At 38.7% G+C, this 47,088-nt stretch carries 52 protein-coding genes, 3 pseudogenes and 2 riboswitches (1 of these 57 only partly in view); of the genes and pseudogenes, 37 read left to right on the plus strand and 18 right to left on the minus strand.

Translation table 11 applies throughout. From position 1 onward, the window contains the following. On the plus strand, window positions 1–630 hold the 3' portion of the coding sequence (locus D5F11_RS06830; protein ID WP_185830542.1) for a sensor histidine kinase. It extends 516 nt beyond the left edge of the window; 630 of the gene's 1,146 nt are visible here — the last part of the coding sequence; its start codon lies beyond the left edge, outside the window; it ends in the stop codon at window positions 628–630. A gap of 47 nt (window positions 631–677) precedes the next feature. Here the strand turns inward: D5F11_RS06830 and D5F11_RS06835 are convergent, their stop codons facing one another. Genes D5F11_RS06835 through D5F11_RS06850 form a run of 4 tightly spaced genes read right to left on the minus strand, consistent with a single transcriptional unit; the run spans window position 678 to window position 3,097 of the window. After that, window positions 678–1,271 carry a ferric reductase-like transmembrane domain-containing protein gene (locus D5F11_RS06835; RefSeq protein ID WP_120115372.1) on the minus strand — a complete coding sequence of 198 codons (594 nt, stop codon included), beginning with the start codon at window positions 1,269–1,271 and terminating at the stop codon, window positions 678–680. Next, on the minus strand, window positions 1,258–2,178 hold the full coding sequence (locus tag D5F11_RS06840) for an FAD:protein FMN transferase (RefSeq protein WP_120115371.1): 921 nt from the start codon (window positions 2,176–2,178) through the stop codon (window positions 1,258–1,260). Before D5F11_RS06840 ends, D5F11_RS06835 begins: the two co-directional genes overlap by 14 nt. A 16-nt stretch (window positions 2,179–2,194) precedes the next feature. Beyond that, window positions 2,195–2,440 (minus strand): hypothetical protein, encoded by a 246-nt coding sequence (locus D5F11_RS06845; RefSeq protein WP_120115370.1) that lies wholly within the window; start codon window positions 2,438–2,440, stop codon window positions 2,195–2,197. A 15-nt stretch (window positions 2,441–2,455) separates the two neighbouring features. Beyond that, a complete protein-coding gene (locus tag D5F11_RS06850) occupies window positions 2,456–3,097 on the minus strand; it encodes a copper amine oxidase N-terminal domain-containing protein (protein WP_185830543.1) in 642 nt (213 codons plus the stop codon). Window positions 3,098–3,658: 561 nt separating this feature from the next. Here D5F11_RS06850 and D5F11_RS06855 point away from each other — a divergent pair. Together D5F11_RS06855 and D5F11_RS06860 are read left to right on the plus strand one after the other, a co-directional pair. Continuing rightward, a pseudogene (locus tag D5F11_RS06855) lies at window positions 3,659–4,294 on the plus strand (arginase family protein); the annotation flags it as partial. A 14-nt stretch (window positions 4,295–4,308) separates the two neighbouring features. Further along, window positions 4,309–5,781, plus strand: a pseudogene (locus tag D5F11_RS06860) (aldehyde dehydrogenase family protein). 392 nt (window positions 5,782–6,173) lie between these two features. Here D5F11_RS06860 and D5F11_RS06865 read toward each other — a convergent pair. Then, window positions 6,174–6,803, minus strand: coding sequence for a DJ-1/PfpI family protein (locus D5F11_RS06865; RefSeq protein WP_120115368.1), 630 nt, complete (start codon window positions 6,801–6,803; stop codon window positions 6,174–6,176). A 248-nt stretch (window positions 6,804–7,051) separates the two neighbouring features. Between D5F11_RS06865 and D5F11_RS06870 the strand changes: the two genes are divergently transcribed. The 11 genes from D5F11_RS06870 (at window position 7,052) to D5F11_RS06920 (ending at window position 14,401) form a co-directional block, all read left to right on the plus strand. Further along, window positions 7,052–7,246 carry a hypothetical protein gene (locus D5F11_RS06870; RefSeq protein ID WP_126646516.1) on the plus strand — a complete coding sequence of 65 codons (195 nt, stop codon included), beginning with the start codon at window positions 7,052–7,054 and terminating at the stop codon, window positions 7,244–7,246. A gap of 179 nt (window positions 7,247–7,425) precedes the next feature. Next, on the plus strand, window positions 7,426–7,608 hold the full coding sequence (locus D5F11_RS06875; RefSeq protein WP_120115367.1) for a hypothetical protein: 183 nt from the start codon (window positions 7,426–7,428) through the stop codon (window positions 7,606–7,608). After that, window positions 7,601–8,008 (plus strand): (4Fe-4S)-binding protein, encoded by a 408-nt coding sequence (locus D5F11_RS06880; protein ID WP_120115366.1) that lies wholly within the window; start codon window positions 7,601–7,603, stop codon window positions 8,006–8,008. Before D5F11_RS06875 ends, D5F11_RS06880 begins: the two co-directional genes overlap by 8 nt. A gap of 34 nt (window positions 8,009–8,042) precedes the next feature. Beyond that, the gene (locus D5F11_RS06885) at window positions 8,043–8,324 is read left to right on the plus strand and encodes a GNAT family N-acetyltransferase (RefSeq protein WP_120115365.1); all 282 of its coding nucleotides are present in this window, start codon (window positions 8,043–8,045) and stop codon (window positions 8,322–8,324) included. 91 nt (window positions 8,325–8,415) lie between these two features. Beyond that, a complete protein-coding gene (locus tag D5F11_RS06890; protein WP_120115364.1) occupies window positions 8,416–8,871 on the plus strand; it encodes a MarR family winged helix-turn-helix transcriptional regulator in 456 nt (151 codons plus the stop codon). Between the two features lie 330 nt (window positions 8,872–9,201). After that, a complete protein-coding gene (locus tag D5F11_RS06895) occupies window positions 9,202–10,140 on the plus strand; it encodes a ring-cleaving dioxygenase (RefSeq protein WP_120115363.1) in 939 nt (312 codons plus the stop codon). 21 nt (window positions 10,141–10,161) lie between these two features. Then, the gene (locus D5F11_RS06900; protein ID WP_120115362.1) at window positions 10,162–10,770 is read left to right on the plus strand and encodes a flavin reductase family protein; all 609 of its coding nucleotides are present in this window, start codon (window positions 10,162–10,164) and stop codon (window positions 10,768–10,770) included. Between the two features lie 37 nt (window positions 10,771–10,807). Further along, window positions 10,808–11,752 carry a ring-cleaving dioxygenase gene (locus D5F11_RS06905; protein ID WP_120115361.1) on the plus strand — a complete coding sequence of 315 codons (945 nt, stop codon included), beginning with the start codon at window positions 10,808–10,810 and terminating at the stop codon, window positions 11,750–11,752. Next, window positions 11,753–12,358: an alpha/beta hydrolase gene (locus tag D5F11_RS06910; protein ID WP_120115360.1), complete on the plus strand. Its 606-nt coding sequence runs from the start codon at window positions 11,753–11,755 to the stop codon at window positions 12,356–12,358. It begins immediately after the preceding gene. Between the two features lie 168 nt (window positions 12,359–12,526). Continuing rightward, a complete protein-coding gene (gene wrbA, locus D5F11_RS06915) occupies window positions 12,527–13,138 on the plus strand; it encodes an NAD(P)H:quinone oxidoreductase (protein ID WP_120115511.1) in 612 nt (203 codons plus the stop codon). 159 nt (window positions 13,139–13,297) lie between these two features. After that, window positions 13,298–14,401, plus strand: coding sequence for a glycerol dehydrogenase (locus D5F11_RS06920; RefSeq protein ID WP_120115359.1), 1,104 nt, complete (start codon window positions 13,298–13,300; stop codon window positions 14,399–14,401). Window positions 14,402–14,489: 88 nt separating this feature from the next. Here the strand turns inward: D5F11_RS06920 and D5F11_RS06925 are convergent, their stop codons facing one another. Then, window positions 14,490–16,196 carry a sigma-54 interaction domain-containing protein gene (locus tag D5F11_RS06925; RefSeq protein WP_245998103.1) on the minus strand — a complete coding sequence of 569 codons (1,707 nt, stop codon included), beginning with the start codon at window positions 16,194–16,196 and terminating at the stop codon, window positions 14,490–14,492. A gap of 247 nt (window positions 16,197–16,443) precedes the next feature. On the opposite strand from D5F11_RS06925, the gene D5F11_RS06930 reads away from it, so the two are divergent. Beyond that, complete coding sequence (locus D5F11_RS06930) at window positions 16,444–17,757, plus strand: MFS transporter (protein WP_120115357.1); 1,314 nt, start codon at window positions 16,444–16,446, stop codon at window positions 17,755–17,757. A gap of 17 nt (window positions 17,758–17,774) precedes the next feature. Further along, the gene (locus tag D5F11_RS06935; protein ID WP_245998104.1) at window positions 17,775–19,157 is read left to right on the plus strand and encodes an amidase; all 1,383 of its coding nucleotides are present in this window, start codon (window positions 17,775–17,777) and stop codon (window positions 19,155–19,157) included. Between the two features lie 438 nt (window positions 19,158–19,595). Here the strand turns inward: D5F11_RS06935 and D5F11_RS06940 are convergent, their stop codons facing one another. Continuing rightward, entirely contained in the window at window positions 19,596–20,363 is a 768-nt protein-coding gene (locus tag D5F11_RS06940) for an IclR family transcriptional regulator (RefSeq protein WP_120115356.1), read from the minus strand. A gap of 157 nt (window positions 20,364–20,520) precedes the next feature. Between D5F11_RS06940 and D5F11_RS06945 the strand changes: the two genes are divergently transcribed. From D5F11_RS06945 to D5F11_RS06980, 9 genes are all read left to right on the plus strand, one after another. After that, window positions 20,521–21,453 (plus strand): fumarylacetoacetate hydrolase family protein, encoded by a 933-nt coding sequence (locus D5F11_RS06945; RefSeq protein WP_120115355.1) that lies wholly within the window; start codon window positions 20,521–20,523, stop codon window positions 21,451–21,453. A 3-nt stretch (window positions 21,454–21,456) separates the two neighbouring features. Further along, window positions 21,457–21,951 (plus strand): DinB family protein, encoded by a 495-nt coding sequence (locus tag D5F11_RS06950; RefSeq protein WP_120115354.1) that lies wholly within the window; start codon window positions 21,457–21,459, stop codon window positions 21,949–21,951. A gap of 166 nt (window positions 21,952–22,117) precedes the next feature. Next, window positions 22,118–23,230, plus strand: coding sequence for a cupin domain-containing protein (locus tag D5F11_RS06955; RefSeq protein WP_120115353.1), 1,113 nt, complete (start codon window positions 22,118–22,120; stop codon window positions 23,228–23,230). A 40-nt stretch (window positions 23,231–23,270) separates the two neighbouring features. After that, a complete protein-coding gene (locus D5F11_RS26080) occupies window positions 23,271–23,423 on the plus strand; it encodes a hypothetical protein (protein WP_185830544.1) in 153 nt (50 codons plus the stop codon). Window positions 23,424–23,441: 18 nt separating this feature from the next. After that, the gene (locus tag D5F11_RS06960; RefSeq protein ID WP_120115352.1) at window positions 23,442–24,623 is read left to right on the plus strand and encodes an ABC transporter substrate-binding protein; all 1,182 of its coding nucleotides are present in this window, start codon (window positions 23,442–23,444) and stop codon (window positions 24,621–24,623) included. 72 nt (window positions 24,624–24,695) lie between these two features. Further along, window positions 24,696–25,619 (plus strand): branched-chain amino acid ABC transporter permease, encoded by a 924-nt coding sequence (locus D5F11_RS06965; RefSeq protein ID WP_244862180.1) that lies wholly within the window; start codon window positions 24,696–24,698, stop codon window positions 25,617–25,619. Window positions 25,620–25,634: 15 nt separating this feature from the next. After that, entirely contained in the window at window positions 25,635–26,660 is a 1,026-nt protein-coding gene (locus D5F11_RS06970) for a branched-chain amino acid ABC transporter permease (protein WP_120115351.1), read from the plus strand. 1 nt (window position 26,661) lies between these two features. Further along, a complete protein-coding gene (locus D5F11_RS06975) occupies window positions 26,662–27,429 on the plus strand; it encodes an ABC transporter ATP-binding protein (RefSeq protein ID WP_120115350.1) in 768 nt (255 codons plus the stop codon). After that, window positions 27,429–28,154: an ABC transporter ATP-binding protein gene (locus D5F11_RS06980; RefSeq protein ID WP_120115349.1), complete on the plus strand. Its 726-nt coding sequence runs from the start codon at window positions 27,429–27,431 to the stop codon at window positions 28,152–28,154. The genes D5F11_RS06975 and D5F11_RS06980 overlap by 1 nt, the downstream gene beginning before the upstream one ends. Window positions 28,155–28,349: 195 nt before the next feature. On the opposite strand, the pseudogene D5F11_RS27285 reads toward D5F11_RS06980, so the two are convergent. Continuing rightward, a pseudogene (locus D5F11_RS27285) lies at window positions 28,350–28,756 on the minus strand (IS256 family transposase); the annotation flags it as partial. A gap of 133 nt (window positions 28,757–28,889) precedes the next feature. Here D5F11_RS27285 and D5F11_RS06990 point away from each other — a divergent pair. Continuing rightward, entirely contained in the window at window positions 28,890–29,093 is a 204-nt protein-coding gene (locus D5F11_RS06990; protein ID WP_120115348.1) for a hypothetical protein, read from the plus strand. Between the two features lie 143 nt (window positions 29,094–29,236). Further along, window positions 29,237–29,563 (plus strand): antibiotic biosynthesis monooxygenase family protein, encoded by a 327-nt coding sequence (locus D5F11_RS06995; RefSeq protein WP_120115347.1) that lies wholly within the window; start codon window positions 29,237–29,239, stop codon window positions 29,561–29,563. 751 nt (window positions 29,564–30,314) lie between these two features. Here D5F11_RS06995 and D5F11_RS07000 read toward each other — a convergent pair. The 5 genes from D5F11_RS07000 to D5F11_RS07020 all read right to left on the minus strand — a co-directional run bounded on the left by D5F11_RS07000 (window position 30,315) and on the right by D5F11_RS07020 (window position 33,616). Beyond that, complete coding sequence (locus tag D5F11_RS07000) at window positions 30,315–30,629, minus strand: DMT family transporter (RefSeq protein WP_120115346.1); 315 nt, start codon at window positions 30,627–30,629, stop codon at window positions 30,315–30,317. Then, window positions 30,629–30,970, minus strand: coding sequence for a DMT family transporter (locus tag D5F11_RS07005; protein WP_120115345.1), 342 nt, complete (start codon window positions 30,968–30,970; stop codon window positions 30,629–30,631). Before D5F11_RS07005 ends, D5F11_RS07000 begins: the two co-directional genes overlap by 1 nt. A gap of 69 nt (window positions 30,971–31,039) precedes the next feature. Next, window positions 31,040–31,137: riboswitch (guanidine-I (ykkC/yxkD leader) on the minus strand. 503 nt (window positions 31,138–31,640) lie between these two features. Then, the gene (locus D5F11_RS07010; RefSeq protein ID WP_120115344.1) at window positions 31,641–32,102 is read right to left on the minus strand and encodes a DUF1259 domain-containing protein; all 462 of its coding nucleotides are present in this window, start codon (window positions 32,100–32,102) and stop codon (window positions 31,641–31,643) included. Window positions 32,103–32,790: 688 nt separating this feature from the next. Further along, window positions 32,791–32,961, minus strand: a complete 171-nt coding sequence (locus D5F11_RS27290; RefSeq protein WP_120115343.1) for a DUF2197 domain-containing protein — start codon at window positions 32,959–32,961, stop codon at window positions 32,791–32,793. A 25-nt stretch (window positions 32,962–32,986) separates the two neighbouring features. After that, window positions 32,987–33,616 (minus strand): TetR/AcrR family transcriptional regulator, encoded by a 630-nt coding sequence (locus tag D5F11_RS07020; protein WP_120115342.1) that lies wholly within the window; start codon window positions 33,614–33,616, stop codon window positions 32,987–32,989. Window positions 33,617–34,396: 780 nt separating this feature from the next. Here D5F11_RS07020 and D5F11_RS07025 point away from each other — a divergent pair. The 4 genes from D5F11_RS07025 to D5F11_RS07040 all read left to right on the plus strand — a co-directional run bounded on the left by D5F11_RS07025 (window position 34,397) and on the right by D5F11_RS07040 (window position 36,576). After that, window positions 34,397–34,933: a DUF2975 domain-containing protein gene (locus D5F11_RS07025; protein ID WP_120115341.1), complete on the plus strand. Its 537-nt coding sequence runs from the start codon at window positions 34,397–34,399 to the stop codon at window positions 34,931–34,933. A gap of 13 nt (window positions 34,934–34,946) precedes the next feature. Continuing rightward, entirely contained in the window at window positions 34,947–35,159 is a 213-nt protein-coding gene (locus D5F11_RS07030; RefSeq protein ID WP_120115340.1) for a helix-turn-helix domain-containing protein, read from the plus strand. A 594-nt stretch (window positions 35,160–35,753) separates the two neighbouring features. After that, window positions 35,754–36,224: a hypothetical protein gene (locus tag D5F11_RS07035; protein WP_120115339.1), complete on the plus strand. Its 471-nt coding sequence runs from the start codon at window positions 35,754–35,756 to the stop codon at window positions 36,222–36,224. Window positions 36,225–36,357: 133 nt separating this feature from the next. Further along, the gene (locus D5F11_RS07040; RefSeq protein ID WP_120115338.1) at window positions 36,358–36,576 is read left to right on the plus strand and encodes a hypothetical protein; all 219 of its coding nucleotides are present in this window, start codon (window positions 36,358–36,360) and stop codon (window positions 36,574–36,576) included. A gap of 684 nt (window positions 36,577–37,260) precedes the next feature. Here D5F11_RS07040 and D5F11_RS07050 read toward each other — a convergent pair. The 3 genes from D5F11_RS07050 to D5F11_RS07060 all read right to left on the minus strand — a co-directional run bounded on the left by D5F11_RS07050 (window position 37,261) and on the right by D5F11_RS07060 (window position 38,368). Beyond that, entirely contained in the window at window positions 37,261–37,446 is a 186-nt protein-coding gene (locus tag D5F11_RS07050) for a hypothetical protein (protein ID WP_120115336.1), read from the minus strand. Between the two features lie 118 nt (window positions 37,447–37,564). Continuing rightward, window positions 37,565–37,753: a hypothetical protein gene (locus tag D5F11_RS27295; protein WP_245998106.1), complete on the minus strand. Its 189-nt coding sequence runs from the start codon at window positions 37,751–37,753 to the stop codon at window positions 37,565–37,567. A gap of 375 nt (window positions 37,754–38,128) precedes the next feature. Next, a complete protein-coding gene (locus D5F11_RS07060; RefSeq protein WP_120115334.1) occupies window positions 38,129–38,368 on the minus strand; it encodes a hypothetical protein in 240 nt (79 codons plus the stop codon). A 143-nt stretch (window positions 38,369–38,511) separates the two neighbouring features. On the opposite strand from D5F11_RS07060, the gene D5F11_RS07065 reads away from it, so the two are divergent. From D5F11_RS07065 to ribH, 5 genes are all read left to right on the plus strand, one after another. After that, window positions 38,512–38,808 carry a YolD-like family protein gene (locus D5F11_RS07065; RefSeq protein WP_120115333.1) on the plus strand — a complete coding sequence of 99 codons (297 nt, stop codon included), beginning with the start codon at window positions 38,512–38,514 and terminating at the stop codon, window positions 38,806–38,808. Between the two features lie 158 nt (window positions 38,809–38,966). After that, window positions 38,967–39,109: riboswitch (FMN riboswitch) on the plus strand. A 162-nt stretch (window positions 39,110–39,271) separates the two neighbouring features. Beyond that, window positions 39,272–40,369, plus strand: coding sequence for a bifunctional diaminohydroxyphosphoribosylaminopyrimidine deaminase/5-amino-6-(5-phosphoribosylamino)uracil reductase RibD (gene ribD, locus D5F11_RS07070; RefSeq protein ID WP_120115332.1), 1,098 nt, complete (start codon window positions 39,272–39,274; stop codon window positions 40,367–40,369). After that, a complete protein-coding gene (ribE, locus tag D5F11_RS07075) occupies window positions 40,370–41,017 on the plus strand; it encodes a riboflavin synthase (protein ID WP_120115331.1) in 648 nt (215 codons plus the stop codon). 18 nt (window positions 41,018–41,035) lie between these two features. Then, the gene (locus D5F11_RS07080; RefSeq protein WP_120115330.1) at window positions 41,036–42,229 is read left to right on the plus strand and encodes a bifunctional 3,4-dihydroxy-2-butanone-4-phosphate synthase/GTP cyclohydrolase II; all 1,194 of its coding nucleotides are present in this window, start codon (window positions 41,036–41,038) and stop codon (window positions 42,227–42,229) included. A gap of 302 nt (window positions 42,230–42,531) precedes the next feature. After that, a complete protein-coding gene (gene ribH, locus D5F11_RS07085; protein ID WP_120115329.1) occupies window positions 42,532–43,002 on the plus strand; it encodes a 6,7-dimethyl-8-ribityllumazine synthase in 471 nt (156 codons plus the stop codon). Window positions 43,003–43,302: 300 nt separating this feature from the next. On the opposite strand, the gene D5F11_RS07090 is transcribed toward ribH, so the two are convergent. Beyond that, window positions 43,303–45,390 (minus strand): DNA topoisomerase III, encoded by a 2,088-nt coding sequence (locus tag D5F11_RS07090; protein ID WP_120115328.1) that lies wholly within the window; start codon window positions 45,388–45,390, stop codon window positions 43,303–43,305. A gap of 169 nt (window positions 45,391–45,559) precedes the next feature. Between D5F11_RS07090 and D5F11_RS07095 the strand changes: the two genes are divergently transcribed. Further along, window positions 45,560–45,697 (plus strand): YjcZ family sporulation protein, encoded by a 138-nt coding sequence (locus D5F11_RS07095; RefSeq protein WP_120115327.1) that lies wholly within the window; start codon window positions 45,560–45,562, stop codon window positions 45,695–45,697. 95 nt (window positions 45,698–45,792) lie between these two features. On the opposite strand, the gene D5F11_RS07100 is transcribed toward D5F11_RS07095, so the two are convergent. Continuing rightward, entirely contained in the window at window positions 45,793–46,923 is a 1,131-nt protein-coding gene (locus D5F11_RS07100; RefSeq protein ID WP_120115326.1) for a histidine kinase N-terminal domain-containing protein, read from the minus strand. Window positions 46,924–47,088: the final 165 nt, after the last annotated feature.

Genomic DNA, 47,088 nt, shown 5'->3' on the forward strand with positions numbered 1-47,088 from the left:
CGAACGCCGTTAAGCATTTTCTATAGTTCATTGGAGCTGATTGAATCAGAGGATAAAGAGCATCTTAGCCCGATCAGCAATGAAGTTCTGGATGACTTAAAATCAGAAGCGATCTCGATGAAGGAATTATTAGAGGATCTATTATTTCTTGCTAGGAATGACCAAAAGAACTTTTCTTTAAAGAAAGAATTTTTCACTTTAACTGATTTAGTTTTATCAATAGGAAGAAAGTTTTCTCTTATCTTGCCTGATTCCATTCAATTTAACATGAACATTGAACAAAATATACAAATGTTCGGGGATCAAAATAGGATCCAAGAGCTTTTATATATATTATTAGATAATGCCAGGCGATATACAAAAGAAGGAATTATCATGCTTTCCCTGGAAGTGAGTGGAAAGAATTCGATCATCACCGTGCAAGATAGCGGCATTGGCATAAGCGAAAATGCTCTGACAAGAATTTTCGAACGCTTCTATCGCGGCGATACTGCTCGGACAGGGTCTGGTACAGGATTAGGCCTTTCTATTGCAAAAACCATTGTCGATTTGCATCAAGGCACGATAAAGGTTAAAAGCGAAAAAGAAAAAGGAACCATTTTTATCATCATTCTTCCAATGGAAAAATAGAGCAAAAAACAAGTTCTATTTTTCCATTGTACTGATGTCTTTCCCCATCACTTTCTTGTTATTTGCAACCTAGTTGGTGTGAGTTCTTTTTGCTGCATTTCTTTCCTTTTTTTCTTCTGTTGCATCATGGTTGAAAGAAGAATGACTAACACAATGAAAATGGAGATAATGTAAAACCAGTAAACAGCGATATTTGAAGAATCTGTTCCTAAAAATAAACCGTGAATGACCATCCCAAGCCAGGCTGGGAAGACAAGGATATGAATTTTCTTCCACAGTGGGCGTCCAAGTACCTTTACCATGGTATCAGATGTAAATATAACTGATAAGGACATCAAGAAAGCGATGGTTCCAATTCCGGATAAAATGGGACTGTAGGAGGCGGAGAAAGGGATGAGGAGCTCATCTAACTCATATGGCTGATAAGAGTCAATCAGTAACAGCAGCACATGAACAAGAACCGTCATCATTCCCGCCCAAGCGGAAGACAAGTGAATCTGAAACAAGAGCGCTTTTTTTGCTTTAAGGGACCGAAATTGTCCCAGCATTCCAAAACTAACGGATAAGGTAAAGAAAAGGTATGACAATAATCCGAAAAGACGAATCAGAACCCATGTGTTGAATACCTCAAAAAGCTCCATTTACAACTGCCTCCTTTTCAAGGTTTTTTCGATCACTTTCCCTCACAAGGAAGTAACGGCAATGCGGATAGTGATCTTTAAACCAGTGTTCCCGCCCTTCTTCAGACAACAAAAAGCACATTTTCGCAAGCACTTCTCCATCAAGTAGATGCTTAGTCATCACCGTTGCTTGTACAACGTCTGTCCTTATCGGAGCACCCGTTTTTCCATTTAAGAGATGATGTTTCATTTCGTTGCCATACATCCAGCTTCTATATAGCCGATTGGATGTAGCGATTGCACCGCTTTTTATCCGAATGAGGCCAATTTCTGTCCCTTCCTTAAATGGATTGGCTATGCCGATTTTCCATTCCTTTTCACCATCTGACCACATGGTTATATCCCCGCCGCCATCAACTATTCCATACTTTGCGCCGCCAGTATTCCTTAACCATTGTGCTGCACATTCCATTGCGTATCCTTTTGCAAACCCGCCGATATCCACTTTTTGATTTGTAATTTTTTTAATGATGTTATGACCTAGAAAAAGAAACGGTTTTGTTTCTTTCATCATATCTTCATGAAAATTCGCAAGTGAAGTCCTTGGTGCACCGGAAAAAGGAAATGATTTTACATATCCGTTTGATTCCATTTGCATTTTTAAATAGGGAGAAAACAGACCCCTTGTTTTTTCCCGGTATTCATTGGCACGATATAAAACATCATAAAAGGGGTCTGATAATTGAATGCTTTCACCTTGAGGAAGCCGATTTAACATGGACAGTTCATTATCATCACGGAATCTGGACCATTCCTGATCAACATACAAAAGCCATGCTTTTATTTCCTCTCTCCAATTGCTTTTTTGGCTATTAGATATCTCAATGTAGACATCTGTGTTCATCACGTTGATTGAAAAGGTCTCCATTTTTCACAATCCCCTATTAAGTCCTTCTTGTTGTTCGATCGCTGCGTTTTTTTTCATATGACTGATCCGGAGTTATTTCATAATTCGTCCAGTCTAATGCAAGTAATTCTTTTTCCCGGTCAGACATCGATTCATCCATGACGATGTCTGGCTGATTAGGATCTTCCGCTGTTTCCGGGTTATCGATCTGTGTAAGAACAAAGGCCGAAAAGGCTGCTCCCGCTGCACCAATAAACCATTTGGCTTTTTTATCAGGTTTCATTTTATGTGTCCCCCTTTAATTGTTCATTTCTTGAAAATAAATAACTTGCTGTTCTGTATCCCATTTTATAGAAAAACCCAAGCCATTTGCTACGACACTAATTGGCAAGTAAACATCTTCATTAAAAAACATTGCTCTAGCCGGAATGGGGGTTTTTATTTTATTTTCATATGATACATTGGTATCGACGCGAAAAATCAGTTCTGTATCATTCATATTCAGTTCAAGAATACGGCTGGCAGAATAGAATGAAGCTTTTGCACCTAAGAATTCACCAACGCTTTTGCCCGGGATAAAAAGTTCCCCATTCATCGGAATACAGTATAATGAAAGTTGTTTTTTTGAGCTGTTATTTTGAAAAGTCATATTTTGGGGTTCGGAAAACGGCAATTCACCTTTTGCCGTCCCTGCCATTCTAGTCCATAGGTACCATTGGGAAGTTATACTCTTACTGTTATCCGTTCGCTCATTATTATAGTGTTCATTATCTTCGTCATAATCATCATCATAATCATCGTCATCATCATCATCATCTCCCCAGTCTCCCTTATAATATTTGTACTTCTTATGATCGTGGTCGTCATCTGCTTTAACGGTAAAATGTACAATGTTTAGTAAAAAGAAAACAGACATCATCATAATCAAAAGCTTTTTCATTTTGTTTTCTCCCTTCTCATCTGGTTTATAAGTATAAAAAGGGAGTCTGAAAGAAAACTGAAAATCAAATAAAAAGTCCTTCAAAAGTTTGTTTACTTTTATGGGTAAAAATAATGAGGAGGGAACTGACATGACAGTGCGTTAATGGTTGAAATGAGGAATAGAACCTTATCCGAGCTTAAATGAAGAACTTGAGAAGGGGGCCTCAAAGGGGAGATCCAAATGGCAGATTAAAACCGTTCATACAATTATAAGAAATTCTGCTTATTTCGAGGTATTTGTTCACAACAAATGTATGAAGGTAAAAATTAGCGGGCGGGAAAACAGAGTCAACACCTATGAGAGAAGTGGAGCGTACAATATGAAAAATGGCTCCTTTTTGAGGGAGATAAACTTTTCGATACTTGTTAAGGTTTGTTATATTTTTTCTTTTATTAATGTCAGTGTATTGGTGCTGGGATCATCCGCCCAGAAACAATTTTTGACACTTCCATAAAAAAAACAGAGCATTCCCCGATGAAAATGTTCTGCTAAAATGTTGCCTGGACACGGGCCAGTACACCGCTTCTTGAGAAAAATGTCATCCCTGTCATTATGGGTGGGGACCATTCCATTACATTGGGTAACCTTAGGGCTTTCCATAAAAAATTCGGTAAAATTGCTCTTGTCCATTTTGATTCCCATGGAGTTACATGGGATCAGTATTACGGAGAAAAATATATGCACGGAACCCCTTTTAGACGTGCTGCTGAAGAAGGACTACTCGACATGGATCATTCGATTCAAGTCGGGATGAGAGGGCCGCTTTACGGGCCAGGAGATATCCAAGATGCAAGAGACCTTGGCTTCGAAGTTATTCCGATGAAGGAAGTGCGCCAAGTTGGTTTTGAAAATGTAATGAAAAGAATCCATGATCGGGTAAAGGACCGTCCGGTATTTGTCACGTATGATATCGATTTTATTGATCCAGCGTATGCACCAGGAACCGGAACACCTGAAGTTGGAGGTCCAAGTAGTTATGAAGCTTTGGAATTTGTACGCGCCTTAGACGGACTCAATGTTGTTGATTTTGACTTGGTAGAGGTACTGCCGGCTTATGATGCCAATGAAATCACGGCGGTGCTCGCATCATCTGTCATTTATGAAATGATCACATTAATTGCGTTAAAGAAAAGACGACAGCAGGAGAATAGATGAAAGGGGAAAACGACTTGATCAACTTGAAAATGTATATAGATGGTGAATGGAGAGATTCAAGCAATCAAGTAGTACGTGATATTATAATCCTGCAAATGGAGAAGTCATTGCCTTGGCTGCGGAAGGAACTCTGGAGGATGCGGAAGTAGCCATTCAGGCTGCGAGAGCGGCATTTGACAGCGGGGTTTGGGCAGATCTGCCAGCCGCAAAGCGAGCAAAATATTTATATGACATAGCTGATAAGCTGGAAGAACAATTTGATGAATTTGTTGATTTAGAGGTTATGAATAACGGAAAAACAAGAGCTGAAGCCGAATTTGATATGCAAGATGCGGCAACCTGTTTCCGTTACTACGCAGGATTGATTACGAAACCTGGCGGCGAGACATACGATGTACCGGATCCTGATATTCAATCGATGGTTGTTCGTGAGCCTGTTGGTGTCGCAGGACTTATCGTGCCATGGAATTTTCCTCTACTGATGGGTGTCTGGAAAGTAGCTCCCGCTCTTGCTGCAGGGAATACAATTATATTCAAGCCTGCCGAAATCACCCCTATTACAGCAGTGAAATTGTTTGAAATCATGGAACAGGTTGGAATTCCGGCGGGAGTTGCCAACCTAGTTTTAGGTGAGGGAGAAGTAATCGGGCAGACAATAGCAGAAAGCCATGATGTGGATGCCATCTCCTTCACAGGGAGTACACTGACCGGAAGGAAAATCATGCGAGCTGCTTCTGAAAACTTAAAAAAGACTTCGCTTGAATTAGGCGGAAAATCGCCCAATATCATTTTTGATGATGTTGATTTGGAGAGTGCGGTTGATCAAGCTTTGTTTGGCATTTTTTGGGGGCTGGTCAAATATGCGCAGCAGGAAGCCGCATCCTTGTTCAGGAAGAAATATATGACGCCTTTGTTGAGCGATTTGTTGAACGTGCCAATAAGATAAAAGTTGGTCCGGGAAATGAAAGGGCGTGGAAATGGGCGCCATTGCCAGCGAGAAACAAATGAAGCAAATTTTGAACTATATCAAGATTGGTCAGGAAGAGGGAGCTATTCTCAAAACTGGCGGGAACCGGATCTTGGATAGGGGATTGGATAAAGGCTTTTTCATTGAACCGACTGTTTTCACAGATGTAAATCAGGAGATGCAGATCGTGCAGGAGGAAATCTTTGGTCCTGTCGTCACCATTCAAAAGTTTAAAGATGAAAAAGAAGCTGTTGAATTGGCTAATGATGTTGATTTCGGATTGGCAGGCGGTATTTTTACGAATGATGGGGCCCGTGCTTTGCGCGTCATCAAAAAACTACGAGCAGGCATCACTTGGATCAATACTTATCATCCGGCATTTGTTGAAGCGCCGTGGGGTGGCTATAAACAGAGCGGTATAGGGCGCAGTCTCGGAACATATGGATTGGAAGACTTCCAGGAGATTAAGCAGATCAATAGCAATATGAATGTAGGGCTGACAGGCTGGTTCAAAAATTGACAAAAAACTCAACAGTGCTAAAGCAGCATTGTTGAGTTTTTTGACTTTCAATATTCAAAAGTTGGTATCAGTAGGTTCTCCATCAACAACGAATTCAGAACCAACACAGTAACTGGTTCGTCGGAAGCGAGGAATAAAACGAGATTAGTTACTTCCTCTGGTTTAGCGATTCTTAATAAATTGTCATAAAAATGCAGAGGCTCTGCAAACAATCTGGGAAACGACTAAGGGATATTCAAAAACAATAAAAGTCGATCCCCTAATGAGCAGGAAATCGACTTTATCCTTAGCTTGCAACATGATCAGATATATTTCGCAATTAATTTCACAGGAAGCTCTGCACTTTCACCGACACCGTAAATAAGAGCTGATCCTCGTTATAATGTGGGTTGCTACAAGTGTTTATTATATTCAATCGTCTGAGCTGTTCGAATCCCAGCTTCCTCGTTTAAGAGCCTGCCAACAATATGAAGAGACATATCAATCCCTGCAGATATACCCGCAGCTGTTACAACATTTCCTTGATCGACAAACTTAACCCCTCTTACCACTTCTACTTTAGGATAGGACTTTTCTAGAAGATCTAGCGCAGTTTGATTGGTTGTTGCTTGCTTTCCTTGTAATAATCCCGCTTGCGCTAAAAAGAAGGCGCCGGTACAAACAGAAAGGATGAGTTTTTCTTTTGATTGATGGGAAATCCAATTCATTATTTGCTTATTTTGAGATAAAGTCTTTATCGCTCGATATGGACCTCCAGGAACGACGATAATATCAAAATCAGGTGCCGTTTGAAAACAATAATCTGGATGGACCCTCAATCCATTATGTACGGTTATAGGTTTCCCATCTTCTGAAACAGTGTTGACGATAAATGGTTTTTCTTCCAAACCCAACTGGTTTAAAAATAACTTTTGCACATCACTGTCTTTATAGGTTGATAAGGTAAAAACTTCATAGGGACCTACGAAATCCATGGCATCAACCTCATTGAAAAGTAAAATACCTACATGAAATTGTTTCATTTTGATCACCTCCTTATCTTCTGATTTTATACCTATACGGGGTATGAGTAAACCTTTTTCATGTCCTAAAAACGTCTTAAAGAAGTTTTATGAATCCTATCGTGCAAGAAATTGTTCGGGAAATTTAAAAAAGGCCAAAAGGAGATTCTGGTTCGATAAGTGTCGGAACGTATTCAAGCCTGTGAGTCAGCTATGTAGCTTAATTTGACTTCATTCAGCAGAAGTCTCCCACTTCTGTAAGTGGCGAGATGAATGCCTATTGGTATTCCATTCAGTGGGGGTTCAAACCCCGGCTGAATAAAGTTAAAGCCTCCGGCGGATGCCTCAGATTTTCAGAGGAAATTTATCGAGCGGAGCTCGATAAAATCTGGGCGCAAATACGCCGAGGCGCATTTGATAGTACATGTCTATGTTCTTTTTCTACATATTTTTTCTCCTTATAAATTAGTTGACAAGGGTAGGAAGTTGATTATATAATTATCTCGAATTCGAAATAATATATGAATACTTCGCCACCTTGAAGGATTTCTGACTGGATTCGAATTTTCAAGAACGAGGAAATGAATATGAATGAAACATTAACTTCATTCAGCAGAAGTCTCCTACTTCTGTAAGTAGTGAGATGAATGCCTATTGGTATTCCATTCAGTGGGGGTTCAAACCCCGGCTGAATAAAGTTAAAGCCTCCGGCGGACGCCACAGATTTTCAGCGGAGATTTATCGAGCGAAGCTCGATAAAATCTGGGCGCAAATACGCCAAGGCGCATTTGATAATCTTAAAGAGGGAGGGACTGTTGATGGATAATGAATATAAGGTGTATCATGGGGAAAACATTGAGGTAAAGTTCCATTCCAAGCGTTGTATCCATGCTGCAAAATGTGTCAAAGGACTTCCTGAGGTTTTTGATGTGAGCAAGCGGCCGTGGGTTAGCCCTGATCAGGCATTAGCTGATGATGTGGCCAGAGTGATCGAACGTTGTCCTAGCGGCGCTTTGGAATATGTGAGAAAAGACGGAGAAGCTGGGGAACAACCGCAAGCTGAAACAACCCTTGACTTGCAACCTGGTCATGTGATGTATATCAGAGGGAATTTGACAATTAAGAACGGGGATGAAACGATTCAATTAAACCGAGCTGCTCTTTGTGGTTGCGGTCACTCTCACAATAAGCCATTTTGTGATAATGAGCATGAATGCCGTTCATAAAAAATGATCCAATTTAAAGGGGTGACTGAGCAAGATGGTAGAGATCAAGAAAGGGAAGAATACGTTTTTCGTCGGAGAAAATCAAGAGGGGGCTTTAGCCGAAATCCATTTTGTACCGACAGGGGTTGAGAAAATCATCGTTGATCATACGTATGTTTCAGACGAGCTTCGTGGGCAAGGTGTTGGGGAAGCCCTCGTAGAACAAATAGTTGCCTTTGCACGTGAGGAAGGAAAGAAAATTATCCCATTGTGTCCATTTGCTAAGAGTCAAATTGACCGACATAAAGAGTATCAGGATGTGTTAGCAGATCGTTAAGACTTGGTATTTGAAAAAAAATTAGTTGATTAGACTAAAAATTTATTGTATAGTTATCTTGAATTAGAGATATTTTGAAGGAATGATATTGATGGACGAGAAAATTCAAGAACAAACAGAGGAAGAATTGTCCCTAAAATTATTTATTGTTTTAACGAGGGCTTTAAATTCAATAAAGAAACGTGTGGAAGAAGATATAAAGTCCTTGGGATTGAATCCAACTGAATTTGCTGTTCTTGAGATGATTTATAGTAAAGGTGAACAGCCGATACAAAAAATTGGTGAAAAGGTATTGATTGCAAGCAGCAGCATTACTTATGTAGTGGATAAGCTAGAAAAGAAGAAATTAATAAAGAGAAAAGCTTGTCCAAAAGATCGACGTATCACCTATGCCACTATTACTCAAGACGGAACGGATTTGATGGATGCTGTTTTCCCTAAACATAAGTTAGCAATTAAAGAAATTTGTGCGGGTCTAACGACAGATGAAAAAAAGGTCATGATTGAACAGTTAAAAAAGTTAGGATATTACGCACAGAACTTATAAATTTTTTTAAACCATTATCTCGAATTAGTAATATATTAATTTAAAATGTTTTGATCTATTGAGGAGAGGTTAATTGGGACATACAAATGATATAGAAGCCTAAGGAGTGGTTACAGCGAGAGCTTTTGGACACTATAAAATAGTGAATTCTCCGGCTGTCATCATCTTGATTACAAGCCTGAAATTTTAGAAGTTTTAAAATTACTAAATATCATGAATGAGCTAGAATGCCGCCATTTCATTTTATGAGTCAAGTGGAAGATGAAGCGAACGCTTCGTTAGCTGCTTGGTGGTGAACATAGCTTTCATAATAAATTGGAGGGTAAAGAAATGACTAAAAGAACAATGGGAATTCACCACATTACGGCTATTGTAGGCCATCCGCAAGAGAATGTAGATTTTTATGCAGGAGTTCTTGGCTTGCGCTTAGTGAAACAAACGGTCAACTTTGATGATCCAGAAACTTACCACCTATACTTTGGTAATGAAGGTGGAAAACCAGGAACAATCATTACCTTCTTCCCGTGGGCAGGAGCTCGTCAAGGAAGAATTGGTGACGGTCAAGTAGGTGTGACTAGTTATGTTGTTCCTAAAGGAGCCATGAAGTTTTGGGAACAAAGATTAGAGAAATTCAATATCTCCTTTAGCAAAAGCGAACGTTTTAATGAACAGTACCTACAATTTGATGACCCGCACGGCTTGCAGTTAGAAATTGTTGAGCGGGAAGAAGGCGAGAACAATTCGTGGACTTTTGGAGAGGTGACTCCAGATGTTGCTATCAAAGGTTTTGGCGGTGCTACTTTATTTTCAACTCAGCCTCAAAAAACAGCAGAATTGCTGGAAAAAGTAATGGGACTAGAATTGATAGGTCAAGAAGGAGACTATAGCCGATTCCGTTCTTTAGCTGACATTGGAAATATCATTGATCTAAAAGTAAATCGTACAGAAAGAGGACAAATGGGTGTTGGAACCGTTCATCACATCGCATGGAGAGCGAGCGATGACAATGATCAACTGGAATGGCAGAAATATGTTGCTGAAAATGGCTATGGTGTCACCCCTGTCCAGGATCGAAATTACTTCAATGCCATTTACTTCAGAGAGTATGGAGAAATATTATTTGAAATTGCGACAGACCCTCCTGGATTTGCCCATGATGAATCACAAGAAACAATGGGAGAAAAATTAATGCTGCCTGCACAATATGAACACTATAGAGAGCAGCTTGAACGTAGTTTGATACCGATCGAAGTCCGAGAATTAGACTAATGTTTGAAAGGGATGAGTTCAGTGCTTTCTATTGATCCTCGTAACAATACAGAGAGGGAGAATTATAAACTTCTTATTGGAAGTATTATACCAAGGCCGATTGCTTTCGTGACGACCTTATCTGAAGACGGCGTATTAAATGGTGCTCCCTTTAGTTATTTTAATATTGTCTCTTCCAATCCTCCTATGCTTTCTTTATCCATCCAGCGTTCTGGTGGAAAACAGAAGGATACGGCTAGAAACATTATAAAGAAGAGGGAATTTGTCGTTCATATGGTGGATGAACAAAATGTTGAGAAAATTAATCAAACAGCTGCCAATCTCCCCTCTTATGAGAGTGAAATTGAGCTGGCAGAATTAACACAAGTGGAGAGTACCCATATCGCTGTACCAGGTGTTAAACAAGCAAAAATTCGCATGGAGTGCATGTTGGAGCACTCCTTGGCATTGGGAGATAAAGACCAGCCTGGTTGTGATTTGCTCATCGGCAAAGTCGTTCAATTCCATGTTGAAAATGACCTTTATGAAAATGGAAGAATTGATGCTAGAGGATTGGCGGCTGTAAGTCGATTAGCTGGTGCTAATTATGCAAAAATCGGAGAGATGTTTGAAATAGAACGACCAAAATAGAACCCTGTACGATTATAAGGGAAAGGAGGGGGATAAGGTGCAAAAAACATCTGGTATCCATCATATATCTGCAATGGTAAACGATGCCCAAAGGAATATTGACTTTTATGCAGGAGTACTTGGGTTGCGGCTTATAAAAAAAACCATCAATTTTGATCGTCCCGAAGTGTATCATTTATATTTTGGAAATGAAACAGGTGAACCAGGAACACTCATTACTTTCTTTCCATGGGATAAACAACTAAAAGGACGCATTGGTAAAGGGCAAGTTGGAGTGACGAGTTATGCGATTCCGAAACATTCGATTAACTTTTGGAAAAGTCGTTTGAAAAAATTTGGAGTGAAGTTCTTTACATTCGTTCGCTTTGGGGAAACGTATTTGTGCTTTCAGGATCCTGACGGTTTAGAGGTTGAGCTGGTGGAACGAGATGAAGGGCCAGTTAATTATTGGAATTTTGCAGGCATTGAACCAGAACAGGCAATTAAAGGATTTAGTGGTGCTACTTTAATTTCAGCACAGCCCCATAAAACGGCTGAAATGTTTGAGGATTTTTTAGGACTTACATGTGTAGGTGATCAAGAGGGGGTTCTTAGATTTAAATCGGAATCACAGCTTGGAAATACAATTGATATTAAGCTTACGCCTTCTGTTCGAGGTTTAATGGGAGCCGGAACGGTTCACCATATAGCTTGGAGGGCAAAGAATGAAGAACAACTTCTAAGATGGCGATCGCTTTTACAAGATAAGGGATATCACCCAACGGAAATATTAGATCGGAAATATTTTAAATCGATCTATTTCCATGAGGCAGGCGGAATCCTCTTTGAAATAGCGACTGACCCACCAGGTTTTTCAGTCGATGAATCTGTCACTGAACTGGGAGAAAAGTTGATGTTGCCGCCATGGTTAGAGTCAAAACGAGCTGAATTGGAGGATACCTTGCCTCCTGTGGAGGTTCGTGTTTTGGAAGGAGAGTCATAAATGAAACATATATTCAATAAAGGAAAAGATCAACATAAACCAACACTTTTATTATTGCATGGGACTGGGGGCAGTGAGCTAGACTTATTGCCCCTTGCAGGAAGAATCGATGAGGACGCTTCTGTATTAAGTGTTCGGGGAAATGTCTTGGAAAATGGGATGCCACGCTTCTTTAAAAGGTTGGCCGAAGGCGTATTCGATGAAGAAGATCTTATTTTTCGGACAAAGGAATTAAATGAATTTCTTGATGAAGCTTCCGAGAAATATGAGTTTGACCGAGACAATATCATAGCTATTGGCTACTCAAACGGAGCCAACATTGCAGCGAGTTTATTATTTCATTATCAAGATGCTTTGAAAGCGGCGATTCTTCATCACCCTATGGTTCCTAGAAGGGGAGTAGAGCTTCCTGATTTGTCCGGAAAATCTGTGTTTATTGCAGCTGGAACAAACGATCCTATTTGCTCATCGACCGAATCATTGGAACTCCAAGCATTATTGGAAAAGGCGAATGCACAAGTTGAACTTCATTGGGAAAATCGAGGTCATCAATTGACTGCTAGTGAAGTTGAAGCAGCTAGTAAATGGTATTCGACCCTTTCATGAATGTCATGGAATAGACCTCGTTGCTCCTGATCAGCAGGTACATATTCTGAATGAATATGTCATAAATAAATCAAAAACATATATCGAGATATATTAATTGGAAATGGAAGGGTGTTAACGATGGGATTTTGGAGCAAACTATTTGGAAAATCAAAGGAGATGGAAAATATGTCAAACGTTAAATTAGCCGTTGTATTTTACAGCATGGGTGGAACAAACTATCAACTAGCAAAGTGGGCAGAAGAAGGAGCCAAAGAAGCTGGTGCTGAAGTAAAAGTATTAAAAGTACAAGAATTAGCTCCTGCATCAGTGATTGAAGGAAATGAAGCATGGAAAGCAACAGTCGATGCAACTAAAGATGTTCCAGTAGCCACTTCAGAGGATATTGAATGGGCAGATGCCATTATCTTTAGTGTGCCGACGCGTTTCGGAAATATGCCATCCCAAATGAAGCAGTTCCTTGATATTCAAGGCGGACTTTGGGCAAGCGGTAAAACAGTGAATAAAGTAGTCAGCGCTATGACATCAGCACAAAATCCACATGGTGGTCAAGAAGCTACCTTATTATCCCTGTACACTTCTATGATGCACTGGGGTGCAATTATTGCAACTCCTGGTTATACAGACCCAATCATCTTCGGAGCAGGTGGAAATCCATATGGAACAAGCGTAACAGTCGGTCAAGATGGAAAAATGGTTGAGGATGTTGAAGCGGCGGTAAAACACCAAGCAAAACGTACAGTTACTGTTGCAGAATGGGTTAAAAAAGGTAATCAATAATCCTTTGTGATTGCAGAAAGAGCAAATGCGAACGTCGATTTGCTCTTTTTTTATATGAAAAAATGGATTGGAGATGTGGGTTTCGGGACATTTCCTGTAATATTTCTTTGTTTGGAGTAAATAATACGTTAAGACCCGGGTAAAAGGAGCATACTTTCTATGTTTAAAACACCAAAATCCGTTACATCACCGAAGAAATTTATCATAGGTCAAAACTTACTAGAAGAATTGTCAACGTATACAAAGATATATGGCGACTATACTTATGTTATATGTGATGAGTTTATTCTCGATAATGCAAAAGAAGAAGCTGGAAAGTCTTTAGAAGCTGAAGGGCATCAAAGTAAATTCGTTAAGTTTAATTATGAAATTACTCAAGAAGAAATTGATAAACACCGTGAAGAGGTGAGAAAATCAGGCGCAAATGTCATTGTTGGGATTGGTGGTGGAAAAACGCTAGATACAGCAAAGGCAACTGCTTATTATGAGCATTTACCTGTTGTCATTTTCCCAACCATTGCTTCAACAGATGCGCCATGTACAGCACTTGCTGTTATTTACAATACAGATGGTTCTTTTGATCGTTACTTATTCTTACCGGCAAATCCAGATGTCGTATTAGCTGATACGAAAATTTTAGCAGCAGCTCCGACACGCTTTTTTGTAGCGGGTATAGGTGATGCCCTAGCCACTTATTTTGAAGCACGAGCATGTTATCGTAAAAATGGCGATAATTTAGTGAATTTAAAACCATCTCTTTCAGGATTGGGATTAGCTAAAATGTGCTATGATACAATCTTAGAATATGGCTTCCAAGCTAAAATTGCAGTGGATCAGGGAATATCTACTCCAGCGGTTGAAAATACAATTGAAGCCACCATTTACTTGAGTGGTGTTGGTGCTGAAGCTGGTGGCTTGGCTGCAGCCCATGCCATTCATAACGGAATGACTGCTGTTCCATCACTTCATCGCACACAGCACGGTGAAAAAGTAGTATTTGGTTTACTAACACAACTTGTGTTAGAAGGTGCACCAAAAGAGGAACTCGAAACGGTTATCAATTTTATTAAAGAGGTTGGTTTGCCATTAACTTTAAAAGATCTTGGCCTTGATGAATTTCGAGAAGAAGAATGGAGACAAGTAGCAGAAGCTGCATGTTCAGAAGAGGACACGATGAAGAATATGCCGCATCCGGTTACTCCCGATGATGTGTATCAAGCCATCATTACTGCCAATGCATTAGCAGAAGATTATCAGGGGTAGTCTTTCTATATAAGGAAGACATGCCCCATGCAGGATTTTTTTGCATAACACTTTCAAACAATGGGTGAACCCCTCATTTGGAGGAGGTTCACCCATTTAACCTTTTTAATTTTCTACTAATCGTTGATTGATTTACTTCGAGTACTTCGGCAATTTTAGTAGCTGTTTTATATTTCTGTTTAGCTAATTTTAGCAGCTGATCTTCAGTAGCTTTTATACATTTTTTTAAAGGAATAATGTTGTTAACAACAACATCTTTAGAGTGTCTGTGCCCCACTGGAATTAAAAACGCATCTAAATCTGCTTTGTCTATCACGTCGTTTTCAGCTAAAACGACTATTCTTTCAATGATGTTTTGCAGTTCTCTTACATTACCAGGCCAATCATATTGTTGCAGTATTTCGATTACACCATTCGAAAATGTTTTAGACCGCGCATATTTTTCGTTAAAGACATGAAGAAAATGGTGAATAAGAGATAAAATATCATCCTTACGATCTCGTAAAGGAGGAATTTTAATCGGAATAACGTTTAAACGATAATAAAGATCTTCACGAAATGTGCCTTTTTTTACTTCTTCAAATAATTCTCGATTTGTAGCGGTAATAATCCGGATATTTACGTTGATTTGTTCTATCCCGCCAATTCGGGTAAATTTTTGCTCCTGAAGGAAACGTAATAATTTAATTTGTAGAGTAAGCGGCATCTCGCCAATTTCATCAAGAAATAGCGTTCCATTATTTGCTAATTCTAATAAACCTCGTTTTTGTTTAGCTGCGCCTGTAAAAGCCCCTTTTTCATACCCGAATAATTCTGATTCAAGCAGATCTTTTGGAATAGCACCGCAATTTATTGTGATGAAAGGTTTATCAGAACGCTCACTGGAGCAATGGATATAATTAGCTATTACTTCTTTACCAACACCAGTTTCACCTAAGATTAATACTGTTGAATCCACGTTTGCTACTTTTTGGGCAAGTGAAATAACACGTTCCATTTCAATGCTTTGATATACAATATCGTTATTCTTGCTAGCTTTACTTCGTAAATATTCAAGTTCTTTTTTGTAACCTTCCATCAATTGTTTGGTCTCATTTAATTCGGTTTGCAGTCGATCTACAGCCGTAATATCTCGAGAAGCATTAACGACTCTAGTTATTTCCCCGTTCTCATCTTTAATAGGAGTGCCAACAACCATTAAACGTCTCCCTGTTTGAGTCTCTTGGATAAGAGAGACAGTTTCTTTTCTTTCCAGGACTAGTCTTGTAACGGAAGGTTTATAAATCCCGGACTTTTCAAGTTCATATACGTTTTTTCCAATTAATTCTTCTTTCGCTTTTCCCCATAGCTTTTTACAAGCCGAGCTAACCCGAAGTGTGGTTCCATTTTCATCTGATACGTAAATAACATCATATGATATATCAAATATCGCTTTTAAATCACTATTTAAATTTTTGTAAGCATCTAGTTCTTTTAAAAAGACTTCATAATATTGTTCTTCATTAAATAAAAATGAGCCGCCAATCAGTTCATTTTTTTTCTCTGAATAAAGGGGAGAATAATTGAAGAAGAATTTACGGTTTGAATAATAGACATCATAAAAAAAATGATCCTTATCAGAAAGTATGTTTTTATTCATGGCCGGAATTAAACTGAAAATAGACTTTGTTATGATTTTATTTTTATCAACCTGCAGGAGCCCAGCTCCTTTATTATTCATATATTGTATTTTTCCACTTTTATCTGTCATAATATAGCCCGTTCGCAACGAATTGATGGCTGATTCTATAGACACTTCCATATTTCCCCCTCACAACTTCATGCTTTTTTGCATAATAAACGTGCGAAAAAGCATGTTTTTTAAAATCATCATATAATGAATCTTATGCATTAGCAATACTAGCAGGCAAAATTGTGATCAAATGGATTGTGGCATAAAACTTGCAATTAGTATTTATTCAAGAGGAGGGATAATGAAAAGGCTTTTATTGATGATGAAGTAAACAGTAATAAATCTAGTTTGATTGAGGAGGATTATACGAATGAAGCATAGTTATCGTTATAACATTTTGTTCATGATGGTTCTGATGGTTATTATTAACTATATTGATCGTGGAGCCATTTCATATGCGTCTGAGCAAATTATTGCTGAATTTGGTTTTAATGCAATCGCTTGGGGTGCTGTATTAGGTTATTTTGGATACGGATATTTATTTGGAGCACTATTTGGAGGGGCATTAGCTGATAAAAAAGGGCCAAAATTTGTATGGATCATCATCGGTTTGGGTTGGTCGATTTTTGTTATGGCCACTGCTTTTGCAGGTGAAATTGGAATCGCTTTATTTGGAGGTTCAGCCCTCTTCGGTTTTGCATTTATCCGGATATTATTTGGATTTTTTGAAGGCCCAACATTCTCAACTATTAATAAAACAGTAGCAAACTGGGCGACACCTAGAGAAAGAGGCTTTGCTGTTTCTTTAGGTTTGTTAGGAACGCCTCTCGGTGCAATGCTTACAGCTCCTGTTGCAGTATTTCTTTTATCAGTCACTAGTTGGAAAGTCATGTTTCTCATCTTAGCAGCTTTAGGATTGATATGGGTTATTATTTGGACTAAGATGTTCACCAACTTACCTGAAGAACATCCTAAAGTTTCAAAAGAGGAATTGGAAAAAATTCGTTCACAGAGTGATTTGCTTCCAGATGAACAATTAGTTAAAGCAGAAGAAAAAAGCGATATTAGATGGTTTCACTTTTTTAAGAATCCGACTTTAGTTTTTAATGCGATTGGATACTTTGCATTTCAATATATTAACTTTTTGCTTTTAACATGGACGCCGAAATACTTACAAGATGAATTCGGATTCCAATTATCTTCTTTATGGTATTTAGGAATGATTCCATGGATCGGTGCATGTTTTACAGTTTTATTGGGCGGGAAACTTTCGGATTATTTAAGAATGAAGACAGGAAGTTTAAGAATTGCCAGATCAGGTCTGGCTGTAGTTTCGTTATTATTAACTGCAGGTTGCTTTATGTTAATTCCTAGTGCTAATTCGATCGCAGGTGTCATGGTATTGATGACGATCGGAAATGCGTTTAACTCTTTACCAAACTCAGTCTACTGGTCAGTTATTATTGATACAGAACCGAGTAAGGCAGGTACATTTGGCGGTATTACCCATTTCATTACAAATACTGCTACGATTATTGCTCCTACCCTAACAGGATTTTTAGTGATCAGTTATGGCTATTCTTCTATGTTTACAGCAGCTGCAGTTGCTTCTGTGATCGGTATGGTAGCGATGCTATTTGTAAAACCCGGTAAGAGAAAACCTAAAAATATTGCTGTCGTTTAAGCAGGAGTTGATTTTTGATGATGGATATTGTTACAACTGGTAAACGGATTCAAAAGAAAGAGATTTCGCCTGTTGATTTGGTGAGTCAAGCTTTAAAAAAGATTTATGAGGAAAATCCAAAGAATAATTCATTTATTACTGTTTCAGAAGATGAAGCATTAAAACAGGCAAAAATTTTAGAAGAAGAATTAACAGAGGGGAATATAAGAGGGCCGCTACATGGTATCCCAATAGCTATCAAAGATTTGGTTTATACGAAAAAAATAAGAACAACCATGGGTTCTAAAATATATGAAAACTTTATTCCAACTCTTGATGCGACGGTGATTGAAAAGCTAAAAGCGGCAGGGGCGGTCATCATTGGCAAGACCAATACACATGAGTTTGCCTATGGTCCAACAGGGGATCGTTCCTATTTTGGCCCATGTCGAAACCCTCATAATCTAGAGAAAATGTCTGGTGGTTCCAGCAGTGGGTCTGCTGCAGCAGTCGCTGCTAATATGGTGCCAATATCTATCGGTACTGATACAGGTGGATCTATTCGTATTCCATCATCCGCATGTGGGGTTGTCGGGATGAAGCCGACATTTGGTTTAGTAAGTAAAGCAGGCGTTTTTAAACTTGCCTATACACTGGATCACACTGGTCCCATTACAAAAACAGTCAAAGATAACGCAATTTTATTAAATATTATTGCGGGATATGATTCAAAAGACCCTTATTCGTTAAAAAAGGATAAAGAAGACTATTTAAGATTAATTGGCAAAAAAATTAGCGGTAAGACAGTAGGAATCAATTCTTTCTACTTTAATCGGGTTGAAGAAGAAGTTAAAAGTGCAGTGAATAAATGTATAAATATATTAAAAGATATGCAAGTAACGGTGAAAGAGGTTAATATCCCTGTAATGAAAGAAATAGCAGAAGCCCAATCCATCACCATCAAATCAGAGGCTTCAGCTGTACACGTAGACACAATCATTAATCATAAAAATGAAATAGATGAAGAAGTCTATCAAAGATTAGTCAATAGTCAACGAGTTAAAGGTTATGAATATGCGTTATCGCAACTAAAAAGAAATAGGTTAATTGCTCAATATAATGAAGTATTTAGTCAAGTTGATGTTTTAATTGCACCTACACTTCCTATTACAGCTCCTAATATAGGAGAACGTGAAATTGTTATTGAAGATACAAAAGAATCCGTTCAAGATGCTTTATTAAGATTAACATCTCTAACGAATTACACAGGAAATCCATCCTTATCAATTCCATGTGGAAAAGCGAAAAGCGGATTGCCGATCGGTGTTCAATTAATCGCTAAACATGAAGAAGAGGCGATTTTATATCAGTTTGGGGATGCGTTGGAAGAAGCTTTGGATATTCATTTTTCGGCAATATAGTAAAAATTTGGGCGACATCCCAATTTTTTATCAGCTCTTTTACATGCAAATCCAATATTCTAAACAGGGCATCCTCAAAAGAGGATGCTCTTTTTTGATTACTTACCTTAAGCTGGAAGGTTGATCCCCGCAGTTCCAATGTGTCATTTCATTATAAGCAAAAAGTGTTATAGAAAAGAAAAGTAAAGTAAAGTAGGTTTCCTATTATAACGATACTATATAAAATGTAATGCGAGACATTAGAGGCAATCATTTACTCCGCCAAGAAAAATAGATGACAGAGTAAATGATTCTTTAAAATTGAGGACAATTCACTGATTGGGGATAATGCGAGCAATGGAACTTGGAACGGTTTACGTATCAGTTCCATCTGTATGCTCACAGGAATAGCAGTTTTATAGGAACAAATGAAATGAGTTCAGACAGCTAGATAAACATCTAATCCTTTTTTTTCCAGCCGAAGCTTTCCGAAAGTTCAAATGCCTGTTCAAGAACAAAAGAACTCATGTTATCATCATGCGAACTGGGAATGAGATGCGTAAAGCCGACGATAGTAATGCAGCCGAGCATATCATTTCTATAGTCGAGTATCGGAACGCTGAAAGAGGAGACATGCTTTATTAGCGGTTCTGCCGCATATGAAAAGTAGTTTTTTTGTATGTTTGGCAGTTCACGTTCTAACTGTTGTTTCGATTCGGCTGTTAAATGTTTAAGTTCTCTTTGTGTCCATTCTTTAACCTCAGCATGATCCTTAAACGCTACATAGGCTTTTCCAGCGGATGAGAGAATAGGCAGCCGAGTTCCGATTTGTGCACCTATATTAAGCCCTGGTTGGCTGTTCCATATGTTTGCAATGACAGGGCCATCATGCGTCCAGACGTTCAGCAATGCAGTGAGCTGCAACTCCCGGCTTATCTTTTTTAAGAACTGGCTTGCCTGCTGTATTAAATCGAAGCTCCCAATGGCAGCATTTCCAAATTCGATTAACTTACTTCCAAGCTGGTAATAACCATGATCCTTGTTACGATAAAGTAATCCTGTAATGGTTAACGTATTTAAGTATTTATGCAAATTGCTTTTTGTGATTCCCGTGAGTTCCTGGATTTCGGAAAACTTCAGAGGACGGTCTTCGCTAATAAATAACTCAAGTATGCCGATTCCTGTTTGCAATGACTGAATGACAGGAATCGTTTTATTTTTGTCCATTTCCCAAAACCCCTTTTAAACTTTTGGACTTATCATGTCATAGATTTATAAATCTGTCCAATTGTTATTTTTCAATATTGACAATTGAAAGCGGATACGATAAATTTTATTAAAGAGAACAATGTTATCTATAAGTGAATTAAAAGGAGAGGGTAAAATGAAGCTAGTCACTTTTGCACAAAATGGTTTAACGAGAATCGGAGCTGTTGAAGGAGAACAAGTCATCGATTTGAATGCTGCTTTAAAAGCGAAATTGGAGTCTGAAGGGAAAATAAGAGCTGAGAAAATTTCCGAGGCATATATTCCGACTGATATGAAAGGGTTCTTACAAGGTGGGAAGGAGAGCTTGGAGCTTGCCAAAGAATCTGTCCAATTTGCTTTGAATAATGAAAGTGCTGTTCAGCTCGTTTTTGATAAAACAGATGTGAAAGTGGGCGCACCTGTAACAAACCCTGGAAAAATGATTTGTGTTGGCCATAATTATCGTGAACATATTTTGGAAATGGGGCGTGAATTGCCTTCACATCCGGTTCTTTTTGCGAAATTTGCTAATACAATTGTTGGTCCGGAAGATGACATTCCTTTTTATCCAATTTCTGAACAGCTTGACTATGAAGCAGAATTTGCATTTGTTGTGGGAAAGCGCGCTAAGAATGTATCTCAGGAAGATGCACTTGATTATATTGCAGGATACACGATTGTTAATGATGTTACATATCGGGATATCCAACGTCGTACAATCGAATGGCTGCAAGGAAAAGCGGTTGACGGTACTGCGCCAATGGGTCCTTGGCTTGTTACTTCTGATGAGTTGACTGATCCAGCTGGTCTTGAAATTTTATTATCTGTTAATGGAGAAGAGAGACAACGTTCCAACACTGCGAATCTCGTATTTACTGTGCAGCGCCTCGTAGAGTTCCTATCAGAATTAATGACGCTTGAACCAGGAGATGTCATTTTGACTGGTACACCAGGAGGAGTAGGGGTAGCGAGAGAGCCGCAAGCATTTTTGAGAGATGGGGATGTTGTACGCATTGAAGTTGATAAAGTAGGCGTGCTTGAGAACAAAGTGAGAAAAGTGGAGGGATAAATCATGGCCGGTGAGTTTCATCAGCAAGCCATTCAAGATGTAAAAGCTGCAATTGAGGAGATGTTGAACACTGTAAAGGAACTTCCTGAGGATACGATCCGTTGGAAGCCCTCTGAAGAAGAATGGTCCATCATGCAAGTGGTTGCACACGTAGCTGAAGCCATTCCTTTCTGGCTTGGGGAAATCCGTCAAATCATTCAAAGTCCTGAAGATGTATGGGGAAGGGACCACACGAATAAAATTCGTCTGAAGGCTGTAGACGCAAAGGCTGTAGATAGCTTGCCGGTGGATAAAGTCTTTGAGGACCTGAAGAAGATTCCAACCCAAACTGAGGAAACTTTAAGCACATTGACTGATGAACAGTTCCAAATTATTGCTCCTAGCCGCAACCCGAACTTTGATGGAAAACCTGTACAGTTTATTGTTAATAAGCTTATTGTCGGGCATATCCAAGGACACAACGGACAGATTCAACGCAATTTATCCAAGTTAAAGTAAAAGAGAATTCAAATAATATAAAATATGAAAATACTATCCGAAGTTCGGCAATACTGTCCGGAATATGAAAATACTATTCGAAGTTCGGAGAATGTTGTACATGTTCAATTCGATCCGGAATAAATCGCAAATCCTTTGTTCAACTTCTATAAAAGGGGAGATTATGATGGCTGAAAAAAATTCTTTTTTTGAAAGCTCTTTGGTCCAAGATTTTAACAAAGATATAGAACAGTATCACCTTGGACCACTTTGGAATGCAATCCCTGATTTAATGAAACATACTCCTGAACCTCATGCGCAGGCATATTTATGGAAACACGATCTTCTCTACAAAAAATTGATGGAAGCAACTGAGATTTTTACACCAGAACGCGGTGGTGAGCGTCGTGCAATTTATTTGCAGAATCCTGGGTTGAATTATCGTAAACCTTGGGGATGGGCATCTACAACTCAAACCTTGTACGCAGCCGTGCAATTGATTTTGCCTGGGGAAGAGGCGCCTTCTCACCGTCATGTCCAAAATGCATTAAGGTTTGTTATGGAAGGAGAAGGAGCTTACACTATTGTGCAAGGTGAGCGTCTGTTCATGGAACGAGGCGACTTTCTGACAACACCTAATGGACTGTGGCATGGGCATGGTCACCCTGGAGATAAACCGATGATTTGGATGGACTGCCTGGATATTCCGACAATCTACTATCTTGGCGGAACATTTTTTGAGCCGTATCCAGATAAACTTGAAAAGCCATCTTTACCGGATAACTATTCGCAGCAGCGCTATGAAGGCGGAATGGTTCGTCCAATTGGGGACCGCTATAAGAAGAAGGCACCGCTCGGAAACTTTAAGTGGAAGCAAACCGAAGCTGCTATCCAAGGATTGAGCAGGTTTGAGCCCGATCCGTTTGACGGTTATGCAGTCGAGTTTATCAATCCTTCAAACGGTCAAACAGCGTGTCCGACCATTGCTGCTTGGATGCAAAAGCTGCCGAAAGGATTCCATTCGAAGGCACATCGCCATACCCATGCATCCATATACCATGTACATGAAGGTTCAGGTTATTCGGTTATTAATGGCGTCCGTTTTGACTGGGAAAAAGGCGACTACTTCGTCGTGCCAAACTGGGCATGGCATGAGCATATCGCAGAAGAAGATACGTACCTCTTCCAAACGAATGATTTGCCAATCTTAGAGAAATTCGGTTTGGAGAAGAAGCAGGAGCTTGATACAAATAATGGCTATCAGGAAGTAAAATCAGAATTTAAGCCCGTCATGGTTTAACTTCATTCAGCAGAAGTCTCCCACTTTTGTAAGTGGTGAGATGAATGCCTATTGGTATTCCATTCAGTGGGGGGTCAAACCCCGGCTGAATAAAGTTAAAGCCTCCGGCGGATGCCACAGATTTTCAGAGGAATTTATCGAGCGGAGCTCGATAAAATCTGGGCGCAAATACGCCAAGGCGCATTTGATATAAAATAAGGGGGTTTTGCACATGAGAGAGTGGCACAAAAAGAAATGGATACTTATTTTAAGCTTAGTATGTATGTTGGTCGTTTCTGGCTGCGGAATTGATCAAAGTAGTAGCAGTGCTAAAGACGGATCAGATGCTAAAAATGGTGATGAAATTAAAATTGGCGTCATAGTTGCTGAAACAGGCCCTGCGTCCACCCTTGGAAGCTCCCAAGCGAATACGGTCAAGCTTTTACAAAAGCAGTTGGATGAAGCAGGGCCAATTGATGGGAAGAAAATCAAAATTATCAAACATGACTATGAAACCGATGATACAAAGGCAGTTGTCGCTATGGATAAATTACTATCGGAAGATGTAGCGGCTGTTGTTGGAGCAACACAATCCAGTACATCGATGGCCATTATGCCGAAAGCGATTGAGAACAAAATTCCTTTAATGACAGTGGCGCCAATTGAATCAGGCAGTGAGTATGTTTATAGTATGTCGCACAGTACAACTGTTATCAGTACTCCGATTGTTGAGTACTTAAAAAAGAATAATATTTCCAAAGTTGGATGGATCAATGCTTCTGATGGATTTGGCGTTACCGGTTTACCAGCTTTTGAGAAGCTAGCGAAAGAAAATAATATAGAAATTGTTGCTCATGAAGAATTTGATGCAACAGCAACGGATATGACCATTCAATTGACAAAAATTCGAGATGCTAAACCCGAAGCCGTGATCGTTTGGTCCAGAACCCCTGCAGCAGGTGTGGTCGCCCGTAATTTTAAATCATTGGATTTTGATATTCCAATGATTCAAAGCACAGCCGCTGCTAACCAGGGATTCCTTGATCAAGTGAAAGACGATAACGAAAATGTGATGGTAATCGGAAGTAAATTAAGTGTAGTAGACCAGCTGGAGGACTCAAAGCAAAAAGAAGAGCTTTTGGCATTTAGAGACGCATATACGGATGAATTCTCGGGCGGCGAACCAGATTTGTTTGCGGCACACCTTCTTGACGGGGTAAATGTGGTCATTGAGGCAATTAAAGCTGGGAACACGACTTCTGAAGATATACAGAACTATTTACAAAAAGATTTGGGTGAATATTTGGGGATTACCGGAACCTTTCATTTTGCAGAAACCCAAGCCAGTCCAGAGGCTGATGGTATTTCAGTCCTGAGTATTGAAAACAACACATGGAAATATAACGGCCAATAAATAAGAGGTTATTGGTTTCAAAACCATAATTATCTGAACCGTTCCCGAAAAGAGTATTTGAAAGGGAGACCTATGACAAGACAAGCTGTCATTGTCATAGGTCTTTTGAAAGGAGCACAGTTTATGGATTTATTTTTGCAGTATTTAATAACTGGTTTAACGGTTGGGAGCATATATGCTTTGCTCGCTATAGGATTTGTTACCATTTATAATGTGACCGGTGTACTAAATTTGGCACAAGGGGAATTTGCCATGGTGGGAGCTTTAACCTGTATTACCCTTGTGAATCTGGGGCTGCCAACAATTTTAGCCGTTTTCAGTGCCATTTTTATTACTGCCACGATTGGTTTTGGAGTAGAGAGATTGGCCATTTATCCAGCACGAAATGCATCCACTATTACCCTGATTGTGATTTCACTCGGATTGTCCATTTTTTTAAAGGGAATGGGGATGATTATTTGGGGAACTTCTCCCAAAACGCTTAAGCCAATTGTAGACATGGCGTCCATCAAATTTTTAGGATCGGTGATAAACCCTCAAAGTATTTGGATCTTTGCTGTTGTTATCCTGCTTTTGCTTCTTCTCTATTATTTTTTCGACAAAACTTTTCTAGGCTCGGTTTTAAGGGCAAGTGAAAAAAACCCGCAGGCAGCAAGTCTTATGGGAATCAATACAAGTTCAATGTCTGCATTAGCCTTTACACTGGCCGCAGCTTTAGGTGCGATTGCAGGCATTATGGTGGCTCCCTTGACAGATGCAACATACGAGATGGGGTTTTTTATCGGATTAAAAGGTTTCGTTGCCATGATATTTGGCGGCATGCATAGTATTTCAGGGGCAGTTTTGGGTGGTTTGCTCCTTGGTGTCATTGAAGCTTTTTCAGGCGGATATATTTCAACATATTATAGTGATGCGATTGCATTTGGGGTTTTACTTTTCGTATTGTTCTTTAGACCACAAGGTTTATTCGCAAGAGCCACTGGTGAACGGGTATAGAGAGGAGGAAACGTCGTGAAAAATATTGAGACAATGCTATATGGAAGTCGCTGGAGAGAGCTTCTTGTTTTTCTTGGAATCGTTTTCCTTTCTCCCATCTTTATTTCATCGCAGTACCTTTTTACACTGTTCATTTTGATTGGTATTTATTCCATTATAACAGTCGGACTCAGCCTTTTGATTGGGTATACTGGGCAAATTTCGATTGGACATGCTGCTTTTTTTGGCATAGGTGCTTATATTTCGGGAGTCCTCACAACCAAGTACGAGATGTCTGCTTGGGGGGCCATGCTTATTGGAATGGTTGTAACTTTTTGTTTAGCCTACATCATCGGCATCCCAGTTTTAAAATTAAAGGGACATATATTAGCTCTTGCTACAATCGCCATTAACGTCATTGTATATATATTGCTGCTAGGATTAAGTGAGTATACGGGAGGAGCTGGCGGATTGGTCGGGATTCCAAATTTGTCGCTATTTGGTATTGATCTTGGCAATCAACTGTATTTCTATTATTTCCTCTGGGGAATTGCTTTCCTTGTCATTTTGTTTTCAATGAATATTATTCGCTCCAGTATCGGCCGCTTGTTGCGGAGTATACATGACAGTGAAATCGGAACCGAGACTTTGGGGATAAATGCAGCAAAATACAAGGTGATGATTTTTTCGATTAGTGCAGCGTACGCTTCATTGGCAGGAAGTTTATATGCCCATTATATCAACTTTATAGCTCCGCCAACCTTCTATATCACTTTTTCCATATTGTTGCTGGTTATGGTAATGGTCGGCGGGGTCCATTCTATTTGGGGAGCAATCATTGGCACCACGGCCATCATGTTTTTAAATGAGTTCATCAGGTTTATTGCACATAATTATTTAAATGTAAGCGGGGAAGTTGAGATCGTTTTTTACGGATTAATTATTATCTTGGTCATGATTTTTATGCCTAAAGGTTTGGTTGGTGTCTTTGAACGTTTAAGAAGTAATGTATTGATTAAAAACCGTATGAAAAAGAGCGTTACTTCTGAGAAAGGGGTGTAAAATGAATAAATTTCTAGACGTAAAAGAATTAACCAAGCGGTTTGGCGGAGTAACAGCAGTGAATAATGTGAGCTTTGCATTGGGAGAAGGGGAGGTCATGGCTGTCATTGGTCCAAATGGTGCTGGTAAAACCACATTGTTTAATATGATCTCTAACTATATCTCTCCGACTCAAGGGGAAGTTCTGTATAAAGGGGAACGCTTAACTGGAAAAAAGGTGTTTGAATTGGCTCACCTCGGGATCTCAAGGACGTTTCAAAATTTACAAATATTCACCAACATGACCGTTTTGGAGAATGTGATGATGGGTACGTTTGTTCAAACAAAATCAAATATTTTTAGTGCGGGCTTTCGACTGCCTGTCATCAAAAAAGCTGAAGAGGAAGCCTATCGCATGGCAAGTGGAGCATTAAAAATGGTCGGTCTTGGTGATCTTTTATTGGAAAAAGCCGGGCAACTATCATACGGACAACAGAAGAAACTTGAGTTTGCGAGAGCCATTGTTTATAATCCGGCATTAATCATGCTCGACGAGCCAATGGCCGGTTTAAACGATTTTGAAACCAGTATCATGGCTGGCTATATTAAAGATTTAAAAAAGAAGGGCTCTTCCTTTTTGTTTGTTGAGCATAAAATGGCAACTGTGATGGAAATCGCCGATCGAATAGTAGTACTCGATTTTGGAAAGAAAATTGCCGAAGGCACTCCAGGTGAAATCCAAAATAATGAACACGTTATTAGTGCCTACTTGGGTGAGGAGGCGATATAATGTTCCAGGTTAAAAATTTGTCAACAAGCATTGATAAAATACAGATCCTCCATTCCTTGGATTTCCATGTGAATGAAGGAGAGATTATTTCCATTATCGGGGCAAACGGAGCAGGAAAGAGTACACTGTTAAATACACTGGCTGGATTGTGTAAGCCATTAGAGGGGAAGATAACCCTTTTCGATGAGGTACTCAGCGGATTGCCGGCTTATAAAGTCGTGGGGAAGGGACTTAGCTTGGTCCCTGAAGGGCGGCAAGTATTTCCTAATTTAACAGTGAAAGAAAATCTTCTTCTAGGCATTTATACAAAATATTATAAAGACAAAAATCTTGTAAATAAAAACATGGAAAAAATGCAAGAAATGTTCCCGGGATTGAAGAAACATTTCGATAATTTGGGTGGAAACTTAAGTGGTGGAGAACAGCAAATGCTGGCCATCGCCAGAGGGTTAATGTCCAACCCAAAAATTATTTTACTGGACGAGCCTTCGATGGGACTTGCGCCAAAAATTGTAGCGGAAATACTAGATATCTTGGAGATTATCAAGCGTGAAATGGGTACAATGGTCATATTGGTTGAACAAAATGTAAGAGCTGCCTTGAAAGTGGCGGACCGTGCCTATGTCATGGATCAAGGCAGATTTATTATGAACGGTCCGAGAGACGAAGTCAGTACGAATCCGCTTGTGAAATCAGCTTACTTGGGGATAAAGGCCACGGGATAATTCAATTTGTGGCTCCTCCATAGATTATGGGGTGCCTTTTTTTGCTCAGATTTTATCAGATGGAGAAAAGTGAACTGATTACAATATTGGCAAAATCTAATTGCAATGGGTGAGGCTGCAATTGATAAATGTCAAAAATTGAAACAGGTAAGTGAATCCCAGGCTAAAAGGGGGGGGGCAATAAAGTGTGTAAGTTCAAATGCACTCAAGATATTTTAAAACCCGATCTTTAAGGTTAGCATGGAGGAGAAGATGGTTCATGACCATTGTCTAATTTTGGATATGGCCACCTTCCCATTTAGTTTCCAGTTCTTTGATACGCAAATATAATATGGTTGGGTAATGCTCCTTTTTTAGTGACCTTTCAGAAACTAGAACGGATGCTTTCAACTGCATTGTTTTGTATACATCACTTTACGAGTAGCACTGCCATAATCAAAGAACTGCTTAACATAGTGGAAATTTTTTGTCCAAACATCAATCGGTCCTGGGTAGGCAGCCCATTGTTGTTGAAAGGATTCAAAGGTGCTTTGACAAGGTGTACCATATACCTATTTTAAAAATTTGGTAAAAGACTTATAATCCTTAATGGAGAGAAGCTTTTAACAACCTTACTATAATAAAATGTAGTAAGGCTCTTTCTTATCTCAAAATTAAAAAACTATATTAGTACTTTACATCATCTCGCCTTTTAACTTCATTCAGCAGAAGTCTCCCACTTCTGTAAGTGGTGAGATGAATGCATATTGGCATTCCATTCAGTGGGGTTTCAAACCCCGGCTGAATAAAGTTAAAGCCTCCGGCGGATGCCACAGATTTTCAGAGGAAATTTATCGAGCGGAGCTCGATAAAATCCATGATCAAATACGCCAAGGCGCATTTGATCATGGATTCAAAAGAAAATACCCTTTAGTGCATACTACTGTTCATTTAAAATAAAGATTGATAATTTAAAATAAAGTTTGATTAAAATCCTGTTTTTTTCTTTAACTATAGGAACAGTTTAATGGAAGAATATGAATTTTGTAATTTGTAAATGTTAAGTTATAATGAATGCTTAAAAAATTATGGAGGTATAAAAAATGGGAGAAAATGCAAAAACTCCTCAACCACCCTATTACGCAGTGGTATTTACTTCGCAACGAACTGATGGCGATAGAGGTTATGGTAAAATGGCGGAAAAAATGGAGAAATTGGCTTCTCAACAACAAGGATTTTTAGGCATAGAAAGTGCAAGAGATAGTGGATTAGGTATAACTGTTTCATATTGGGAGTCCTTAGAGGCCATAAGAAATTGGAAAGAAAACTCAGCCCATAAATTTGCACAAGAAAAAGGCATAGAAGAATGGTATAAAAACTATACTGTTAGGATTTGTAAAGTTGAGAGGGTATACTCCTTTGAAATGTAATTCTTATAAAGATAACGGGTGCTTCGTACTTTATTTTAAAGCTACAATTGCATGTCTTCTAGAGCCTCTGGTTGGTAGTTTTCTAGTATTTGGTTCGCTAGCTTGACAGCTTTCTCATCACGCTATATTTTTCCCAAATAGAATAACCTCCCGTTTGAATTATATAAAAACTGACCTGCGAAGTAAGGGCCGCACGCTCTCTCACTTACACAGCTCAGTTTACACTCCCGTTCAAGAAAAGAATTATATTAAATTATTCATATTAGCTTAATTTCCAAAATCCCGTTCAAGCCGTTATTCAAGAATCTGGCTCTTTAATGGAATACCATGGTTGTAGTTTTTAAACAACTAACAAAAACCCCCTTGGATTAAATTGTCTCAGCAGACCATATCCAAGGTTTTTTCAGTCGAATTATACCAACTACTCCTTTGCTCTAAAAAATATAAGTATTGTGGATTACATTAAGCAGGGGTTCAAACCCCGGCTGAATAAATAAAGTCAAAGCCTCCGACGGATACCACAGATTTTCAGAGGAAATTTATCGAGCGGAGCTCGATAAAATCTGGGCGCAAATACGCCAAGGCGCATTTGATTTAATACAAGCTTCTTTCGTTCGACATTAAGGGTATTGGGAACATAGTGTGGAAAGAGAGTTAATAAGACCTTCCTCCAGCCTTAGTCAGTGTGAAAAGATCGGAACCATATAGACCCTTTCATAGCCAGTTTATGATCAAGGCAGAGGTCTTCATTTTACGAAGTTAGCTTTAAACCAATAGCTGCCCCTAATACCATTGTTATAAAAATAATCCTTTTCCAGTCTTTTGATTCACCATATAAAATCATTCCTAATATTGCTCCACCAGAAGCACCAATCCCTGTCCAAACTGCATATGCGGTTCCCATAGGTAATGTTTTCATTGCATATGCAAGAAAAAGAAAACTCGCTCCAAATCCAAGAATTAACAATACCAGCGATTGCCAATTACGATCTTTATGCAATTTATTTATTATCGAAACACCAAGCACTTCAAATAAACCTGCAACTACTAAAGAAGCCCATGCCATTAAGATTCAGCCCCTTCTTGAACATTGTCTTTAGTAACAAATTTCAAACCAATTACTCCTGCTAATAAAACCAAAGTCAGTATAACCTTTGTTACTTTAAATGGTTCACCAAAAAATACGATATCTGAAAAAACCGTCCCTGCCGTACCTAATCCTACAAACACTGCATAGACCGTTCCAACTGGAAGTGTTCTGCCTGCCATGATCATTAAATAAAAACTGACCACAATAGAGATGACTGTTCCTGTCCAAGTCCAAAAGTCATCTGCGTGTTTTAATCCAATAACCCAAAATACCTCAAATACCGCAGCAATAACTACATTTATCCAATTTGTATTCATTCAACCAACACCTCCAATATTATTCTTTCCATAAAACAATAAAAGCCTAAGAGATAACTGTTAAACAGTATCTCCCAGGCTTTTATCCTTCCGTGACACAGCAGGGCTGTGAGTTTTCTCTTGGACCAGACTAACATACTTGTTACGGAACCCTAGAAAACATTTGCTTTATTTAATTATCTAAAATTATACACAAATTTAGTCTTTATTCAAGTTTTAACTTCATTCAGCAGAAGTCTCCTACTTCTGTAAGTGGTGAGATGAATGCTTATTGGTATTCTATTCAGTGGGGGGGCAAACCCTAGCTGAATAATTAAAGCCTTCGGCGGATGCCACAGATTTTCAGAGGAAATTTATCGAGCGGAGCTCGATAAAATCTGGGCGCAAATACGCCAAGGCGCATTTGATTTTCCACACCATTATTTGGTTTATGGTTTTATAAATAATTACATAACTATCGAGGTTTCTACATGAAAATGCGAATACATGACATAAATTGAAAGGCCCGGTGATTAAATAGCGGCGATTGATGTTATCAGATAACTTAAATAAAAACAGGCCCGGCGCTGGCCGGACTTTATCCCAGTTACTTGAACATGTACAAATGATCAAAGCTTGAAAGTACGAGCAGGAGTAAATAAACCGATTTTAGACGAACATCAATTGCCAGTTATTTTTTAAAGAGACCTGCTTCCACTGCTGCACCAAAACTTTTTTTAGCAAAATCAAATGGATCCCCTACATTTTCCCAATGCATATACATTAAACGAGGGTCATCAAAAAGCCAATGATTATGAACTGCTGTAACAATTAATCCCCTTTTACGTAATGCTGAAAGGAATGGATTAATCTCTTTTTGAAGAATAACAGTTTCACCTAGGTTAAGAGTTTTTCCTCCTATGTTGTTTTCAAAAGAAAGTGCAAACGGAAGTGCTAAAGGAGAACGGGTGCGACGCCCCAAAATGGTAGCGTCAATGTTTCTTAAACGTTGAACAAGACAGACAGGAGCTGATGTAATAACCTCCCCACCTATAATATTTGCTAATCTTTGGCAAGTAGATGTAGACTTAGAAGACTTGGACGAAGACTTAGACGAAGGAATAAACAAAGACGATAACGAAGATGATTCCATATTCTCCCTCCTTTCATTCAAATTTCTATAACGTATGCATAGTTAGAAATGCCTGTCTAGATAAATATAATAACTTTTGATTAATAGGCTAGATTTAGGCTTCAATTCATGACATCCCAATCAAAATAAGGATTGTTCATCAAGGTGTTAACAAACCATTTGAAAAAATAGGCAGTAATTTAAAAGGTTGCGAGGATAAATAAATATGATAATAATGAGTTTGTCCCTATTTTTCAAGAGCCACTTCTTATTGTAGGAAGGCTTTTTTATTTCTGAAAAAAAATCCTCGTTTCTACCAGACAATCTATCCAATCATGTTCGATAATCTCCAATATATTATTAATGAGTCGGCCGACTTAAATAATGAATAGGAGAGATGTATATGTGTTTTGAAGATGAGTTTGACTTCGAGGACGAGCGGAGAAGAAGGCGAGTAAGACTGATTTGTAAATGTCGGGAAGTAAGACGTGAGCGTGAAGAAAGAGAACGCGAGCGTGAATTCAAATGCAGATGCAGAGAACGCAGGCGTAGACACGAGCACGAAGATTGTGATTGGTAATAAAATCAGGCCCGGCGTTGACCGGGCTTATTGCTACTGGATATACATTTTATCGGTGACCTCGCTTTAATTCTCCGGGTTTCTCCACAATTGCGCCCGATAGTTGAACAAGGCATATTCTTAGTTTTATCAAATGCCCCTAAAAAAGTTTTTGATTGCTTCAAGACGTATATTATGACTACAATCTTCACAACAAAAAATACTATTTCTATTTTTTTTGAACTGTTTATATCGCGTGCTTCCTGGAAAAACTCTAAATTTTTTTTTGCAGTTATAACAGATCACCTCATATGAAACCATCTTTTTCCCCCACTTTAATAATGTATTACTTTCGAGTAGCTTTATCAAAGATCGTGACCAGTTCTTGAATATATTCTTTAACGTTTATCTGAGGGTTTCTCATTAATTCAATGCTAAAACCATCAATGGATTGTCTGATTGTTAATGCTATTACTCTTGCCGATTTTGCTGAAAACTCCCAAAATGCACCTTCTCTCATTCCAAGTCTCAGAATATCTTCAATTGGTTGGAAAATATTTTCATCATGGTCAGTCGCAAACTTAAGTTTTCCGTCAGACGTTCTCCCGTTAGACACAATCTCCATAACTGCAAATACGTGCTTCCGGTTTTTATCTGCAAATGTTAGATGCGCTTCAATATACTTTTGAAGCATGTCCTTGGGAGATGTTAAAACTTCAATTTGTGGATAAACAAAGGAATGGCAAGCTAAATAGTATTGAATTACAACTTGCTCAAGAAGTTCCTCTTTATTTAAAAAGTGATAAGAAATTACTCCTTTACTAATATTTGCACGTTTAGCAATTTTTCCTAAAGACGCTTGTGCATAACCAACTTCTACAATTGTCTCAATTGCACATTCAATAATTTGCGCTCTACGAGCTTTTTCAATAAAGGACATGTCTTTTTGTCTGTTTGTTTTATTATTTGTACTCATGTATTTATTTTAGTACGATCGTACAAATGATGCAATAAAAAAACATTTAGATGTACATCATCCAAACGGTTTAATAATATTAAATGGTCTTTTAATGGAATACCATGGTTGTAGTTTTTAAACAACTTTATATCATGCAACAAAAACCCCTTGGATTAAATTATATCAGAAGACCATATCCAAGGTTTTTTCAGTCGGAAGGCATTCTGAAGTTGTGCATGTTTGAAAAAATGACAGAAGGCTGATGAAGACAGAGTTACTTGATCAGGTAGAAAGTGAGAGTGACTTATGAGTTTGAATAAAATGATACAAGTTATTGTAAATTTTTTTATAACCAAGTAGCATTGGAAATATTATTTTTATCAATTAGAATGTACATTATTTATCTAATAAATTTTATTGCTTTTAATCATGGGATAGAAACACGTCAGCAAATGGAGCCAGGGACCAATTGTGTTTGTCATACCTATAACTTTGCCTATATTTGTGTGGCTTCGAAATAAAGATTGATAATTTATAATAAAGTTGCACCGTTTTGAAAAAGATTGATTAAAATATGTGTTGTATTTGACGTAGAGCTTTGATTTTAACAATGTTTACTTTTATTATGATCAAACTTTTTTATAAAATCGTACCGTTTTTACATTTGGAGTACCAGACTTTTGAATTGTTTTGATCAAACTAAATTTTAAAGCTATATGTTAGGAAGAGCCTTGAAGAAAATTATTGTTTTACAATTATCTTTTATTGTTTTACAATAAATAAAGGAGGCGATTTTTAATGAATCTTTTTACCAAGACCGTTTTAAAATTTTTATCAATTGTGTCGCTAATTGCTCAATTTTTATGTGCGTTTGCTGGATTAATGCTACTATTTGCGACTGGGGCTTTATTGTTGGTCCCGAGCGGAGTCAAAAAACAATTGCTACAGTATGGAGATTTAAACTCAAACACAGACCTATCAGTATGGTTTTTAGTACTTTCTTGCTTAGCTGCGCTAGCAATCATTGCTTGTTTGTTTATCATTATGTACGCTCTACATAAAATGATTGGTAATATTTATGAACAACACTTCTTTGTTTCTCAAAATCTTACGTACCTCAAACTTATCTTAATCTCGATCACTAGTTTTACCATTTTGCAATTCATTAGTCAGCTGTTCTTTGCGCAAGTACATGCGTACAATGTCAGTGATATTTTTTCAGATTCTTGGCCAAGTTTAATAGGGAACATTCTTCTGTTAGCCATCGTTTATACGCTTTATGTGGTTTTTAAATACGGTATAAATTTGCAAGAAGATTCTAACAACGTGATTTAGGTGGGAGCTCCTAATGATAAAAATTAATCTAGATCGAGTAATGCTAGAAAGAAAAATTTCTTCAAAAGCGTTAGCAGAAAAAATTGGAATTACCCAAGCTAACTTATCAATACTAAAAACAGGTAAAGCGCGTGGTATTCGCTTTGACACATTAGAAAAAATCTGCCAGACATTAAATTGTCAGCCTGGTGATATACTCGAATATGAAGAAAAAACTGACACATAACAAAGCAATTGTTATATGTCAGTTTTTTATTATTGACTGTTCAAGTAAACACGTTCGAAGTGAGAATTTGCCTAACATTGATTTCGCAGTACATCCACGTAAGCTTTCAAAATAAATGATCGGAAAATAGGCTGTTTTTTATAAGAACGTTGTTAAAACAACTTCTAAGATTGTTTTGATCAAACTTTATTGTAAAATCACAACTGCCTCAGCATCCAACTTATCCTTGATCACTTCCTCGGTTAATTCAAAAAGTCTGTCTAACGCCATCAAATACACCCCTTTGTTAATGGTTCATTAGAACTATACTTCTGAGGATAACGAAGAAGAATAGGATGAGTCTAATCTTCTGTGATTTTCGTACATTTTTTGTAAAGTGGGTACATGTTATAGTGATAAGTAGCAAAGGGAATTGGTAAATTCATCACGTAATTTGTTTCAAATTATCCATCTCTATCTGATGATAGGTACCCTACCTAATATAAAAGAACACCAACATATCATTCCTTTTGTTTTTGACTTATCCAAAACGGGTAAGTCTTTTTGATCAGAAAATTTGTGGTACATTGATGTATATAAGAACGGAGTGGATATATGAATCAAGTAGCCCATTATATTTCAATTTTAGAACGTTCAATTAGAAAAGGTCAGGCTGTTTCTATTTATTCCAATCAATACGAACCTGATAAATTTTCGGTGGGATATATAGAAACTTTCTCTTCCGAACAATTTGTTATGAAGCATGTGACACCAGAAGGAATAAGTGATGGTTATATAGTTAGAAGGAATGAAGATATTTTTAGAATTGATTCTAATGGGAATTATGAACAAAGAATAGAATTATTATATGCTCTTCAAAAACAAAAGCATGAAAGTTTCTTTGAAAATCCAATACTAAAAAATTCAAATTTGTTTAAGGAAGCTTTTGATTCCGCAATGAAAAAAGATTTGATTGTTTCGGTATGTATTGATGAAAGCGACGATCAAGACGACATTGTCGGGTTTGTTAGTGATATAACCTCTGAAGAAGTAGTAATTTCACGAATATTTCTTTTGAAGGATTAACTGATGGAGAATCTAGTTTCTTTTTAGCAGATGTCATTAAATTGAACTGTGACACTGTAGAAGAAAAGGCTTTGAAACTAATATATAATCACAGAAAAACTAATTACTAAAGTCAAAATTAGGTGATAATACATTGATTCTTTTGCTGGTAATATCTTTTTTGATTGGCGTTTATTTAATAGGATCTGCTATATTGCTAGTTTTAAGAGAAACAAAAAATAAAAGAAATAGCTTTTGGGATTTTTTAGTCATCGTTCTTGATGTAATCTCGGATCCAATAACCAGCGAAGGTATGAGAATTTTTTTTGGGGGGGTTTTTATAGCTATTGCTATCCTACTTTTGGTAATTTAATATGTACCAGATAATCCAAGAAACTAAAGGATAAATCAAACACTCGGGTAGATAAGCATGCCGTGCAAAAAACTCTAATACGTTTTGAATTTGCCCTAAGAAAATTATTTTCTACTAATTGTATTAAGATGTTGTCGCCTTTTTATAATGGTGATAACTTAAAGATACCCCATTCGAATAATATGTTTCTCTCTCTGCTGTCGTTTTTACTCACACAAAATAGACCGTCTTTACCAAAAGGTGAAGGCAGGTCTATTTTTATTGTCTTTTTTAGAAAGGAGGACTACCTTTTTGAGCTTACCGATCATGTGGGGAGGTAACGACTGTTTTATGAGTTGGTCAGGATCAACGGCCTTAAAAATCCAAACCTCATAAAAGTCGGTCAAAAAATTAAGTTGCCTGGTGCAGTATCTTCCAAGCCAAAAGGTGATCAAAAGACAACATCAGTAGTCGATTATCTCAAATCAATTGGTGCTGACTCGTCTTTTGCCAATCGTAAAAAAGTTGTCGGCCAAGCATGGTATTAAGGACTATACTGGTACGTATGCTCAAAATACGCAGTTGCTTAAAAAGTTGCATGGTTAAGGGTATGTTATAATCAACGTATTCGGGCATCGATTGCCTAAGAGAGCGACCTATCCAATTATGGACGGGTCGCTTTTTTTGTTTTAGGCTCTGTTTAACTCAATTGATAATTAAAATTGATAAAAGGACGGAAAAAGTTAATCCAATACTTAAAACACAGCCCAGTATTTTTTGAGTTTGAATGTTTTTATCTTGTTTTAGGTTTTCTAATAGTTTCACTAAATTTAAAAACCATAAAAACGAGAACAATAATGGTAAAAAATAATAAACTAAAAATAAATCCATGAAAAAGTCCTCCTTAAAAGCTCTCTCGTTTTTTTTGTTAAATAAAACAGGCCCGGCGCTGACCGGGCTTAGTTTTTCTTGGCATACATCATATCAGCAATCTTAATTGTGGTTACTATTAAGCACTAATATTTTTGTCTTGCTTTTTAGCATAAATAATCCAATTAAGTATGCCTAACCCTAAAATTATTAGAAACATATTTGAAGAAGTAATATCACCATCTAAATTTAATTCATCAGCTATGTATCCAATGATAATAAGATTAATACCAGAAACAATTATAGAAGTTACCGAAAGAATAGCCAATGTAACTCCGTTAACAATGTTTCGTTTTCTTTGTACCAATAAAATAATGGAAATAGCAATTAAACTAATTATAAAAGTGATAAAAATTAATCTTGACCAATCGTATATACTTAGCCCTTCATCGGCATCCTCCCAAGTTTATCTTTAAGTGTAGCTTTTCCTGCAATTTAATAACTCTAAAGTCATAAAACAAAAAAACCTTGGATTATGAAGTCGTGGAGGACCAAAACCAAGGGAAAAGTAAGATTTGAAAATTACATCTAGCATATCTAACTTTGAGATAAAAACAAGCCTCTTTCGTTCGACATTACTAGACAGTCCCGGCGTTGACCGGGCTTGTTTTGCTTTCATTAATTTTTCACAATGCTTATCCTTTTAGTCAAAATCTTTCACTCTCTCTATAAAGGGCTTTCCATCAACTGTTCCTTTGGTAAATAATTCTTCAGCAGTTTCAAATTTTTGAGTGTAAGAATCTGTACCACGTGTCAGTAAAAAACTTTTTTCTTCACTGTATAGTCTACTAACCCACCATTCTTCATCGTTATAATATAAAAGTACTTCTTGTTCTTCATCTTCAATAGCTTTTCTAACTTCTTCCCATGTTTCCTTATCCATTTTATCCTCCTGAAGAAAATTAATATCCTTTTCCTGGTTCCCAATTGCCTTTAGAGTTTTTCCCCTATTTGTGTCGGTGAGGTACTTTGGGGTGTTTCTTAGGATTTCCATGATCAGTGTAATGCAAGTTAAGTTTTCCCCGTATGATGCTACCAGAGCATGTGCGGGCACTAAATAATTTAAGTGTTGACTTGGTACGTGTTAAGAAACCACAGCTGGACGATCAGGAATGGGAACAGATCAACGAGACGTTACATATTGCTATTGAATATAATCATCAGGTTGTTTTTACGCTTTGGATTGATGGTTTTTTTAAAGAGGTTGAGGGTGCTATCCATTTTATTGACGAAATTAACAAACGGGTTCTTTTAGTAGATGTTAAAGAAGATGTACATAAAATTAATTTTGAATCAATTGTTGAAGTTAAAAACGCAAAATAAGAGCTCTCACATTTGTGTGTAGGGCTCTTATTTGTTGTTGACTTGTTGACCAAACTCGATCACAAAGATCATTTTTGTTCAGATTTAATCAGAAGGAAAAAAGAAAAACCTTGACATTTTCAAAAGTAAACAGAGATAATAGGGATTAATTCGAATAATTTTTCCTTCGGGGCAGGGTGAAAATCCCGACCGGCGGTGATGAGACTATGTCTCTTAGTCCGTGACCCGGCTCGGCATCGAGCCGGTGGATTTGGTGAAATTCCAAAGCCGACAGTGAAAGTCTGGATGGGAGAAGGAAAAAGGCGTCTGTTTCTCATACATTTTTTTATGAAATGATATGTTTATTTGAGTTTGGTAAAAAATATTTTTGCCAAGGACTCATGACGCTTATTTAAATTTGCTGTTTTTGTGCCCCGAAACATTGTTTCGGGGCTTTTTCCGTCGAAAATAGAAAGGAGGCACTATGGGAGACAAGCATTTTTATATGAATTTGGCCATACAGTTGGCGGAATCTGTTGTTGGACAGACGAGTCCAAACCCAGCGGTCGGCTGTGTTGTTGTCAAAAACGGACAGATTCTTGGTATGGGTGCACATATGAAAGCCGGCGAGCCGCACGCTGAAGTAAACGCCTTGAAACAGGCTGGCGAAAAGGCGGAAGGCGCCGATCTCTATGTCACACTTGAGCCATGTTCACATACAGGAAGGACTCCGCCGTGCGCTGATCTAATCATTGAGAAAAAAATTAGGCGCGTCTTTATCGCGGGGCTGGATCCAAATCCGGTAGTGGCTGGAAATGGAGCGGCAAAGCTGCGGAATGCCGGCATTCCAGTGGAATATGGAATTTGTGAACAGCAAGCCGAAAAGTTGAACAAATTTTATTTTCATTTTATGAAGACGAAGAAACCATTCATCACATTAAAAACCGCTGTAACTTTTGACGGAAAGACAGCGGCTTCAAGCGGAAACAGCAAATGGATCACATCTGATGAAGCTAGACTTGATGTCCATCTTTATCGACATCGCCATGATGCGATATTAGTCGGCATCAATACTGTACTTTATGACAATCCCCATCTTACAACCCGATTGCCCCAGGGTGGAAAAAATCCCATTCGAATTGTTTTAGACACTCATTTGAAAATTCCTATGGAATGCAATCTTTTAAATGACAACGCTGCTTTGACCATTATTGTATGCGGGAAGCATGCAAATAAACAAAAGCGTCGAGCTATTGAGGAAAAAGGTATCAAAGTGAAAAAAATGTCTGCGGAGAAAATTGAAATTGAACCGCTCTTAGACTGGCTAGGGGAGGAGCAGATTCTTTCTGTTTTTGTAGAAGGAGGAAGCAGCGTCCATTCCTCATTCATTGATTCCGGTTTTTTTCAAGAAATGATCATGTATATGGCGCCGAAGTTATTGAATGACGGGAAAGGAACATCGGCTTTCGCCGGAATCCCAAAACAATCGCTACAAGATAGTATTCCCTTGGTATTTAAGTCAATCGAACAAATTGGCCCAGACATCAAAGTAATTGTTGAACCGATGGAAAGGGGAAAGTAAATGTTTACAGGAATTGTTGAAGAAATCGGTAAGGTCTTGCGAATTGACAGAAAGGTGAAATCCTTCACTATCCATATCCAGGCCAAGCGCATCCTTGAAGACGTCCAACTAGGTGACAGCATTGCGGTAAACGGTGTCTGTCTTACTGTGATAGAATTCAGCCGATCCTCTTTTCAGGCAGATGTTATGCCTGAAACCTTCCATGCCACATCACTCAGAATGCTTTCACCAGGTTCAATGGTGAATCTGGAGAGGGCCATGGCTGCCAATGGCAGATTTGGAGGCCATTTTGTTAGTGGACATGTGGATGGAACGGGTAGCCTTTTGAGTAAAAAAAGAGTGGAAAACGCACTTTACATGACCTTTCAAATACCTGAAGAGTTCAAAGTATTTGTCGTGGAGAAAGGGTCAATTGCAATAGATGGCACTTCACTGACGATTTTTGAAGCAAGCGGAGGAAAAATAACTATATCTCTAGTCCCGCATACACAAGCAGAAACGGTACTTGCAAATAAAAACATTGGTGACTCAGTCAATATAGAATTCGATATGCTTGGAAAATACATTTATCACATGCTGGAAAGCCGGAAGGAAGTCAAGACTGAAATCACAATGGATAAGCTCATTGAAAATGGTTTTATCGGTTAAAAAGGAAGGGGTGACAATTTGTTTGATTCAATTGAAAAGGCCATCGAAGATTTGAAGAACGGCAAGGTGATTATCGTAACGGATGATGAAGACAGGGAAAATGAAGGGGATTTCGTTGCGCTTGCAGAAAAGGCCACACCTGAGGTGATTAACTTCATGGCGAAGGAAGGAAGAGGCCTCATTTGTGTGCCTGTAACGGAAAAGAAAGCGAAGGAACTGGAATTGCCAAAAATGGCAGACCAGAATACTGATCCTTTTGGTACGGCGTTCACTGTCAGTATTGATCATGTTCATTCCCACACAGGAATCAGTGCGTTCGAGCGTTCTGAGACGATTTTAAACATGCTGGAAGACGATGCCAAGCCGGAATCCTTTAAAAGGCCAGGACATATTTTTCCTCTGATTGCAAAAGAGGGCGGGGTTTTAAGAAGGCACGGGCATACGGAAGCAGCTGTGGATTTGGCAAGACTTAGCGGTGCAAAGCCTGCAGGAGTCATTTGTGAAATCATGAAAGAGGATGGAACGATGGCACGAACTCCTGATTTAAGGAAAATAGCCGATCAATTCGGGTTGTCCATGATTACAATTAAAGATTTGATTTTATACAGGAACACAAGGGAAACGCTTGTTCATAGGGAAGCAGAAGCTTTTTTGCCGACGGAATTTGGGAATTTCAAAATCATTGCTTACTCAAACATGATGGATGATAAGGAACATTTGGCATTGGTCAAAGGGGAAATTAAACCGAATACCTCTACCTTGGTTCGGATGCATTCAGAATGTCTTACCGGGGATGTGTTTGGCTCATGCCGCTGCGATTGCGGCCCGCAGCTTGAATCTGCATTAAGGCGGATCAACGATGAGGGAGAAGGGGTCCTTCTCTACTTGCGTCAAGAAGGGAGAGGCATTGGACTCATCAATAAACTAAAAGCATATAAGCTTCAGGAAGAAGGATTTGACACAGTGGAAGCAAACGAAAAGCTCGGATTTCCGGCTGATCTGCGTGATTTTAGTATTGGTGCACAAATTCTCAAGGACCTTGGAATCAAAGAAATCAAACTGCTTACAAACAACCCAAGAAAAGTTTCTAGTCTGTCAGATTTTGGAGTCGTAGTGACTGAGAGACTGCCGATTCAGCTTCCATTTAAAGATGAAAATGAAAGATACTTAAAAACAAAAGCAGAAAAGCTGGGACATTTGCTGACATTTTAACTTCATCATTTCAGCAGAAGTCTCCCACTTCTGTAAGTGGTGAGATGAATGCATGTTGGTATTCTATTCAGCGGGGGTTCAAACCTTGGCTGAATAAAGTTAAAGCCTCCGGCGGATGCCACAGATTTTCAGAGGGAATTTATCGAGCGGAGNTATTCAGCGGGGGTTCAAACCTTGGCTGAATAAAGTTAAAGCCTCCGGCGGATGCCACAGATTTTCAGAGGGAATTTATCGAGCGGAGCTCGATAAAATCTGGGCGCAAATACGCCAAGGCGCATTTGATACATGAGGAGAGATAAAAGATGACAACAGTCTTTGAAGGGAATTTAGTTGGTACAGGATTGAAAATCGGTATTGTCGTGGGGAGATTCAATGAATTTATTACAGGAAAACTGTTATCCGGAGCGCTTGATGCATTAAGGCGCCATGGCGTTTCCGAAGATGATGTTTCGGTAGCATGGGTGCCTGGTGCATTTGAAATACCATTAACAGCTAAAAAAATGACGGAAACGAATAAATACGATGCGATTATTACTTTAGGAACTGTGATCCGAGGGGCAACCCCGCATTTTGATTATGTTTGCAACGAAGCGGCTAAAGGTGCGGCGAATGTTGCACTACAATCGGGAATTCCTGTGATATTCGGAGTTTTGACGACAGATACGATTGAGCAGGCGGTTGAACGGGCTGGAACAAAAGCTGGGAACAAAGGCTGGGATTCAGCAGTTGGTGCCATTGAGATGGCCAATCTATATAAGACAATGAATGCGTGATGAAAAAGGGGTGTTCAAAAAGGTAAGTGGAAATTACTTGTAGCTTCCATTAAAAACAGTCACGATTCGCTTGCAATAAAAAACGGGAACGATTGAGGGCGAAAGATGCCCATTTTAATAAGTTTCCATTAAATCACGTAAATCACGATTAGTGGCGAAAGATTTCCCTAGCAAGAGGTTATCATTCCAAACGGTCGCTAATGGAGAAGCTAGCTAATCAATTTGCAAAATCTGGCGGAGAAAAACGAGGTTTTCTCCGCCAGATTTATTTTAGGGACTTTTTAGACGGCCCATTTCCTTTTATTTTTTATCTTTTAGCGCCGCCTTTAATGCATCAGCCATGCTGTTTCCAAAACCCTCATCATTGGTGTATTTTTTCAGCAGTTGGCGTTCTTCCCGCTTTGTGACTTTCTTTTTCCGGTTTTCGGCTTTTTCCACAAGGTTGCACGAGCGGCATTGGAAATACATACCTGCTTTTCCATTATGAATTTCCATTTTCTTATGACATTGCGGACAGCGGCGATTGGATAGTTTCGGGTCCTTCCTTTTTCGGAAATTGCACTCTCGGTTTGAGCAAACAAGAATGCGTCCGTCTTTTCCTTTTATTTCTTTCATAAGAGAGCTGCATTCCGGACATTTGGTACCCGTAATATTATGGGCCTTATACGACTTGTCGCTTTGCTTTACTTCATTCACAAGCCGCTTTGTCTGCTTTCGGATATTTTGTAAAAATTGCTCAGGATTCCCTTTTTGACGGGCGATCGTTTCCAGTTCAGCTTCCCACTTGGCGGTCAACTCTGGAGATTTAAGTTCATCGTTAACAAGTTCAATAAGCTGTTTCCCTTTTGGAGTGGGGAACAGGCGGTTGTTTGTGCGATCAATCACCTGTGAACTGAGAAGCTTTTCAATAATATCGGCTCTTGTAGCTGGTGTACCAAGTCCATATTTCTCCATCCTGGCCAAGAGGTCGGATTCCGTGAATCTTGGCGGAGCTTCCGTCATATGTTCCTGAAGTCGACTGTTTGTGATTGTTAATGTTTGCCCCTGTTTTAAATGTCGAAGAGACTTAAAGTTCTTTTCATCTTGCTGCCTGGTTAAAACTTTAAAGCCATCCTCAATGACAGTTGTTTCTTTTGCTAGGAACGTTTCCCCTGCAGTTTCAAACGTCACACGAAGTGTTTCATATTTGTGTGCTGGGTAAAACAGTGCCAGGAAGCGTTTAGCGATCAAATCAAAAAGTTTTCTTTCATCTTGTGAAAGATCACTCAATCTTACCGGTTGTTCCGTTGGAATGATGGCGTGATGGTCTGTGACTTTTTGGTTGTTGAACACACGAGAGGCAAGTACTTTTACCTTCTGTTTCAATACTGGCTGAACATCGTCTTTGTATGATGAACGAAGGGCTTCAAGTCTGTCACCCATTGTGGAGGCCAGATCATTGGTCAAATACCTTGAGTCTGTTCTTGGATACGTAACGATTTTATGGTTTTCGTATAAACCTTGCAAAACGTTCGATGTTTTTTTGGCGGAAAAACCAAATCGGCGGTTTGCATCTCTCTGCAATTCAGTCAAATCATAGGGGAGAGGCTGCTGCTCTGATTTCTCTTTACGGTCAATCGCTTTTACAACCGCTTCCTTGTTTCTTACTTTGCCAATAATGGCATTTGCCTTCTCTTTTGAAAAAATTCTTTTTTCTCCTTGGTTCTCCCACTCGGCCTCAAGATTGCCTGCTTGTATATGAACCGTCCAATATTCTTTTGGAACGAAGGACTGTATTTCTTTTTCCTGTTTAATGATCATTCCTAGTGTTGGGGTTTGCACACGTCCCGCTGAAAGGGGATCGTCGAATTTAGTTGTTAAGGCCCTTGTCACATTCAACCCGATGAGCCAGTCGGCTTCAGCTCTGCAAACAGCTGAATCATATAAAGCATCATATTGCTTTGCCGGCTTTAATTGTCGGAATCCCTCTTTGATTGCGCGGTCAGTATAGGACGAAATCCAAAGGCGTTTCACCGGCTTTTTCCAGCGAACCTTCTTGAGGATCCAACGGGCAACGAGCTCACCTTCCCGACCTGCATCAGTCGCGATAATCAAATCTTTTATGTCTTTTCTTTTGGCAAGCTGTTCAATCCCTTTAAACTGTGGAAAGGTTTGCCTGATTACTTTTAGGTCCATCTTTTCAGGGATGATCGGCAAATCTTCCAATTTCCATGTTTTATACCTTTTATCATAGTCTTCCGGCATTTTGAGTTCTATCAAATGTCCCAAAGCCCATGTAATGATAAATTGCGGGCCCTCGATGGAATGTTTCTTTTTTTCCGTGCAGCCGAGAACCCGGGCTAGATCCCTTGCAACACTGGGCTTTTCTGCCAGTACTAATGATTTCAATTGTTTAACTCCCTTCGTGCTGTTTCTACATATATATTATAATAGCGGATTGTGTGTAAAACTAAAAATGTTATTAGTTGCATATGGCGCAAGCCCAAACATAAACTGACAAACTGAATATTTTATTATGTAGGGATTTTCCTTATTCCCATACAGGAGGTGAATGTTTATGTTCTGGGGCGGATGTGGCTATGGTTGCGGCTTTGGAGGCTACGGCTACGGCGGCGGTTTTGGCTATGGCGGCGGCTTTGCGCTAATCGTCGTATTGTTTATTTTATTAATCATTGTTGGCGCAGCCTGGTGGTAAAAAATACGAAAGAAAAGAGCGGGGTTTACCGCTCTTTTTCCAATTAGATTAATATCGATGTAATTTTATTCGTTATTCACGATAAGCAACTATTCTTATTCCTTTTGAAGCGGGGCAGGAAGGATAATCGTAAAAGTGGTCCATTCATCATTGGAACTGCATAATAACTGCCCGTGATGCTTTTCTATGATTTGTCTCGAAACGTAAAGTCCCAGCCCTGTGCCGGTTTTTTTGGTCGTGACAAAAGGTTCAAAGATATCTTTGATCAAAGTGTCCGGAATCTTTGGACCGGTATTCGAGGCTTCGAGATAAATAGAATCTCCATCCCGGTAACCTTTAATAAGTATGACGGATTCTGCGTCTGTAGTTACCATAACCTCAATGGCGTTAAAGATGATATTGATAATAACCTGCCGTATCTCTTCTTGGATTCCTTTTAAATATAGGCTATCTTCGATTTCCCGCTGAAGCGATACCTTCAATTCAAGCAGCCTCGGATACACGAAGGAAGCGACTTGCTCAACAAGCTCATTCAAGGAGAAAATGACTTCTTCCTGATTGGCTTCCTGTTTTTTCGAAAGCATTAGAAACTGAGTGATCCGGAATTTAAGTTGATCCAGTTCTGAAGATATGATATCCATGTATGGGAGATCTGGATACTCCGCACGTAAGAGCTGTACAAATCCTTGAACGGTTGTTAAAGGGTTTCTGAATTCATGGACGAAGCTTGATGTCATTTGGCCAAGCAGAGTGAGACGGTCCTCATGACTTGAATGAATATGCCGATTTTCCTGCTCAATCAATTGCTGTTTTAGTCTACTGTAATGCATGACAGCATGATATGAAAAATGATCAAATATGTAAGATAAATGCTTGAAAACTTTTTTCAAAGTTTGCATCTCTTTTGAGAAATAAGATGCTTTTTCACAAAGGATGTTTTTCGCCATGTTCAGATTATAAACTAAAATTTCAATGTCTGAGTTTTCTCTTATTTGTATTTGTGCAATTTTATAGGCGTTGGCCTGTAAGTAGCTTTGCAGGTCCGCTTTCGGCAATGATAACGCATGCAAAGCAACTTGAAATATGAACTTTCCCGTACTGTCTAGCTTCTCTCTTTGAAGCTGTGTCAGATCAGGGGGGAGCATCGCTTTTTCTTTCCATTTATTGAGGAAGTTTGTTTCATTTTGTTGAAGAAAAGATATCACTTCGTCCGTAAGCTGGTCCATACCGCACTCACCTCCTTTTCATTATATAGTCTCTCGGCATTCGCCGAGTTAGATGGGTCAAAGGATCTCTTGACCCAACTGTTTGATTCCCCTCCTACTTTGTAGGAGTTTTTTATTTTGATCAATATTTCTAACTGGAAATAAAATGTAGAAATATTGTCGTTA

It is taken from the genome of Siminovitchia terrae, assembly GCF_003605405.2.
GTDB classification, from domain to species: domain Bacteria; phylum Bacillota; class Bacilli; order Bacillales; family Bacillaceae_C; genus Siminovitchia; species Siminovitchia terrae.

Bases quoted from the DNA above. Each gene is read 5' to 3' on its own strand.
- D5F11_RS06835 (WP_120115372.1), bottom strand. From the start codon at position 1,271: ATGGAGCTTTTTGAGGTATTCAACACATGGGTTCTGATTCGTCTTTTC.
- D5F11_RS06840 (WP_120115371.1), bottom strand. From the start codon at position 2,178: ATGGAGACCTTTTCAATCAACGTGATGAACACAGATGTCTACATTGAG.
- D5F11_RS06845 (WP_120115370.1), bottom strand. From the start codon at position 2,440: ATGAAACCTGATAAAAAAGCCAAATGGTTTATTGGTGCAGCGGGAGCA.
- D5F11_RS06850 (WP_185830543.1), bottom strand. From the start codon at position 3,097: ATGAAAAAGCTTTTGATTATGATGATGTCTGTTTTCTTTTTACTAAAC.
- D5F11_RS06865 (WP_120115368.1), bottom strand. From the start codon at position 6,803: ATGAAACAATTTCATGTAGGTATTTTACTTTTCAATGAGGTTGATGCC.
- D5F11_RS06870 (WP_126646516.1), top strand. From the start codon at position 7,052: ATGAATGCCTATTGGTATTCCATTCAGTGGGGGTTCAAACCCCGGCTG.
- D5F11_RS06875 (WP_120115367.1), top strand. From the start codon at position 7,426: ATGAATGCCTATTGGTATTCCATTCAGTGGGGGTTCAAACCCCGGCTG.
- D5F11_RS06880 (WP_120115366.1), top strand. From the start codon at position 7,601: ATGGATAATGAATATAAGGTGTATCATGGGGAAAACATTGAGGTAAAG.
- D5F11_RS06885 (WP_120115365.1), top strand. From the start codon at position 8,043: ATGGTAGAGATCAAGAAAGGGAAGAATACGTTTTTCGTCGGAGAAAAT.
- D5F11_RS06890 (WP_120115364.1), top strand. From the start codon at position 8,416: ATGGACGAGAAAATTCAAGAACAAACAGAGGAAGAATTGTCCCTAAAA.
- D5F11_RS06895 (WP_120115363.1), top strand. From the start codon at position 9,202: ATGACTAAAAGAACAATGGGAATTCACCACATTACGGCTATTGTAGGC.
- D5F11_RS06910 (WP_120115360.1), top strand. From the start codon at position 11,753: ATGAAACATATATTCAATAAAGGAAAAGATCAACATAAACCAACACTT.
- wrbA (WP_120115511.1), top strand. From the start codon at position 12,527: ATGTCAAACGTTAAATTAGCCGTTGTATTTTACAGCATGGGTGGAACA.
- D5F11_RS06920 (WP_120115359.1), top strand. From the start codon at position 13,298: ATGTTTAAAACACCAAAATCCGTTACATCACCGAAGAAATTTATCATA.
- D5F11_RS06930 (WP_120115357.1), top strand. From the start codon at position 16,444: ATGAAGCATAGTTATCGTTATAACATTTTGTTCATGATGGTTCTGATG.
- D5F11_RS06935 (WP_245998104.1), top strand. From the start codon at position 17,775: ATGATGGATATTGTTACAACTGGTAAACGGATTCAAAAGAAAGAGATT.
- D5F11_RS06940 (WP_120115356.1), bottom strand. From the start codon at position 20,363: ATGGACAAAAATAAAACGATTCCTGTCATTCAGTCATTGCAAACAGGA.
- D5F11_RS06945 (WP_120115355.1), top strand. From the start codon at position 20,521: ATGAAGCTAGTCACTTTTGCACAAAATGGTTTAACGAGAATCGGAGCT.
- D5F11_RS06950 (WP_120115354.1), top strand. From the start codon at position 21,457: ATGGCCGGTGAGTTTCATCAGCAAGCCATTCAAGATGTAAAAGCTGCA.
- D5F11_RS06955 (WP_120115353.1), top strand. From the start codon at position 22,118: ATGGCTGAAAAAAATTCTTTTTTTGAAAGCTCTTTGGTCCAAGATTTT.
- D5F11_RS26080 (WP_185830544.1), top strand. From the start codon at position 23,271: ATGAATGCCTATTGGTATTCCATTCAGTGGGGGGTCAAACCCCGGCTG.
- D5F11_RS06960 (WP_120115352.1), top strand. From the start codon at position 23,442: ATGAGAGAGTGGCACAAAAAGAAATGGATACTTATTTTAAGCTTAGTA.
- D5F11_RS06965 (WP_244862180.1), top strand. From the start codon at position 24,696: ATGACAAGACAAGCTGTCATTGTCATAGGTCTTTTGAAAGGAGCACAG.
- D5F11_RS06975 (WP_120115350.1), top strand. From the start codon at position 26,662: ATGAATAAATTTCTAGACGTAAAAGAATTAACCAAGCGGTTTGGCGGA.
- D5F11_RS06980 (WP_120115349.1), top strand. From the start codon at position 27,429: ATGTTCCAGGTTAAAAATTTGTCAACAAGCATTGATAAAATACAGATC.
- D5F11_RS06990 (WP_120115348.1), top strand. From the start codon at position 28,890: ATGAATGCATATTGGCATTCCATTCAGTGGGGTTTCAAACCCCGGCTG.
- D5F11_RS06995 (WP_120115347.1), top strand. From the start codon at position 29,237: ATGGGAGAAAATGCAAAAACTCCTCAACCACCCTATTACGCAGTGGTA.
- D5F11_RS07000 (WP_120115346.1), bottom strand. From the start codon at position 30,629: ATGGCATGGGCTTCTTTAGTAGTTGCAGGTTTATTTGAAGTGCTTGGT.
- D5F11_RS07005 (WP_120115345.1), bottom strand. From the start codon at position 30,970: ATGAATACAAATTGGATAAATGTAGTTATTGCTGCGGTATTTGAGGTA.
- D5F11_RS07010 (WP_120115344.1), bottom strand. From the start codon at position 32,102: ATGGAATCATCTTCGTTATCGTCTTTGTTTATTCCTTCGTCTAAGTCT.
- D5F11_RS27290 (WP_120115343.1), bottom strand. From the start codon at position 32,961: ATGGTTTCATATGAGGTGATCTGTTATAACTGCAAAAAAAAATTTAGA.
- D5F11_RS07020 (WP_120115342.1), bottom strand. From the start codon at position 33,616: ATGAGTACAAATAATAAAACAAACAGACAAAAAGACATGTCCTTTATT.
- D5F11_RS07025 (WP_120115341.1), top strand. From the start codon at position 34,397: ATGAATCTTTTTACCAAGACCGTTTTAAAATTTTTATCAATTGTGTCG.
- D5F11_RS07030 (WP_120115340.1), top strand. From the start codon at position 34,947: ATGATAAAAATTAATCTAGATCGAGTAATGCTAGAAAGAAAAATTTCT.
- D5F11_RS07035 (WP_120115339.1), top strand. From the start codon at position 35,754: ATGAATCAAGTAGCCCATTATATTTCAATTTTAGAACGTTCAATTAGA.
- D5F11_RS07050 (WP_120115336.1), bottom strand. From the start codon at position 37,446: ATGGATTTATTTTTAGTTTATTATTTTTTACCATTATTGTTCTCGTTT.
- D5F11_RS07060 (WP_120115334.1), bottom strand. From the start codon at position 38,368: ATGGATAAGGAAACATGGGAAGAAGTTAGAAAAGCTATTGAAGATGAA.
- D5F11_RS07065 (WP_120115333.1), top strand. From the start codon at position 38,512: ATGATGCTACCAGAGCATGTGCGGGCACTAAATAATTTAAGTGTTGAC.
- ribD (WP_120115332.1), top strand. From the start codon at position 39,272: ATGGGAGACAAGCATTTTTATATGAATTTGGCCATACAGTTGGCGGAA.
- ribE (WP_120115331.1), top strand. From the start codon at position 40,370: ATGTTTACAGGAATTGTTGAAGAAATCGGTAAGGTCTTGCGAATTGAC.
- ribH (WP_120115329.1), top strand. From the start codon at position 42,532: ATGACAACAGTCTTTGAAGGGAATTTAGTTGGTACAGGATTGAAAATC.
- D5F11_RS07095 (WP_120115327.1), top strand. From the start codon at position 45,560: ATGTTCTGGGGCGGATGTGGCTATGGTTGCGGCTTTGGAGGCTACGGC.
- D5F11_RS07100 (WP_120115326.1), bottom strand. From the start codon at position 46,923: ATGGACCAGCTTACGGACGAAGTGATATCTTTTCTTCAACAAAATGAA.